A 57,671-nucleotide genomic window follows, 5' to 3' on the forward strand; every position below is an offset into this window, starting at 1 on the left:
CATGACTAATGGAGGTGTTAGAGCGCTTTAGGATTTTCTAAGGGTTTACCCTGTCTGAGGTATTATCGTTCGTGTATCAGACCTTTTTCATTCTCTTAAAAAATGGATTACTTATATTATAACAAAAAGGAGACTACAGTGTAACAAAGGATGTATTACGTAGCGAATTTTAATCAAGAATCAATTAAGCTTTTATTTAGGATTATGGGTTGTCTTGTATTATTACTTATATTGGTGGTATAAACACAATGAGTTTATGCCTTCGTTGTGCTTAATTTTAGAAAACGAAATAACATTAAATTGATTTTATTTGTATTAACATAATTAATTCAAAATCTAACGAATAAGGATATGATAGAAACATTAGAAGAATATGCTTTAATCGCTGAAATAATATCAGCGATTGCCATCATTATATCTTTGGTGTTTGTTGGTGTTCAAATTAAAGCCAATACAAAAGCGACACAAGCATCAACTTTTCATGAAATTGCAGCTTTGGATATCAACATACTTCTGAATTTTAGCAGTTCAAAAGAATTGGCAAGATTAATCACTGTATTTAGAGATAATCCTGAATCATTAAATGAAGAGGAACAAATTCATGGTTTTTACTTGTTTGGCGCCGAGGTTCGACATGTCGAAAATTTATTTTTGCAAAATGAAAATAAAATGTTGAGTGCAAAAAATTGGAAATCTAGAAAAGCTCTAGTTGATGGTGTGGTACTCTCTGCGGGATTTGGAGCATTGTTAAAACATCCATTCAGTAAATTTTTTGATGGTTCATTTATTGAGTATGGTAGAAATCAAAGAATAAAGTCTGGAATAAAAGAATGATGTTGAATGTTAAAACGTTAAAAAACTTAGCACAATAATGTATAACCGTAATTACAGCCGATTCGACTACGTCCGAATACACTCGAAAAATTTGGGTTATTAGTTAGCGACAATTCTAAGATTGAGGCAAATGCGGTTTTATCACCGAGGACAATTTTGAAAAAAACAGCATTGTAAAACGACTTGAATTAATTGAGTAAATTACAAGGACAAAAAGCAGAACATACAACTTTGGCTATAAGTAATTGTGGTGAAAAATTTAGTTAGAAACAGATTTGTAGAACCCACAACCAAAACCCCCTTAAAAATATTTTTATTATATTAGGATTGTATTGAAAACTATCTTACGCATTATTATTAGCTAGTTAAAGGCAAAAGAGGACACTGCTAGCAGTTTATGCAGCAAGTAATCCATTGTGCTTAAAATAATTTAGCATTATATTTTTTTAAAACAGGTCACTTGATTTTTTACGTGCATCCAAAATTTATTCAAAAAAAATAGCCATAGTAAAAAAGACTGTCAATCCATTTTCAAAGCACATCAAAATTTTAAATTAAAAAACTTTGAAAGATTATAAATTAACATTAACCAATTAAATTGAAAATTATGAGAATTAAATTAACCATTCTAACAATTGTAGCCTTTGGTATCATACTAAATAGTTGTAAAGAAATTGAGGAAAAAGTGGAGGTAAAAGTTGACCTTTTAAATGATGAATTTCCAGAAGCCAAACAGGAAATAAATATGACCATAGACAGCATAGTTCAGAGTGTAAGAGATGTAGACCTTGATAGACTGATTTCTTTTCATGCCTATAGCCCTAAGTTTACTGAATTTAAAAATGGAGAAGTTCGAAATGGAGCTAAAGAAAATGAAGATTTTGAAAGAGGTGTTTTCGGTTCTGTTACAGAAATCTCAAAATTTGATATGAACGACACTAAAATTGCTGTTTATGGCGATATAGCTAATGTTACTACTCACACTGATTTTCATCTAAAGTTTGGAGAGGATTCCGTTGTCGTAAATGACCAAATGACACTTCTATTTCTGAAAACTGATAATGGATGGAGAATAGTTCACGAACATCATTCCCCACTGAACAAAGCCGAGGAATAAAAACTAAGTTTAATAAATATTAAAAAAAATTAGTGTGTCTGATTATACCATTGAAATGACTCTGGCTGTTTCGGGTTATAGGGTCTCATTTAAGCATGACGTATTGAGGTTTTAGAGGGTTTTAGGGATTTATAATGGTTTACCCTATCTAAGATATTATCGTTCCTCTCTCAGACCTTTTTACTGACAGGGATGACAAGGTCTATTCCTCTTACATAAATATTAAAACACTGTTAATCAATTATTCTTCATATATTACACTTGAAATTCAAGAAATTATTCTTTGACTCCCCTACAAAAAATTATATTTCACTTGAATGGTATAGTTTTCCCCCTTAAACATTGAATCCCCTTATGGCATAACGAATTAATCATCAATAGAAACCATTATTCACTAACTAAAAACAAAACATTATGAAAAAATTAGTAGTCATTGCCCTTATCTTATTTGGAGTCTCAAATATGAGTTCACAGAATGGTGTGTTCGCCTATGGTTACAGACATGTCCCGGCTGATGAAATGGAAGTCTTTATGGCGAATGAAGCCATGTATTGGAGTAAGGTTCATGCAAACCTTATGAAGAAAGGTAAATTAACAGGCTGGACGGTAATGAGAAGGATTGGTGGTTTGGAATCTGAACCCAACGTTTATTTTTTCCTAGGAATTGGTCCTTTAGAAAATCTTGACAATTTGAATAAAGATTACCCTGAAGCTGAAAAGGAAGTCAGAAGCGCTATGGATAAAGAAAAGCTAGCGCTCATTGACGAACGACTCAAACAACCAAAGTTTAGGGTAGCAAATGTATTGCTTAGCAGGAGATCGTTTGTTGGTTCAGTAGATGCCGAATGGAATTATTTAGTTCATAATTATGCGAAAGCCACTGATGTCAATGCTTTTTTGGATGCACAGGATAAATATTGGAAGCCGTTTTTTGAAGAACATATCACAAAAAAGAACACCAAACAAGTGTTCTGGTATACAGCATCGGTCCTTAACCCACGAGGTTATGGTTATAATTGGAATTGTTACACAGTTGATGCCTACAAAAACATGAGTGATATCTATGATTCATGGAATACAGATATCGATTTCCCCGAGGAAGGCTGGAAAAAAACGAGTGATCTAATGAAAAATCAAGATTTCTATAAGCGTGTAATATGGAAAAAAGTGATGTCACTTGATTCAGAAGGCAATTTAGTAAAGAATTGGAATTGATAACAAGTAAAGATTGTTTAACCCCTCATTTGAGGGGTTTTTTGTAAATGAAAGTAAGCAAAGTATGCATGACCAACTTATTCCAAGAAAAACCAAAAAATTAGTATGCTTGATTGAACCACTGAAATGACTCTGGCTGTTTTGGGGGTTAAAAGTTCAATAGAATTGGTGATTTATTCATTGTTTCTTTTTTGTGCTGCTATAGATTAAAAAAAAGGGAGATATTATTCTCCCTTCTAATATTTGAATATAATAATCAGTTTAAATTAAATGTCGCACCTATTCCAACTGAAGAGGCATCAATAGAATCTTTTATCATACTCTGGTAATATCCAAATATATCAGCAGAACCAATTCTTAAACCAATTTTTGGATAATAATAAAATCCTCCCCCATCTGAACCCTCATTAGTTATAATTCCGTATCCCACATCGGCTCCAAAAAACCAATCTTCGCCTAATACAATTCTTGAAGAAAGTGCAACCGGTATAACACCGAGATCCTCTACTTCAAACCCATCAAAATCTTTACTAAAGAAATTGATATATCCTGTTGCAAGTCCTACATCAAGACCTTCACCTAAATTAAACAAATAAGACACATCCAATCCAAGAGTAAATGACGAAAGGTCATCCCAATCGCCCACTGGAATACCCACATGTAAACCTAAATTGAATCCTTCGCCGGAGTTAGAATTTTGGGAATTATCTTCCCCACCTTGTGCGCTAATATTTGAGAATCCAAATACAGCAATGATAACAAATAATAATTTTTTCATAATTGTATAATTTAATGTTTGATTAAATTTAAAATGGTCTTTTTTAATGAATGTCCCAATTCCTGTATGAAGGATAAATCAGGACAGATTTCATAAATAATCAATGTAAGTGTAATACTAAAAATTCACAATGAGGGATATCAGTTTAGATGGTGTTAACTGAATTAAAGAATAATCATGAATAATTTATAACTATGGGTAACAGGTTTTAGGTATAATTAAAGTTAAAAATTATCACCTCAACTTTTTTCAGACTCAAAAAATTAGTGTGTCTGAATATACCTGTTTATGGTCTTTGTTGATTTGGCGCTATTCGGTATTTATCAACTTGTCCATTTCATGCGATAATCGCCTTCTGACTTCCTTAAATGCTTCATTCAGGGCTAAATTTTCCCACTCATATGGATCGTTTTTGTGATCATACAATTCCTCTTGGCCATTGCCATATCGAATGTAACGCCAATTTTGAGTTCTGTATGAGAAGTTTTGTTTTTCGGTCGGAATATCAACTCCGAAATTACCCACCACACTCAAAGCTCCCTTAGGGCCTTTCCAATTTTCTTCTTTCCCATCAATAAAAGGCTTCAAGCTAAAGCCGCCTAAATCGCCACCTAAATCATCCAATTTATTGGATCCTTTCAGGTTGCAATAATCTTTTAAGGTTGGGTACAGATCTATTAGTGATACAGGATGTTCAACTTGGAAATTTTCTTTGCAATCAGGTGTTTTAATAACTAATGGAATTCTCATACTTTCTTCCCAAGGAGAGTTTTTAAACAAATACTCTTTTTCACCCATTTGCCAACCATGATCACTTGTTAAAACAACAATGGTATTCTCTTTAAACTTACTGTTATTTAAGGCATCCATCACTTTGCCTATTTGTTCATCAACAAATGCAACACAGGCTAAATAGGCTTGCAAAAAATGTTTTAAAGCCGTTTCATGATCACCACCATAGGACTCCAGAAGCATTCTATAATATTTGGGCCCTTTGTTATCTTTATTTTCTGTGTTAAAATTAGCCTTGTAAAACGTGTCATCTGAATCATCGGGTTTCCATTGATCCAATACTAAATCTTCTAAAGGAAACATGTCAAAGTATTTATCAGGTGCGTGTAATGGTGTATGAGGTCTTACAAAACCCACTGCCAAAACGAAGGGTTGTTCCGTTTCATTTTTTTCCAGTTCTAAAATTTTATTGGCCGCCCATTGTGCATGCAATTCATCTTGCATTAGATCTCTATCATTATCTGAAATATATCGCATTGGCTTTTTATCCCATCCGTACACCCAGCCTTTTTTTCCTTCTATACCTTCCGATTTTACACTGGAAAGCCTTCCATAGGAACCATCAATTGGGCCAATACTATTAAAGGGAGCGGGCACCGACGGGTTTGAATTGTTCTTCTCTCCATCAAAATAAAGCGGGCCATAATTATGCTTTAATGGCATACCCCACTCGTCCCAGTCTTCCATGACGCTGCCGTGCGTAATTTTACCAGAGCCCAAAGTCTTATATCCATTTTCCTTAAAATAGCGCATAAGGGTTTTGTTATGTTTAAGAACGGGCTGTTTTTTTAAATCGGTCCAGCCATAGTCTTTTGAAACATGTGGATATACACCGGTAATAAAACTATTTCTGGACGGTGAACACACTGGGATATTGGATTGCGCATTCAAAAAACGAACACCTGAGTTGGTGAGTTTATCAATATGGGGTGTTCTGGCTTGAGGGTGCCCTCCAAAAACACCTTGATAATCGTTAAGATCATCACAAATAATGAGCAGGACATTGGGTTTCATTGTATCGGTCTGGCAATATGGCATTTTAAAAGTGAAAAATAACACCAATACCAGTGACAACCTTAGCTTCATTCTTTCTAGTTGTTAATTTATAATTGGTTCTAAGAAAAACTGCTTAGTCATTAATTAAAAAGGGTAAAAAGTCTTTAGAACAAATTATTTGTCAGTTTTAATAATATGATTAAATAATAAATAAAAATACATTTATGCTTGAAATATTTTTACGTTTCCCCATAAAATGTTAGAAATAATATATAAAAGATTGAATTTAATTGATAAAATACTGGTATTATACTTCTCGTTTAACTTATTATTTAGACTTGACGTTTATGCTATTATTTTGAAATACCAAAAATTACTATTTATCATTATACTATTGAAACGACTCGTGCTGTTTTGGGATTTCCGAGGAATAATAGGGTGATTATCATATCATAAGCATTATTAAAAGTAAAATACAAACTTAACTTTTGTTTTTGCCGCCAAGGATAGCAAGGAATGTTCCGATCGTTATTAACAAAGTAATAATACCAATCAAACACAGGCTCATAACGATAATCCCGCCCTCGAAAGCATCCGGAGGAGGAGTAACACCTTTAATAGATTGCCTAATTGCTTCAACAACATGGGCAAAACCAAAAATTAAAGTAAATGTGCTAATCGGTAGGAAAATAATTAGAAGAATAAAATTGAACCAAAAAGGAAATTTTAAAAACGGATTCTTCATGACCAGTAAATGTAATTGAAACTAAATGTAAATGAAACTCCAAAAAAAGTAAATGATATTAGTCAGTCTTGAGGTATTATGAGACCTCCCTGGTGTCTTTGGCTGTTTTGGGGTGTAGTGCCTCATCTAAGTATGACATGCAGAGGTTTTAGAGCGATTTAGATGTTTCTGATGGTGTAGGGGTAGGAGGGAATTTTTGTTTGTCTGTCAATGTTTTAAAAAAGATTTTATTCTTTTATTTATACTGTTTCCTTATTCATCTTCATAATTCCGTTGCTAAATTAAATTTAAAATATTTGTCCCCTTAATTTTTTGGTCCGCATAAAATTAAACCATCCACATGTGAAGAAGATACATGTCCGCTAAAAAATACTATTTCTAGACAGGTTAAGTCTCCATTTTTAAATTCCTCATATTTATAAATCATAATATCATCAGTGATATCAAAAGTTGTAATCTGCAGATATTCAATTTCATCAATTATTTGAGAAGATCTATATTCCAAAGTTCCATTGGATTGTTCCTTACCAAGAATATTTTCATCCATAGAATGCGTGTTTATAGTTATTGATTCACCCACTTTTTCAGAAAGAGTCACATATTTATGTTCAAAGCAATAATTATTCGATTCATTGGCTCTTTCGGAACGCCACCAATATTCCACTGGTTTGTTTAAGTCATTAATAAACCGGAAGTAAAATTTTTTCGGGTTAATCTCAAAATTCCAGTATTTCCATGTAGTACCTTCAAACTTCTCCAAAAAAGTTTTATGACCATCGTCAAACTCTTCAATATCATCTTTACTACACGTCAATAACACAAGAGAAAGAAATATAACGAGCATTATTTTTTTCATGATTATTTTATTGTTTATTTCACAATTATTGTATTTAACGTGTAAATGTTTCTTTATAGAGGAGATAGTCTCTTTATCTCTTGCTTTATGTTTCATTTACAGTACTAAAATTAAACTTAACATATAAGATTAGTATCCCAGATAATATTCTATAGAGAAATTCGGATAAATTAAGATTTCTTTAAAAATTAATGAGTGATTATACCATTGAAATGACTCTAACTGTTTTGGGGTGTAGGAGTCTCTTTTAAGTAGGACATATCACGGTTTTAGAGTGTTTTTAGAGGTTGTTGATAGTGTAATGTTAGAAGGGAATTATTGAGGGAACTAAAAAATTTGGTGGAATGGGCGATTCGTAAATATGAAGCCTTTAATCAAAATGGAGTCGATATAACAGCTCTATCTTGAAAATAGCACCGTCTTTAAAGCGCTCATTTAACCGGGTTCTATGATCTCCAAAATAAATGGGCCCTAGTGCTAAGTTTACTTTATCATTCCCATCATACACGTCATAATTTCTACTGATGGCATAACCAATCTTAGTGTTTAAGTATATGGATTTACTTAACTGAAATCTCAAATAAGTCACAATTTCATTTGAGATCTTCGATACATAGGCTCCATCAACACTATAATTTTGATCATTTAAATTATAGGTAGTTCCCAATCCGTCGAACTTCAAACCAAGCCATAACTTCTGACCTATTTTATAGTTAATATCCCCAACAATAGGCAAGTTCAAGTCAGCTTCAAATTTCTTATTGCTGCTCACATAATACAAGCCAAATATAGGCACTACAATAACTCCGTATTTTTCCGTATTGGCATACACACCATACCTGTATTTTAAATCATCCCGTTTTTTATTGGTAAATAATGATAATAGGGCCAGCTGTAAATCCGCTTTGGAGAGCGTGATTTTGTCTGCAGCTAGTTTAGCAAAAACCATATATGTTGCCGACCATCTATCATTAATTATTGTGTTCACTCCAAAATTCATTCCCAACACATTTAAGTTAGAACCGGGCCTATTCGCATCTAAAGACAATTGGGTCCTGTTTGCAAAAAGTCCTGTAAGAAGAACTGTTTTTTCATTGATTATAATGGGAAAGTTAAATTCTAAACCTAATTCTTCAACAGTGGTCTGTGCATTGGATGTTTCAAAATCGTTTTGTAATGTGTTGGTATATGTCAAATTTAAAATGTCATAGTAATTTTGTGAAAATCCCTGGAGGAAAATACAACCGAATAAAATACTTAAAATAAATTTCATTTTTTGTTTTTAGAATGAGCTACAATGGACATTAATTCAATAGCGGATTTCTTCAAGGTATGCTTCTTAGCATTCCCAACAAATGTAATTAGAACTACAAAAACAGCAAATGACAATAATCATTCATGAAGTAGTATTACACCTCCCTGGTGACTCTGGCTGTTTCGGGGTATAGGGGGTGTTTTAAGCACTACCTATCAAGGCTTTATTAGAGATTATGAGATATCCTTTAACATTTTTACTTAAATTTATGGAATAAACACAATGTGTTTATTCCATAGTTGTATGTAATTAATAGAACACCCATTATCATATTGTGAATAATCCAGACAATTATTTAGACCCTCATTACATACAGCGTAGCAACTGGCTGAGAGCAGCTGTTCTAGGTGCAAATGATGGAATATTGTCCACTGCCAGCATCGCAATCGGTGTGGCCGCAGCGAGTGAGATTAGAGAGCCTATCATCTTGGCAACCGTTGCAGGCTTAGTGGCTGGGGCTTTATCAATGGCAGCTGGTGAATATGTTTCTGTAAGCTCCCAGACCGATGTGGAAAAGGCAGATATCGAGCGTGAAAGAAAAGAATTGGAAGAAATGCCTGATTATGAACTGGAAAGGTTGACTGAAATTTATGAAGATAGAGGATTAAAAAGAGAAACTGCAATGCTTGTGGCCAAAGAATTAACCGAACATGATGCATTGGGGACCCATGTCAGAGATGAACTAGGAATTACAGAGATCAGTCAAGCCAAACCCATACAAGCCGCCCTTGCGTCAGGAGGGGCATTTACAATTGGTGGTATTCTCCCATTGATTGTTGCAATTTTTTCTCCCTTGAATAAAATGGAGGTTTTGCTGTACGGATTTGCGATCGTTTTTTTAATTGTTCTCGGGGCTGTAGCTGCTAAAGCAGGGGGTTCAAGTATAGCTAAGGCAGTATTAAGAATTACTTTTTGGGGAACCGTAGCCATGGGATTAACCGCCTTGGTTGGCTATCTTTTCGGTATAAGTGTTGGGTAATTAATCACACTTGTATTTAACTGCACACAAAAACGTGTATAATCCATTGCTTGATTTCCTAAAGCCAATTAAATTTTCCTAACTTTAATGAAACTTAATTCCTAATATAGAATCCGGGAGGATTCAATCGCAACGGAATCATACACGAGACCGTTAGCCACCATAAAAAAGAAAAACTGATGAATACAAAGAAACTTATAATTAGCTCTGTTGTCATTTTTATAATGTATGTCATTATGGACATCCTGTTTTATACTTATGTCTTTCCTGAGAAGTATGTATCTAAGGCGGTCAGGCCAGAAGAAGAACAATTAATACCAATTGCACTTCTGGGTTTATTCATCGCATCTTGTATGTTTTCATATCTCTATGGTGAAATAGCAAAAGGGCAAAATAAATTCCGTGAAGGAATTAAATACGGCTTAGCCTTGGGGACATTTATGTACTTACCTTTATTCCTCATTTTTTACGCGACCAGGGATACTCGACCACTTGAAGCTTGGTTGACGAATGCTGCTTTTCATATTATCCAATTTGGAATTTTCGGAATTGTGGTTGCTCATATTCGTGATGGTGCTGCTGATTCATGACCACAAATACGATTAGAACTACAAAAACAGTAAATCATAATAATCATTCATGAGGTATTATTACACCCCACCTTGGTGTCTTTGTCTGTTTTGGGGTGTGGTGTCTCATTTAAGCATAACGTATTGAGGTTTTAGAGCGTTTTAGGGACTTATAATGGTTTACCCAGTCTAATAAATTATCGTTCCTGTATCAGACCTTTTTTCTTCAAAGGAATTACAGGATCAATTCCTCCCCTAAATTCTGTCTTTAAGAATGCAATTTTAAGCATGGCTGGTTTTCTTTCTTTTTACAAGAAAACGCCCGGTCTTCCCCCATTATAATTGAATACGCAGTATAGAATTATAAACCAATTTTTTTATTTTAGTCTCTGAACTACTAAAACTAAGGTTATGACAAAATCCACAGTGACCAAATTCTGCATCTTTCTGATACTATTTATGATTTCATTTTCCTCATATGCACAAAAGGCTATATTATACAATTTCGACTTCTGGATTCCTGATGGATTCAGACATGAAATTCAAGAGTATGACAAATATGGAAATAAAGCCTATATTGAAAATTCTTTTACCGGAAAAAAGGAGCTCCATAGATATCTTGAGCCAATATCTATAGATGAAGTGCATTCCATTTGTGATTCGGCCTCTGAAATGTTGAAGCGCCTATATGGGTATGAGGAAGTGCTTATCATGTATCCAAAAAATCCGAGTATCACGTCGGGTAAAGTAACGGGTTTCCCAAATAGAGGATTTAAAAGAACTGTAAAAAAGAACAAGGCTGATGCTTATATCTCCATGGAATTTAAAATGAGGGACAATACGTTTCTTGGGGCGAAAAACAGATCCCTATGGTGGGAAGAGGCTGGCAGAGAACGAACCATATTTACTGATGTCACATTCAGTTTCACCATTTATAATGCAAATGAAGGTGTTATTAACCAAAAGGACATTAGTTTGATTGATGAATTACAACCGCTTTTTAATGAGAATTACAATACAGAAATAGTTGATAAAGGCTTTAAGGTTCGGAAGCTTTATTTTACCAAAAGTGAAATCATGACTATCTACCAAATGGCGGAGAAAAAATTAGAGTTTGCGGAGTAAATACCGGATGATTTAAATTTAAAAAATTAGCGATAATCTGAATCTATTATGACAATCCCAAAACAAAGATTATTCCTTTTACTGTTTATTTTTACGGCATTCATGTCTGACTTCTTTGCCCAAAACGCCGTCTTGTACAGTTTTGAATTTGAAGTTCCGGAAAAATACAGAAAAAAAATTCAGCTGTACGATAATGGCGGTAATAAGAAATATAAAAAGGAGTTATACTCGGATAAAATGATATTGGATAAATCCGTCGAGACATTATCGAAAAAGGAAGTAAATACGATATGTCGTATGGCGGCAGAAATGCTGAAACACAAGTTCGGATATGCTCAGGTAAAAATAATGTATCCTCTCAACGGGAATGCCGGATTTAACAGACTCAAAGACTTTCCTAGTTTGAGCCTTAAAAAAGCGATGAAAAAGTTGTCGGCAGAATACTATATCGCCCTGGAGATCCATATTAAGGAAAAGGAACCATTTATTCAGGGAACTGATGTATTGGAGATATTAAATGTGCCTGACATCGAAAAGCGAATGCTTTTCGATTTTTCTGCTAAATACGGTGTTTATGATACCAAAAAAAAGGTTATAGACCAGGGGCAATTAAGTCTTGCTGATGTCAAAGATGCCTTGAACATTTATTTTGCCGACTACAACAAAGAGGTAGATAACCAGGGTCGGTATAAATTATGGAAGCCTTACTTTACTAAGGAAGATATCAAAAGTATCTACAAAATAACAGAGAAAAAGTTAGCTGAATTAGAATAGTATATCGATTTGAAAAAAGGATCGTTTAATCTCGTTTTACATTTTGTTCCCAAATACGATCTATTCAAAAATATTTTCTGATTTAACATCATTTGTAAACTGATTACTATTGCTTGCCATTATATCCTCTCCTCTATTTTTACTGAAGCTGTTATTCTTAACAATTAAATTATTACATCCCCAAGCTGCAAGTCCATAATTGCAATTGAAAAACTTATTGTTTTCAATAACAGCATGTTGAACTTTTGTTAGCGCTAACCCAAAATAACCTGATCCATCGAATATGCATTTTTCTATGTGAATATTAGATGCATCATAGAATTCGACACAATTCTGGGCGCACCATCTTCCTATTTCATGAACTATTAACAAGTCTTTTAGAACCACATTTTGTGTATATTGAAATGTTATTACCGGCATGTCAATTTTAGCAACAAGAGATGTATTGTTTCCAATGATTTGAATGTTCTGAAGGCCCTTTAAATTTATTGGTTCAATGAGTTCAACCCTGCCCGAACTCAGATATAACTTTTCATTACTTTTCAAATTACCAAACCCTTCTTTTGTGGTCATTGAATCACTGTATTTCCCATTCTCATATTGTATAATGGCTTTTGCAGGCACCTTAATACTATCTATCTGAATTTGCGAAAAGCAATTAAATGAAATCAATACAATAATGAAGATTGAATTTTTCATAAAAGTTTACTATTTGTAAATACTGATGTAAATAATAAAAATAAGAAAAAGAATTTATAACACCTTATTTTCAAAAAACTCAAAAATTTAGTGCGCATCATTATACCATTGAAATGACTCTGGCTATTTTGAGTTGTGGAGGTGTTACGGTTCAACAGAGCATGTAGCAGAGCGGTTTAGGATATTCTGATGGTTTACTATCTCAAGTATTATCCTCGGTGTATCAGACCTTTTTCTTGATAGGGATGGTGATGTCTATTTATCTTTTTGAAATTACAAATGGAATATTAGTTGTATTTAGTTAACTGATACGCATCATTTCACCTTTTAGGTGTTCTAATTACATTGTTCATCTGTAATTACAGAGGTGAATAAAATGAAAAGACATTTAAAAACGGTTGCGTGCTTTTTGACTTTATTGATATTGATCCAGGTTGCTCAATCTATAAACAAGTCTCTCCACCCTATGAAGAGGCAATGCAACATAATGCCAGGGTTCGAGTAAAGTATCCACATCACCAAGCGGTTAAATTCAATAGCCTCGAGATTATTGAGGATAACATCTATGGTGTTAAGAAAGTCAGTGGTAAAACTGTAAAAACCCTAATTAACACACAAAAGGCAACAAGTATACAGGTTAAAGACAAAACATGGTCATGGATTGTCAGTATTGGTGTTCCCACTGTTATTCTTGGCCTTGCTGCTATTGAAGTTTCGGAAACTGGTTTTATGGGAGAGTAATTTGGCAAATTCAGCAGCCTGCTCAAATCAGTATTACAAGTAGTTATCCCAATTTATCCATGATGACATTTTTCGGATAGTTAAACAATAGACCAGTGCTATTTTTGATTAACTATTTATGTGGAGCGTTTTAAATAATTAAGAGTTTAATTTTTAAAACAGAAGCCATGAAAAAACGCCTGAAAAAAATCGCTGCTCTATTTTGCTTCATCCACCTAATCAATAGCTTCCATTTCTGCTTTAGCCCATAAATTACTGACCGATAATTCTACAGCTTTTTCCAAATCCTCCTTTGCTTTTGATGATTCGGCGAGACCTTTGTATCCTAATCCTCTTAGGGTGTAAGCTCTGGATTTTTTAACCTGTCTGCTTTCTCTTTCGCCAAAAATGGCAAAGTAATCATCTGCAACTTCAACATCTTCGTTTAAAATCGCATTGCCTGCTTCAATCAATTCATTAAAAATGGCATGTGCTTCGGACTCATTGTTAAGCTCTAAATAACTCATCCCTTTATAATAGGTCATGATACCTGATCGCTTTGACGTTTCCTCGTTTATTGCCAGATTAAAAAACGATCTAGCCTGATTCCTCACATTTAAGGCATCGTAGGCTTTGCCAATAAAATAATTCACTTGAATATTTCTGTTTCCTAATCTCGCACTTCCTGCTTCCTCATCTGGAACTCGTGCCAATAAAAAATGTTCTAATGCCTTATCATACTGCTTTTTAGCCATGTATTGCAGGCCCATAGATAATTGTGCATCAATAATAACTTCACGTACTCTGGAACTTCCTTCGCGATAACTAAATACTTTGTCCCTTAAAAGGGCAACAGACTTCTCTGGTTTTCCTGCCAAAGTGAGTACTGTTATTTGATGTATAAAGGCATCATCACGTTTATTTACCACGGATTCATTACCCTCAAATATCTTTAATCTGGTTTTTATCGGACTGTTATTCAGTTCATATAAATTATCCAGTTCGGTATATAAAATTGCATCAGTTTTGTTAAGAGCCAGTGCTTTTTCATAATAGGGAATCGCTTTTTCAAAGTCTTTGTAATGTCTGTAATAACCCCATCCCAAATTGCGAAATGCCATGTATAAATCTGGTTCATTTTGTATCGCAGTCTCCCAGTATTCAATTGCTTTTTTTGGCTGCTTGTTATACAATATATTTCCGAGATAGTAGTTGGCCTTACCATCTCTTGGATTATACTCAAGTGCTGTGTTCAAAATTTTAACAGTCTCCAATCGATATGGAAAAACATAGTCAGTAGAGCGGCTTTGCGCTTTTTTAAAAAGGGCGGTAGCTTCATTTTTATTACCCAATTCGCTTTCAATGAACCCTAAATAATAGTTTATTAAAGGATCCGCTCCTTCATATCCCAAAAACACCTCTTTGGCTTCTTTAAGCATACCATCATTAATATAGCCTACACCAAGCTCCAGATAGTTTTGATTGAAGTCCCTCATTTTTTTTATGAAAGAAGCCTTTGCCTTTTCAGCCATATCATCGTTTCCTGATGCTTTGGCGACGAGATAGGCTTCATTAGCAATTCTAAAATTAAGAGGATCGGTTTCCAGACTAATTGAAAGTGTCTCACTTGCTCCTTCAAGATCTCCTAATTTTCTTTGAATGGAAGCCTTTAAGCCAATAGCCCTGGTATTTCGGGTATTTGTGGATAATGATTCGTTTATTTGATGAAGTCCTTTTTCAAAATCCCCATTGATACACGAAATCTGAGCTAACTCGAAATACGCAGCCGAGTGAAAGGTATAGTCCCAAGTAGCACGATATAATGTATCTATAGCTGCATTATATAGCTCCAGCGCTTTTAAAGTTAGGCCTTGAAGATACAGTGCTTCACAATCTTTAGGGCGAGTATAATCGGCCGTCAACCTTTTTATAGCCGTTGAAAAATATGTTCTGGCGGCCTTGTAATCCCCATTTTTTAAATATCGATTACCAATGGCTGTGTTGGTTTGAACATGATATGGGTCTCGTCTGAGCACCTCTTCGTAATAGTAATCTGGATTTTTGTAGAATTGCTCCATTCTACTGGCTGTAGTATGTAATTCGTCTACAGTTTCAATATCTTCAGGACGTGGAGGTCTTTTAACTTCTTCAGGCAAATTACCAGCTGCTTTCTTTTCAAGTGGCTGATATGAAATGATTATCGTATTAGTTTTTAAATCAACCATTTCCGTGTACAAATCGGCTTCATTAAAATCCTCTTTCATTTTAATGTGTTGAGCGAATGCATTATCAGGGGAAATCTGTATGTCCTTTTGATAGACCACTTCACTACCCTTTTTAAGAACAACCCTTGCGCTTTCTAATTTCTGAGTAGAATAATACCCCAGGAAAACAGTATTACCCTTTCGCTTTTCAAGATTGACAGCGGCATCAAGATTCGCGTTTTTAAAGCCTTCAATATCCTTTACGGGATACCAGTACTGTTTCCATCGTTTAACCTCATATGGTTTAATCCATGTATAATCCGGTTGGTTGTCGGAATACGCACCGACCATGATTTCGACGTAGGGACCACTGGTCTCGGTTAACCGCGCTTCCGTAGCTTGCCCTACCGGCCCGGACCCCCACTCCCAACATTTGGCGCCTTTAACAATATTATGATCTCCAATATGTACGGTACCTGTATTGGTTCCATGGTCGTAGCCTCCCATAAAATCTTCTTGTAAGTCCCAGGCAAAAAAGGATGCTGATTGCTTAACATTTTTCCAGTAACTTATGTCTACACCTTTGGTGAAATCTTGTCCTCTGTACTCTTCTGTTGAAAAAGGCCAATGTGTGAAATCATTTTTGGAATGAAACGTAGCAAACTCTATACTGGGAGGAAAGATAATCTGATAGTTTTCGTTCGTGTGTGCTGCCACATTTGCCCAGTATAAGAATGTGTTGGTATACGGAGTTGGATTGTATATAGACAGTTCTGCTTCAAAATAAGATTTGTGGGGATGTACTGTTATTCCAACAGTCCAACGCATACGATGACGGGGTTCGGTTTCTCCTATAAAAATCGTTTTACTGCCATCTTCATGTGCTGCTGTGCTGTAATCCATCGGCAACATGGTTGACGGGCGATGATGATGAAACACACACCATTCAATACCGCCTGAAGTCCAAGCACCAGTCATCCCTATATTTGAGGGTTTTACTTCATTGTTTTTGTAAATAAAATTGTAGGCATTGGATTTATCAGTGGCATAATATAATTTTCCACCCATTTCAGGAGTGATGCCCAATTCTATATATTCGTTCTCCAGCTTCAGGAATTGCCAAGGTTGCATTTCTTTGGTATTGGAAATAACGTCATTTAATGCATAGGGGTAGATCACTTTTCTGGCGCCTTGATAGTTTTCTCCGGTGAAGAAATATGGTGCTTTTTCCGGGGCTTCTACTTTATAAGTTGGCAACTCCCGCATCTCCTCAGTCAGTTTTACGCCGTTTACTGCCATAGATAATTCCGACGCCATGATAGGAGTAGCATTGTGTCCAGAAAAACTAGAATTATTCTTTTTTTCCATCTCCTGAGCTAAAAACTCCTGCCCGAATACAATCATGAACGTTAGACTAACACATGAGATTCTTAATACTTTTTTTAAATGATTCATGGTTTGTAATATTAATTTAAACTGTCAATGCTGTGCTATTGACTACAACGTGTAATATATTTTAATTGAACAGAGAATTCGACTTCTTTAGTTCTTTCCACTTTTCCGGATTCCATTGCACAGGAGGAAGAAAACTATTAGATTCTTCAAAATAGTGCCTTGATAGTTCATTCACCTTTTCGGGCATATCATCTGCGAGGTTATTGAGTTCAGCAGGATCATTTTTAATATCATAAAGTGCAATAATTGATTCCCTGCCCTCCATGTGATCTAAATATATACCAGGCTCCAATTTACCAGTAAAGCGTAACAAATAGTCATCCTTGATGATTACCCAGGCAGGGGGTGCAAATTCCCTTTCAGTTGAGTGTGTTTTTGTAGATTTTTCAATTAAATAACCCCATGCCGAGGAATGAATTCCAGACCAAACAAGATAATCATGAGGCTTTTCGTTAAATTGTCCTTTTAATACAGGTAACAAGCTTTTACCATCCAAACTATCCAGAGTGCCTAACCCTGTTGCCTCTAATAAAGTTGGCATGATATCCAGTGTAGAAACCATATTCCCCATAGTGCCGGATGTTCTAATTCCTTTTGGCCAGTGGATAAATAAAGGGACCCTGAATCCTCCTTGATAATAATTTCCTTTATGACCAGAAAAAGGAGCATTACCAGGTAGTGGTGATCCGATTTTATCACCGTTATAACTGCCCGCTGCCATAGCGCCATTATCAGATGTAAAAACAATAATGGTATTTTCATAGATTCCTTTATTCTTTAAAAAATCTACAATCCGGTTAATATTATAATCGACACCATACATGTGCGCATAAAAATTATTGAGACGAAAGGACTCGGAGTTAAATCGTTTCAAATATAAATCCGGTGCTTTAGGCTCCAGCGAATCATGGACAGCATGATAATGCAACTGTACATAGAATGGCTCGTTCTGATCAACCCTTTCCTTCATAAAGTTCATGGCTTTGTCGGTAAAAACATCGGTATTATATCCCTCCTGCTTGCCAGCATGCTTAAAATTTTCCCATACCAGAGTTGAGTTATAAAACTGGCTGGCCCAGTAGTTATATCCGTAATAATAGTCAAATCCATTATTTAATGGGTTTTGCTGACGGGTTACCGAACCTAAATATCCACTATTTTCAATTTCCTTATACACATCAGGATATTGTTCACGAATCTTTTGTCTATTAAGTTTTTCATTGATACCATGACGCTCCAAAATATCAGGTATGATTTTCTCGTTGTGTTTTCCCAAATGCCATTTGCCAATATGTGCTGTTCTATAACCTGATTGCTGAAATTTCTCAGCCAAATGTGAACCGGTAACTAAACCATGCGATTCACAGTCCTCAAGATTATACACACCCCATCTATTTTGCTGGGTAGCAGTTGCTATTCCTAAACGCGATGGCGAACACAAACTGCTCGACGTATAAGCCTTGGTAAATAAGACACCATGCTCCACCAAAGTAGTTAGAGTTGGAATTGCCAGTTTTGTAAATTCCAGTGCTTGCGCTTTTGAATACCCATACAAGCTATCTTCTAAATGTGCAAAAAGAGGATTGAATCCATTGATAGTCAACGTATCGTTATAAACGCCAAATTGACCATAACCAAGGTCGTCCATCATTATAAACAATACATTTGGCTTTTCATCTCTTTGAGTACATCCCAAAAGAAATAGTGTCAAAAATAGTATAATCGAAGGTAGTTTTATTTTCATTTGCTTTTTCCTTGCCATATTCTTCTAAAATTCATTTAGATTTTTTTAAACACATAATTCAGCATTGGCATAACTGATTACATGCGTTTTAATTATTTTCAATTTAAAAGTTTAATTTCATTTAAAAAAGCTAAAAATGAGGCTTTTATATACCCTTCTTTTGTCTCTTATAAAGTGAATTTTAGTTTATAATGTTAAACGTTAAGTTCCTGTAGCAGCTATAAAATATTGCTTCATCAAAATTTATATTCTTCTTCCATATTTTGCCTTAAAATTTTAAATAGAGATGTTCATCCTGAAATACCAAAACAGAACAACCTAAACCCTAAAATAGCGCCCGCAAAATTGATCGATATCATTGCCTTAACCTTAAGCCTATACTACCTTTATAAAAACCCGAATTGGGAGTGAATGTGCAATGTAAAAAGTGTACAATGGCAAAAGCAGAGAGGAAATGATATGGGTGATATTATATTATATGGTTAAAAAAATTAAAGCAATTTCGATGTTAATTGCCCGATTTGAGCCCTTTAAAAGAGCGGTTCGAAGGGTGGTACTTATTGTTCTTATCCTACTGGTGGCAAGAGCCAGCGCCATTCCTTCATTTTACCCAGATAACACAGGCGATGGCATCATTGTATTTCAGGTTTTAAGGAATGAAAACGTTATTGGGACCATTGAAATTCACAAAAGGTTTAGAGGCGATTCCATTATTTATACGGTCGATTGTGATGTGGAGGTGAAATTCATTTTTAAGTTCAATGCCGTGGGAAAAGAAAAGTATATTTTTAAGGATGGGACCTTAATTTATTCTTCGCTTTACAGAACACTCAATAAAAGCGTAAAAACCAATCACCGTATTCTTTATGACAACGGAACATACCGTCTGCAAACCCCGGAGAAGATTTCACCTTTAGAGTTGGATTACATTAAAAACAATCTCATGCTCCTTTATTTAAGCGAACCAATAGGGATCACCTCTGTTTTTTGTGATCATAAACAGCAACGGGTAAATGTAAAACCTTTGGGCGCTGGTGTATATAAGGTTGATATTTCGAATGGTAAGTACAATATTTTTCATTATGAAAAAGGAAAATGCATAAAGGTTGAGGCCGTGAGCCCTTTGTTTAGTGTCACTCTAATTCCCGTGCTGTCATGAGTGCATCACATATAATATGGATCCTGATAAGCGCAAGTTTTGTAACCTATTTCGTTGTTTCCCTGTTTTATAAAAAACTCGGCATACACAATCTGCAGTCGGCTTTACAAGTACATGCTGGTTTGCGCCTCTTGAATTTAAAACATGGAATAGGTATCGTTCTCTTTGGAATTATCTTCTATATCATTGTACCGGAGTATCGCTTTCTGGTTCGTGTTGTGGAGGTACCAGGACTCACGGTCCTCTCCTTGTTTTTGTTGACACTGTTTTTATCTGCCTACTTATCGCACGTATCCATAAAAAACCAAATCTCTAAAATCGGCAAGGTTGGCCTTTATCATGTATCGGATGCCTGGCCTTATTTTGCAATTCGCTTTGCATTTCTGTTTTGTTATGAATTCTTTTTTAGAGGCGTATTGCTATATAAGTTTCTGGAATTCAGCTCGCTTTCAACGGCCGTGTTCTACAGTACGGTGTTATATGTTTTAATTCACATTTTTGATTCCAGAAAGGAGATTTTAGGGGCCATACCTTTTGGAGTGGTATTATGTCTCTTTGCCTATTACACCCAGAGTATATGGTATGTTTTTCTTATTCATCTGTCATTATCGGCAGTTTATGAATTTTCCATGTTTTATTATCTCACATTAAAAAATAAAGCGACATGAAAGTATTAGTCACCGGTGCAACAGGATATATAGGCCATCAACTGGCACTAAAATTGGCCGATCAGAATTATGAAGTGCATGCTCTTTTGCGAAATTTAAATTCTACTAAAATTCCCAGGCACGACAATATCATTCCCTTCAAGGGAAATATCTGCGCCTATGATACCGTTCAAAAGGCCGTAAAGCACTGCGACTATGTATTTCACACCGCCGCTTTTACCGATTTGAAATATCACAAAATAGATAAATTCTACAATACGAATGTGGTTGGAACAAAAAATGTGTTAGAAGCTTCCTTACGGGAAAACGTAAAGAAAGTGGTTTACACCAGTACCTTATCCACATTTGGTCCGGCACTTTATAAAACACCTATTACCGAGGAGCAACCCAGACTCGAGTCTTACGCCAACGATTATGAGCTTACAAAATCCATGTCTGAGGAAGTCGTTGCAGAATATGTCGAGAAAGGGGTGTTCTGCACCATTTTAAGCCCAACCCGAGTTTATGGCCCAGGCTTAAAAACCTATTCAAACGGCGTGAACGCGATCATATCAAAAATATTACACGATAAAGTTCTCTTTGTGCCTTCAAAATTAGATGTTGAAGCAAACTATGTATTTATCGATGATGTCGTCAATGCTGAATTATTGGCCCTCAAGAATGGGAAGGCTGGCGAGAAATACATTATCGGGGGAGAAAACTCAGATTATAAAACCTTGTTCAGCTATATCAAAAACATCTCGAAAAGTAAGATATCCATATTTCAGATCAACTATGATCTGGTCAAGAACTGTATTGCTTTTATCAATAATGTCAATGCCGCCTTTGGCAAAAGCTTTCTCTTGACACCTCAAGTTTTAGATTCCTTATTTACCAACAGGAGTGCATCTTCACAAAAGGCCGTTTCAACTCTTAATTATAGAATTACGCCTTTAAAAACAGGACTCAAGCAAACTATTAACTATTTGTCTAAATAAAACGATCATGGCTAATCATTACGCATTAATTACAGGGGCAAGTCAGGGTTTCGGAAAATCAATGGCTTTGGAGTTCGCAAAGCGTAACATTAATCTGTTACTGGTGGCTTTACCAAATTCCAAATTGTGGGCGCTTTCCTGGTTTATAAAAAAGAATTTTCAGGTCCGTACTTTATGTCTGGAACTGGATTTAAGTTTGAAGGACAGCTGCTATATCATTGACGATTTTATTCGAGACAATGCGCTTCAAATAAAATATTTGGTTAATAATGCCGGCATTTTAAGTCGGGGCTTTTTTGAAGACATGGATGATGCCTTTATTGTAAGGCAGATTAAGGTTAATGTTTTGGCGCCAACATTATTGACGAAACTTTTACTCGATAATCTAAAAAAGACATCTCCTTCGGCCATTTTAAATGTCAGTAGCATGGCGGCATTCTTTTCACTTCAAAAAAAACAGGTGTACGGAGCCACAAAAGCCTATTTGCTTTCATTTTCCAAAAGTTTGAGAAAAGAATTAAAAAAAGATAATATCTCTGTGACCACGGTATGTCCGGGCGGATTAAATACGACGACGAGACTCTGCTATCAAAACAGGATTTTAGGACTGCTTCCCCGAAAATCGTCCCTTAATCCGGAAGAGGCCGCCGTTATCGCTATTGACGCCATGATGAAAAGAAAAAACGTCATCATTCCCGGTTTGATCAATAAATTCTTTATGCTTTTAGATAAGCTGTTACCGGAATTTGTAAAGGATATACTGACGAAGAGGGAGATTAAAAAAATATAAAAATTCAAAAAGGCCTATTATTAAATAGGCCTTTTTTAAAAATTAATTTTTTATAAACTTTTTATAACAATAGCCATCATCTGTTTCAAAACCTAAAACATATAACCCTTGTGGAAGCGTTTCCACATTTATCTGATTATTCTTTATAGTTCCATGCCTTTTACTGACACCGAACATGTCATAAATAGAATAGTTTGAACCAGAAGGGGATAGTGGACCTTTGATATTAATTATTTCATCTGCTCCATTTGGATACAAAATGAAGGTATTTGTAATTGTTTCAGATGGAATAAATCTTTGAGTTATTTTGCCTTTGTCATGCAGTACAGAAATTGTTATTTGTCTCTCGGTATAGTTCCATGAATCGTCAAAAACTCTAATTGTAATGTAATATTCCCTTCCATTGCCATTTCCAGAACGTTCCGCTCTCAATAAAACATTATGCTCATCAACTATGTCCCAATCAGGAGCTTTATCGCCATCACCGAGGCCGTTTACAGGTTCATTACTCGAGATGTAAAGCTCTGTGGTAGCGATGTTACAATTATCTGAAGTCATATATGGTATGAAAACAGGAACCATTTTATGGTTTGGCGGCCAGAGAGGTTCGTATGTTTCTTCTAAATCTGAAATAACTGGAGGTTCATTATCAAATACGGTGACATTAAAACTACATGTCGCGGTATCACCGGTTGCATTGGTCAATACAAAGCTGTTTGTTGTTGTACCTACTGGGAAGAATGAACCACTTGGGAGACCTGAAGTCTGTTCAAGAGTTATGTCGCCTCCACAATTTACGGGAGGACTAATTTCCTGGAAGTCTACATAAGCCCCGCACATACCAGATAAATTTTCTAAGTAAATATCAGAAGGGCATTGCAGTTCAGGAATGGGACAGGTTGTTGCGATAAAATCATATTCCCCTGATAATCTGTTAAAAGTTATATCATAAGTTCCTTTAAGTACAGGAATATTGGGACCATTCTGCCACCCCATACCAGTTGGAAAAGCATATCCTCCCCAATTAACTGTCCAATCATTATCTTGTCTAAATTTTAACTCACCTTCCTCCAATGGAAAATTGGATAAATTGTAATTTTCTCCATCAGAGGTGGCCATGTCAACGTCCTCATACCATCCGTTAACTGCACTACCTAAAATACCTACTGAATGTTCTTGAACACCCAGATCTATTAAAACAATGTTGTCAAAATAAATGGAGGCATTGTTAGTACCTAATTCAAAACTTAGCTTGTGTAAAGGAAAAACAAGGAAAGCATCAAAATCAATACTAATAGTTTGCCATTCTGTTGTAGCAGAATACAAATATCTATCAAATCCAATTAAATTGGTCCAATTACCACCCTCTTCACCCAAATATACTCCAAAAGAACGGTTAGAATCTGCCCTAACATCAAAGGAAAGTTGATAAGAATGTCCCTGCTCCAGAGGAAAACCCCATTGCACTAATTGAACATCCCAAGTATTAAATCCTGAATTCGTTATTTGAAAGTTGCAAACTCCATTAGAGATTATGGGGTAGGCTTCAGCATTACTTACCCAATTTGTCCAAAAAGTCCACATATTTAGTGGCGGTGGGGGAGTGTTATAAGGAATAATTTCAGTGGTTTGATTAAAATCTCCATCATACAAAATGCTTTGGGATTCCATCCCAAGGTCTGTTAAAACTACATTATCGAAATAAATTGTAATATCACTAGTTCCTAACTCGAAGCTCAATTTGTTTATATCAAAGACAGAATAAGCCACAAAAATTATTTTCACGGTTTGCCAAGCTGAATATGAATCATATAAATATTGGGAACTTATTAAATTAGTCCAGTTCCCACCATTTTCTCCGACAAAAACACCAAATGAGCGTTGGGCATCCGATTTAACATCAAAAGATAATTCATAGGTGTGTCCTTCAGTTAATGGTAAACCCCATTGCCCTAGTTGTACATCATAGGTGTCATTTCCTGCATTGGAAATTTGAAATTTGCATACGCCATTAACCATAGTTGGGTTGGCTGTTTGACCATTGTTAACCCAGTATGACCAAACATTCAGGGTTGGAGAAAATTGGTCGATAGGAATAATTTCAGTGGTTAAACTAAAATCACCATCATACAATAGGTCACTGCTGCCCGTACTAAAATCGCTCAAACTCCTCGGATAAATTTGTGCAACACCACCGAAGTGTCCCGCAACAGCAGTCAAGCTTGATAATGTTGCGTTAGGAATAACGGTTCCAATATAATCCGCGTTCCAATAGTCAATATACATTAAAACTGTATTCATATTAGCATCTGTAACATGGTAGATACTTCCTGGGTTAAAAACTTCAAAACCATTGCCCTCTGCAATAGTCACATCATGTAGTTCGATAATTTCTGACTCATAGTTTAGAAAATCAGAGTTAAAATCAGATATTGTAACCACTTGAGGATTTACTGAATTACCAGAAGATTCTAAAACACCACTATCTACAGAAGGAATTAAAGTTATCTTGGAATCATTCAGGTAACGGGCTTGTCCTTTGAACCCTGTAACTTTATCTCCTATGCTAAAATGTGTTGATATCACAGCATCAATGTCTACTATCATCAAACCAGATATTTGGCTGTCCTGAAGCCATAATCTATTATGAAAGTCGTTTCTTTGATTTACTAAAGACGCCCCTGTAATTTCATAATATAAACCCTCGCCATGGGCAGCAACGTGTGCTCTTAAAGCGGTGATGTCTGCAACGGCATTATAACCAAAAGTGTTGACGGTTAAGTTATAAGCTGATTCCGGATTTCCTAATGGAGCACCATCATTATCCACCAGGAAAGAGGATAAATAATATGTTTTATTCGGTAGCAGGGTAATAAATGAGGTTGCTACGGAAAGGTCATAAATTGAACCACTATCGTGTAGTGTTCCGCCATCGGTGATGTTCGTTATAGACCATGAAATATACCCATCACCTTCTGTTCCGGTTCCGGGCTCCCCAACAATAAAATTAGACACACTATATTCCAGATCACCGTTTAAATCTTCAGGGCCAGCGTCTGCCGTACTCCCGCTAGGGGGCATATTCATTAAATTTAGTTTAGGTTCTCCGGGCCCAAGATCAGTTAAAACAATATTATCAAAGTAGGTGGTTGTACTGTCAACACCTAAATCAAAACTTAGCTTATGAAGGGGAAACACAGTGTAGGCTTCAAATTCAATATGAATAGTTTGCCATTCTGTTGTGGCATAGTACAAATATCTGTCAAACCCTATCAGTGTTGTCCAATTTCCTCCATCTTCACCCAAATAAACACCGAAGGAACGGTTAGAATCAGCCCTGACATCAAACGAAAGTTGATAAGAATGTCCTTGTATAAGTGGAAAGCCCCATTGTGCCAATTGAACATTCCATGCAGCATCCCCTGGATTTATGATGTGAAAGTTACATACGCCGTCAACAACTATCGGGCTCGCATCCGATCCGTTACCATAGAAATTCACCCAGTATGCCCATACATTTAAGGGTGGTTCGGGAGTGTCAAATGGTATGATTTCAGTGGTTTGACTGAAATCTCCATCGTATAAAATATTTTGTGATTGACCTACACTTAAGGTGAAGCTCATAATCACTAAAATCAATAATTTAAAGTAATTATTTTTCATAATTATATTATTTAAAAATTATATTGCGCTATAAGTATTATGAGAAATACGATTTGATCAATTCTCAACTTACGTAATTATGGGCGCTAAGTAAATGATATATATCAGTGAAGGCTTTTGAATGAAATACACGGAGAAAGGAATCAAAAAATCCAAATGATCTGAAGCGACGCAAATTCCAATACGTTAGTGAGCACCCTTCTACCGAAGAAATAAATCCTTTTTTTTGGGGGGGGTCTGTATAGTGCAATCTAAACACAGCTTTTTAAGGTTTTAGAAGTCTTTACTATTTTCTTAGGATTATCCTGTCGAAATCATTATCGCCCGTATATCAGAGTTTTCTTTTGAAATGAATAGCAGGGTTTATTCCTCTCGCATCTAAAGATTATAACAAAAAGATATAATCAAAAAGCACTTAACATTTTTTAAATGTATTTTAATTTTTGCCCTCTTTACATGTGTTTCTAAGTAAGATTTTGAGAACACTCAAAGCACAACGCAACAGGAACTTCTTCGTCAATTTAGAGTCGGGTATAGCGGCTGAACAATGTGCTGTATTTAGTTCTTATGAGCATCGATAAATTCTCGTATGGCCTTGATCACTGCCGGTCTGTTATCATTAAGAGAAAAGTGTCCGGCATCCGGTATAACCACAAAACGGGCATCCTTCACCAACCGACTGAGCCGCTTCACCGTCTCCGGACGGGCCTCGTCAAACTCACCTGTGGTGAACAAGGTTGGCACCTTTACTTTTTCGAGGCTTTGTACATTATCGTAATTCCTCAAGGTGCCTCGAGCAGTGAATTCACTCGGCCCCCACATATAATTGTAAATAAAGGTGTTTCTATTGGAGGGGACGGTATCATAAGGATGTTTGACAAATGCTTTTCTGCGACCATGCTTACGCGCAAAGAAACTATTGGCAGCAGCATATGCCGCTGTGTCAAAGAGACTGTCCCGTTCAGCGATACGAATGGCAGTCTGTATGGAATCCGGCAGTTTTGCAATGAGTGCCTCGGCATCCTCTGTCCAAATCGGGGTACTAAAATAGGGGCTGTTGAATATAATCCCCTTAACCCCTTCAGGATATCGGGTATAATACTCCAGCGCCAGGGCTGCGCCCCAGGAACTGCCAACCAAATAAAATTCGTTTAATTTCAATTCTGTCCTTATGGCTTTTACCTGCTCTACGAACTTGTCTACTTTCAGTAATGACGTATCCTGATGATGCTCAGATCGCCCTGTGCCCAATTGATCGAACAGGACGACCGGATGCGTTTTCGCTATTTCGGATAAATTGTAATAACTTCTGCTCGTCCCTCCAGGGCCGCCATGCAGGCATAACAAAGGTGTTTTATCCCCTTCACCCATTATACCGTACCAGATTTTTCCGCCTTCTACCCTTACAAATCCTTCCCCCTGACGGAGGACAGGGTTTGATGGCTTTGGATTGAAGGTACAGGCCGAAAGAAACAGTAGCAACAGGATACAGTAGTTTGAAGTGTTCATCATTATTATGATTTTGAAAAGTTTAACATCCTCACCAGAGCTTACCAATTTTGTGTTTATGGCCAACAAGCGATAAGGGCTAACCAATTACAAATCACTGGTTTCATATTTCAACAGCGCTTCATACGGATCGCCCTGCAGGCCCAACACCCGTGCGAAAGCCGGTTCTGTCTTCAGCCCTGCCGCTTTCAGACGCATAATTTCTGTTCTAAAGGTATCGTCATGCGAGTTTAGAATTTTATGCTCAATCAGCATGTGCCGATAGGCCCTTTGGTTGACACTGGGGCAATCCTGACCAAAAATTTCTATCTTAAAACCACCTGACTGAAAGGTTGCAACTGTTGCCACGAGCTCATTCTGCCCGATTGTTTGTATTTTGAAATTGCTCTTATTTCCAAATAGTGCCTTTAATGTCTCAGCAAATGCAACATGATCGGAACACCGGCAAATAATATCCAGATCACTCTCCGGAAGGTCTATACCAATGGGAATAGTTCCTGTCAATATAGGATTATAATCGCGCAGGTGTTCAAAAATTGATAAGCCGGTCAATTCTTCATAAGCGCTCTGCTGACGCCTATTGCCATACTTGAGGTATTCGATATGTGTAAAATCTATATGCAAGGCTATGTCATGACGAACATCAGTAATGTGTATGTCTGTGTTACGGATCTAAGGTGTCGTAATTAAATTTTAGTCGGTGATCTCTCAGTTATCGTACTATGCGCGACGCCTTATTGCGCATGGTCTGTTGGTCTTTCCGATCATTCTGTTTCTTCAGGCAACGGTGTAATCATGATATGTGCCTTATGTGTTCCGGGATTCATAATCCAGGGATGGTTGGAGCTTAGAGGTATTTTCGGAAGCCCGGTCGATTCGGAGGTCGCGAATGGTAAATAGACCACATAGCGGTATTGGGCCCCTTCCACTTTAAACGTCTGTGGGTCATACATGTTATTTGAACCGGAATAGATATGTAGTGTAGTTCCCGGTTGCCCCATAGCCAACTTACCCGATTTGACCTCCTCTTCCCGAATTTCGAAGATTTCAGTTGCTGTCTTTCCCTGGGCTTTGAGTTCTCGTCCTCTGGCCATAAAGGGTTCCAGGTCCTTGTGGTAGCAGGCCGCATGAAAACCCGGTCTGTTAGGATCGTCTGCAAGAACAATAAATTCGTTATCTCCTTCTTTGATTGTTACAAATTCACCGACCTTATTATAGCCTATTACTTTGCACCCTGCTCTGCTTTCTTTTGGAGCAGCCATTAAGGAGGTCGCTATTAAAGCTTCATCAGTATCTATAGGAACGAATTGTTTTTCAAGCGCCGCTGAAGTGGTATCCGCCACTACTTCTGCTTCTGAGGAGGTCTCCGTGGTAGTTTTGGTCTTGTCTGAAGAATTACAGGAAATCATGATCCCTGTAAATACTAATGCTGAAATAATTTTATTCATTTTTTTCAAAATTTATTAATAATGTAACACTTGTTCAATTGCACACAACTTCTGGTATATTCAAAGTGGGCCACGTCCATTAATTTTACTACAATATCGTCAATTTTATATAAATATATATTGCTAATCCCCGTGCCTAAACATTTGAAATTATAATCTCGCGTTCTTTTCACCCGCCAATAACTCAAATGGCAACCAATTTTCTTTTGGCAACAAAAGACAGTTTGTATACTCGGAATAGCTACATGTCAGGTTATAGGCTTAGATGAAATTGACAATAACCGTCCCAATCTCGATTGCATTTAAGAATAGCCACTGTTATATTCAGTTTTTTGATTGATCTAGCTGTTTATTATATAAATTAATTTGTCTACTTACTAAAAAATGTTTGATTGCTTCAACGTCACTTTCCTCAAGAACATCAGCAAAAGAAGCCATTCCATTTTGAGAATAGATTCCCTTGAGGACAATATCATTTAACAGCCTATAAGTTGGTTCAGACAATTTAGCAAGGTTCGGGTATTGAGAATACCAGTTGTAATCGTATCCAGCTTGATGGCAACTTATACAATAGTTCTCAAAAATGCTTTCCCCTTTACCAGCTAAAGTTTGGTCAATTTTCATGTTTGGTGGCTTAGGCACCGCTAAATTTGATGCTGCTGGTGGTAGTGGCGTCTTTTTCCCACCGAGCTTAAATGCAAGAATTCGACCATAATTTTGGTATTTACGAAACGCGGCCCGCTTATCCTTTGTTCCAAAGGCAAGGTCGTTACCTCCAAATCCTGCCATTACTGCAATGTATTGTTCTCCATTAATTGCGTATGTCATTGGAGCTGCCATTATCCCTGTCCCAGTTTCAATTTCTTTAAGTATCAAACCAGTTTCAGCATTGTATACTTTCAAATGACCGGTATTGGTTCCTTGAAAAACGAGATTACCGTTAGTCGAAAGAATACCGCCATTACCACCAGGAATCATATGTTCTATCTGCCACACCATTTTTTGTTCAACTGGATCCCACGCTTTTAAAATGTTTTTTCTCACAGTATCAGATTGTCCTTTCAAATATTTTCTAGTCGCCTCTGAAAAAGGAGGACCAGCACCACTGTAATCCAAACCAGTTCCAAAAGTCAATTTTTTAAATTTAAATGAATCTACGGATTTGTATATGAAAGGAGATACTATTTCGGGTATATAGACCAAACCTGTTTGAGGGCTATAAGACATCGGTTGCCAACTATGACCACCCGCCAAAGAGGGTACCACTAGTTTAGGTTCATCTTTATACCATCCTTGCTCAGTTTTTACAGGTCTACCTGTTTTCAAATCTATATGACTGGCCCAGTTGGCTGCAGTGTACTTTTCGGCTGAAAGTAGTTCTCCAGTCTCACGGTCAATCACATAAAAAAACCCATTTTTAGGTGCTTGCATGAGTACTTTTCTCTCTTTACCACCAATCTCAAGATTTGCAAGAACAATATTCATCGTATTTGTATAGTCCCAGATTTCCCCGGGTACCGCCTGATAATGCCAGACCAGCCTTCCGTTGTCAGGATTAATGGCGAGGATAGAGCACAGAAAAAGATTGTCACCGCCATTCGGGCTTCGAAACCAGATGGGGTAAGGAGAAGAATTACCTGTGCCAACATAAAGAAGATTGAGCTCAGGGTCGTACGCAAGTTCTCCCCAAACTGTACCTCCTCCAGCTGTCTCCCAATCTGAATTGATGTCCCATGTTTTAGAGGCCCATTCCATTTCCGGGTGCTCGAAAGCCTTACTTGGATCTCCAGGAACTGTATAGAATCGCCAAACCTGTTCACCTTTTTCAAGGTCAAAGGCTGTGATATAACCGCGTACCCCAAATTCAGCTCCAGAATTACCAATAACAACCACATCATTGGCTATTTGTGGCGGACCAGTAATCGTATAAGAGCGACTGCGGTCAGTAAAAGTATCCTTACGCCAAATAACCTTACCATTTTCGGCATCTAAACAGACTAAGTACCCATCAATAGTTCCTACATACACCTTTCCTTTCCAAACGGCTACTCCCCTATTAACTACATCACAACAAGCTCTTCGATTATATGAGGCGTCTACAGTTGGATCATATCTCCAGATTTCTTCTCCTGATTTGGCGTTAAGTGCATAAACAACGCCCCAAGCTCCGGAAGTGAACATAATGCCGTCAACTACGAATGGAGTCGCTTCTAAACCACGTGGTACCCGACCTCTCTTTGAACGGGCATCATACTCCCAAGCGAAGCCTAATTCAGATACATTTTGTTCATTAATCTGATCAAGTGGAGAGTGATGTTGTTGCATAAAGTTACGTCCAAGTGAGACCCAATTGTCGGATTCAGAATCTGCATTAAGCAGTCTCATAGAATCTATCCAACCGGCTGGTTTTTCATTTTTTGAACACGTAAGAAAAGAAATGGAGAAATATAAAAGGAGAAGTAATGATGTTTTTTCAAGGTTCTTCATTTTCTATTGGTTTTTGATTTTATTAATATACAAAAAGGCCAACAAAAATTCAGTGTTGTCGAATTTAATATAACATGGAGTATATGCAAAGCAGACAATTGTTGAGTTCAAACGTATCAAACCTTGACATTTTTGAAGAAAGCCGCACACCCCTTGAATTTAATACCTCCTTTCTCGTTTTAAATATTCATTGTTGTGACTTCACTTTTTCACCTTTCAACAATTCCTTGAAGCAGTTTAACCAATTCCACAGAAGTGGAACATTGGTCATATTGAATTTCAAAAATTCAAAAATGTGCTCGGGGAAACTTCCGGAGTATGGCCTTCCTTCACCCCTAATCAGTTCGGGTTCACACAGTGTGTTAACTCGGTGTAAGCCCAGTGTTTATAAGGCCTAAGAAAGATGCGGAAGAAATTGTAAACTCATGCTTATGTTTTCTCCATTTCCTGCCTATGTTTTCTCCATTTCCTGCGCATGAATTTTTGAATCCCCGGGCATCCCATTTTATAACTGAAACCTAACTGCCCATTAGGCCATGTTCACATTGTCAGCCTACTGACAAGTCTATATGCTATTTGCACGAACACCATTCGAAAACACCTTCAAGGTTGATTAAAAAAGTCCCCTGCCAAGGAGATTTTTAATTGTCTATTTTGCCATGTCGATCAACTTTAATACCTGCTATTTTTAAAATCAAAATTGCGCCTGTCGGGTTAACCAATTGCTTTAAAATAGTCATTGAAATCAATCTCAAGAAGCCTTTTGATATTGGCATCACTTTCTTCAAGTGTATAAACACCAAAGGCCAACTGCGTCTTATAGTCAAAACTGGTCTTGTTTAATATTTTGGTGAACGCGCTTTCCAACCTATTGAAATCCGGTTGTTGTAATCCTTTATCGATGCGCGTTCCGTTATAGGCAATAAAGAAGACAAAATTACTTTCGGGGTGGGCCTTCCATATGGCCTTCCAATCGGGACTTTGCTCATTTATAAATCGCTCATAGGGATTCACTTTCAAGCTGTGATAGACCATATTTCCTAAACCCATTCCACCAAAACGCATGGCATTGATTTCAATAGGCACCAGGTGCCGTGCATATTTAAATTCGGAATGCAGGGCTATGTTCTTAACCTTTAATTTTTTGTTTAAACGGGTAAAGAAGGCTATTGCATCGTCGTATAACATCTCAAAAATACGCCTATTCGTATAGTATATCATGTGTAAATAGTCGGTATGCTTCGGAAGTGGATGATAATATATATTGACAACATGCGGATGGCCTTCAGAGTCATAAAACATATCTACAGCGTACTCTTCACCTTCAATAAAATCCTCGAGAATGAATTCGCTCTGCGACAACACGCTCTCCGAAAATACGGATGAGTTGACTCCTATTTCCGACTTCATTTCTTCAGCAACCAGGGCGAGGTCACTGTGTTCATCAATAATCTTGACGGCCGTACCAAAACAGCCCTTTATCGGTTTCAATACTTTCTTACCGGAGATCTGCAAGGTTCTGATATCCTCAAAATTGACCTCAGTAAAGGCCATGGAGGGATAGTCTTCCTGCAATAAGGCTCTGAACAGGTGCTTGTCTTTCATGGATAAGATGGCCCGCCTGGTTTCTTCATCGGTAATTCGTTTTAAAATGCTCTCGAGTGTCGCCTCTGAAGTCGTACAAATTTTATGGGGCTTCGTCAGATTGTCGTAGTCTTCTAAAAATGAACCCTCACTCATCCGTATAAGGCCCTCCGTTTCAGGAAGCGTTTCGAGCGTACCGGCCTCTGCACTGTCGGGGTAGACTAAATACAAGGTATGTTTCATATATGATTCTAAATATTAATGACCTGTTCTTTCCTATTTAAAGATATAAAAAACCCCTTAACCGCATTTGGATAAGGGGTAAGTCGTGTTACACTTCAAATGGTTTTATTCTTCTGCATTGGCCCCATCATCTTCTGACGCCTCTTCCTTTGTCATTAAATGTCTCAGAAGTCCTGTAAAATCACCATACACCTGCTGATAGACAATTTTTCCTTCATCGTTAAAATCGAAAGACTCGTATAGTTTGATCTTACCGGATCTGGCCTCGGTAGAATCGGTACCGGGTAAGGTCACTTCCCAGGTACTGTAATGTCTTACAGACCCATCAGGTGCCTTTGTTTCTGGATTGACACCGGGTAATAACACAGGCTCATTAAGCATTTTAAAATCAAAATAGTCCCATGTCCTTTTATCGGATGCCTTCATTTCTTCCAATGTAATGGTGTCTTTATCGGCGCCAAACATGGTTTCATACATAACAAAATCGTCTGCATAAACAGAATAGTCCATATCCTCATCTTGCCACTGCTGAAGATTCGCAAGTACAATTTTCGAGTTCTCCTCAAACTTTAATTGTGCAGAATTGTCAACCGTTTCCTGGCAGGACACAAAAAGTAATGCAATACAAAAGAAAGAACAAATGTTTTTCATAGTTAATTGGTTTTAATGTTGAGCTTACAAGGTACGAAAAATAACAATCCCTTGTCATTTAACCCCTCTAATTATGCAATCAAATACACAAAAAAACCATTAACCTAATACATCTAATTTAGGGAAGGATTTGTTTAGAATGGTTTCATCGTCCACATGCAACCAGTCTCCTAATATGGAGGCGTAAATGGATCTGAAGTCCACAGTATAGATTAAGTCTCCATTGTCATCTAACCTCAACATGTTAGGTGATTCATTGTAAAAACCTGGGGCCTTTAACTTGTCGCCTATAAGGAAAACAGAATTGGCCGTTCCATGATCGGTACCGGAGGCGGCATTTTCTTTTACACGCCTGCCAAATTCTGAAAATGTGAGTATCAAGGTATCCTTGAAGGTGTTATTTTGCTTCAAATCTTCAACAAAAATTGCAATGGATTCACTGTACATCTTCAATAACCGCCCTTGCCTGTTCACCTGATTATTGTGGGTATCAAATCCTCCCATGGAAATATAATAGACGGCCGTACTTAAATTAGAATTTATAAATTCAGCCGTTGTTTTAAGCTGATTGCCAAAGGGGTTATCAGGGTAGCTCAGCCGACTGCTGAAGGTTCTGGACGTCTCATAAATGTAACTGGCCGACGATCGGGCCTCTATCATCGTTTTATAAAGGTATCCCAAATTATGTTCACTTAAATGTTCATCGGTCTGGTAGTTCAGTATCTTTTTAAAATAAGGGGTATGCGCATTTCTGAAAAGAATTTTCGGGTTTTTAGTGGCAATCCCATTGATGTGTTCGCCTTTCATGATTAAGGATAAGCTATCATCCAACTCAATACCGGCATACGGCATTTTACCATAGGTATCGATATATCTTCCCAGCCAACCCGAATTCAAATATTCGTTCGGACCACTAGCGGTGTGCCAGATATCGGTAGATCTGAAATGAGACCGGTTCGGATTCGGATATCCAACATTGTTTATTATGGTAACATATCCCTGATCGTAAAGCTCCTTCAAGGGCGCCAGATTTATATTGAATCCCAATTCGTCGTTGAGTCTCAACAGCACATTCTGACGAATCGAAATGTCCGGTCTGTTTCTGTAGTAAACATCATTGGTATACGGTATCACGGTATTTAGACCGTCATTCCCCCCGGAAAGTTGAATGATCACCAATTTTTTTGGCCCTAATGTCTGCTGTGTAGTCTGCTCGAAGGCCTTAACAAAACTAGGGACATAGAACATGCCGCTGGCCAGCATGCTGTTTTTAATAAATTCCCTTCTCTTCATAATGGTAAGGTTTAATCATTAACATAACTGATATTCCGGTAAGGACATGAGCTGAATACAAAAATCTCTGTTGGATGCTACCTTTAAATTGGAAACTAAGGATTCAGTATCCTCATCGGTCTTCGAAACCAATAGCAATCGTTTCAATTCATTTGGTTTTAACCCACCGTATTGCCGGTTAAAACTATCCCAATCACTTGTCACCTTTAAAAACCTGTTAGTCTTTTTCTGCCTGTAATAATTGGCAAATGTATCTTCGAACTCTCCCTTTTCCTCTAAATTAATTACCGCATTATTTAATAGCAGCGATGGTAATTTCATCCTGAACATCAGGGTATTGGAGTCTATCCATGTTTTATCGCCTTTCCATCCTGCCACGTTAACCGGGTATAACAACACCTGACCCATCATCTTTTGAAGGTAATACAGCTGCTTCTTGTTCTGAAAGACCATGGGGACTATGGTATTGATACCTACTAGTAGTTCGATTGGGGATTTAATCTTTACGCCGATATTTTCATCATGGTAAAACCAATCGGAACTAAATATCTGGCGCATCAGATCTTCAATGTCATAAGATGCATAGAAGATATCGGTCAATTCCTCCACGCGGTCCCTATCGATGACCGGGTTTACGAAATAGCGATAGACTTTCTCACAAATAAACCGGGCGCATTGCTTTTGTTCCAGAATGGTATCTATAATATCGTCCCCGTTAAACTGTCCCGTCTTACCTAAAAATGTCTTTACGCCGTAATCATGCTTAAATTTTCGTAAAAAGAAATCGCCATTTCCTTTAAACGACCATCCCGTAAAGGCCCTGGCCGCTTCCTTTATGTCCTGTTCTGTATAATTTCCAATGCCCAGGGTGAACAATTCCATTAATTCACGTGCAAAATTTTCATTCGGACTTTCCTTCACGTTCTGTCTGTTATTTAAATACTTGCTCATGGATGGCTCCCTGGCCACCGCTTTCACAAAATCCCTAAAATTTCCTAGGGCGTGTTCCCTGAGGGTATTGTTATAATGCTGAAAGTGAATCGCATTATTGTCGCGACAAACAAAAACATTGGCCCAAAACAAGGTCATTTTTTCGTTTAAAACGGTATTGGTATGGCACAGCGTATCTATCCAGGCGTAATTGAGTTCTCTGATTTTCAGCCTGTGCTTTTTATTGAGCTCCTGCATCTTTTTTCGATCAGGAAGTTTCCTGTTATCCTGATACATTTGGATCTCTTTTTCCAATTCGGAAAGATCAATGCGAAGGGGGTCAGGATGTCTGGACGCCAAAAACAATCGATCAACTACACGGCGTTTAGATAAGTCCCTTAATTCGTTTAATTCACTAAAACCAATTCCGAATCCGGCCCTTAAGAACAAATGCTGGAGGTGTTTTTGCTTCATAGCTTAGTGGTGATCTTGTCTGAATAAGACTGTAAATTACAGAGAAAGTTTAATCTGTTAAATAAAAACCATCACCTCGTATTTAAAAGTGATGGTTTCATCAACTAACTCAAGATTTAATTCTAAATCAAGTCCTTTATGCGTTGTGCAGCCGTTTCTGCAGTAATATCTCTTTGGGGGGATCCAAACATCTCATAGCCAACCATAAACTTTTTAACCGTAGCACTGCGTAATAAGGGCGGATAAAAACTCATATGCCAGTGCCAGTGACTGTAATCCAGACCATCGGTTGGCGCCTGGTGAATTCCACTCGAATAGGGGAATGACGTATTGAACAACTTATCATAGGCCTTGGTTATTTTTGAAATGGCTTCGGCATATAGAAAGGCATCCTGCTCGTTCATATCTAATATATTCGATTGGTGTTTTTTTGGTACAATCATAGTTTCGAATGGCCAAACCGCCCAGAAAGGTATCAGTACAACAAAGGCATCGTTTTGAAAAATTATTCGTTCCTCAAGTGCCAATTCCTGCTCTAAATAGTCGCCAAGCAAACTGCTGTTATTCTTATTGTAGTAATTTAACTGCTGGGTATTCTTCTTATCTACTTCATTAGGCAAGGTTGACTGACTCCATATCTGTCCATGAGGATGTGGATTGCTGCAGCCCATAACCGCTCCCTTATTTTCAAATATCTGTACATAATGTATCAATTCATTGGCTCCGAGTTCGGCATATTGGTCTTGCCACGCTGTTACAACCTTTTGTATGTCTGCAGGGTCCATATCGGCAAGACTTTTGGAATGGTCCGGACTGAAACAGATGACTTTACAAATGCCCTTTTCGCTCTGAGCTACCAGCAACCCCTCCTGCACTGAAAACGAGGGGGAGTCGCTCTGTAAGGCCGCAAAATCATTCGTAAAGACGAAGACATCTTCATATTTTGGGTTCACTTCGCCATTGATCCGCGTATTACCGGCACACAAATAGCAGCTTGCATCATAGGTGGGTCGCTTTTCATTCGAAACGGCCTCATTCTGACCCTGCCATGGCCGCTTTGCACGGTGAGGTGAAACCAAAACCCACTCTCCGGTTAATATATTGAATCGTTTGTGTGAATAATCCTGTAAATCCGTATTTTTCATTTTTATGACATTTTGATGTGTTAGTTAACCAGATGGGTTCCCTCTGAAAGTGCTATAAAATAAATGGAGCAGGCTTTACCAAATGCCTTCAGATAGGCCTCGGAAACAGATTCAGCAAAGGCTTTTGTAGCGCTTTTTTCAATTAAATTTATAGTGCAACCACCAAAACCGCCTCCCATCATTCGAGCGCCCAATACCTGCTTGTTCATCCTTGCCTGGGCTACCAGAAAATCCAGCTCCTCACAACTCACTTTATATTGCTTTGACAGTCCGTCGTGTGATCCGTAAATCAATTTACCCAAAGCGTCCAGATCGCCATCCTCCAGGGCCTTGGCAGCCATAATGGCCCTGTTGTTCTCCTGAATCACATACAGTGCTTTCTGATAATTAGCGGGTGTTACTTTATCCTTAACGGTTTCCAGATCGATCAGGGTGGCATCGCGCAGGGCCTTCACCCCTAATAGTTCTGCAATGCTTTCACAGGCAGATCGCCTGTCATTATAGGCACTATCGGATAAACTATGCTTCACGTTTGTATTGATCAACATTAACTGGTGGTCTTTAAAATCGATTTCGTAAGCTTTGGATTTTACCGTCCTGCAGTCCAGTAGTAAGGCATGGTTCTTCTTACCAAACATGCTGGCATACTGATCCATAATACCACACTTTACACCCACGTAATTGTGCTCTGCCTTCTGTGAAATAAGGATCATATCCAACTTGGACAACCCTAAATCGAAAAGTTCGTTAAGTCCAAAGACCACACTGTTTTCCAGGGCTGCCGAGGAAGACATGCCGGCCCCGCTGGGGATATCACCCCTGAAAATAATATTAAAATTACCAAGCACCTTATTTCTGTTTTGGATCTCTGCCACAACCCCCAGGACATAATTTTCCCAGCTGCCCTCGGCTTGTGGTTTTAAATTATCGAGCTGGAATTCAATAGTACTATCCATGTCCAAAGCATGCGCTGTTGACACACCGGTATCACTTTTTTGTATGGCCGCCGCTATCCCCTTATCGACAGCTGCAGGAAATACAAAGCCATCATTGTAATCGGTATGCTCTCCAATGATATTTATTCTCCCGGGAGAAAAAATAAGCAAGGGCTCCGTCCCGAATGCCTCTCTGTAACGCGCCTTCACATCTTTAATTAATTCATCTTTCATATACCTTTAGTTTAGTTGTTATCAAAAATTCTTAACTGCCACTGGATACTAAATAAGGTGTTCGGTTGCAATTCCCGAAGACCTATTTTATTATTGAAACTATCCGAAACACCTGTTGTAGGTTCTATGGCAATGGCATTTTCTTTGGGCGGGGTGTATAGTTGTAAAAAATTATTGGATCCGGAGGCGTTGAATTGCAGTTTATAATTCGGCGTATTAAAAACCACCTCATCGGAATTCAATATCCAGCAATCATCCAATTGCAGATCTTTTATTTCCAATGGTGCTTCTGTATTGGTTTCCGAAACTCCGGTTGTAATGTTTCGATCGCCTAAAACAATTTTTTTGGTACTATCAAAACAAACAGAACTCTCGAATAGATGCGCACTCATAAAATAAGGATGCCATCCTAAGGTAAAGGGAAATGCCTCAGCACTCGTGTTCCTGACATTGACAATCAAATCCATTTGATCTAATTTAAAAATGTAGTTTAACTGAATCGAAAAGGTATGGGGAAAACCTTCAGATGGCAATGTGTGACGGTACTCCAAAGTGACACTGGCATAATCTGTAGTGGCTTCACTATGAACAACCTTGAAGGTTTTATTGTAAACCAAACCATGTAATGCATTGTTTTCCTCCATCTGGTTGACCTCTAAATGAAAGGTTTTGCCTCCATAATTATACACACCATCTTTTACGCGATTGGCAAATGGAAACAAAATGGAGGATGCATAGGTGTCCTTATAAGATAAGGGTGCCAGGTCTTTAATAACAGGATGTCCTTTAAGTTGTAGTTCCTGAAGACTCCCACCCTCACTAAGGTGAATTTTAGCCCGTAGCTTATTAGCGCTATGCTCTACAAGGAGGTAATTCGGATCTTTAAGATGATTAATTCGATACATATTGCAATCTCAGTCTAAAGTGAATTTCTAACCATTATTTTATTGGGGTTTTCAATGCGCACATGCTCCTTTTCCAAAATCATTTGTGCCAATCGCTTACCCATGAAATTAAAATCTGTGGAAATTGTGGTTATACCGCCCTGAACGATCTCTTTGAGAAGAGAATCATTATAGCTTATAACACCAACGTCCTTCCCTAATGACAACTTTTTACTGTTTAATGATTTGATGACATAGAGTAAGTTCTTATCATCAGGAACGATATAGACCTCACCTTCCTGAGGCGCGATGCTTTTGGCCGTATTAAGGACATCATGGGGCAATTGATGGGTATTGCAATAGCGTTGAAATCCATTCAACATGCCAGTAGGTTGTTTATCCTCAGGAAAGATGAGGACCAACTTTTCATATTTATCGATGAGATGCTTAACCTTAGTCAGGTTATCGAAAATGGCATCTTCAAAGTTCTGATAAATTGCTGCGTACTCCGATAGATCATCATGTATTTGATCCAGGATATACACCCTATCCGATGGCAGGTTCTTAATGACAGCATTCGTGCCGGACAAGTTAGCCGGCATGATCACGTAGTAATTATAGGCTCCTATATTATCGTGTATCAGTTTACTAAAAATATCCATGTTGAAATGATGAAAGAAAATATCAACATGAATGGTATCCCCTAAATGGTCTAAAAGTGAATTATATAAATCCTCTTTAAACGCATTCAACTCATCAAAAAGTAAAAATATTTTTTGTTCGACCTGAATGTCCTCACTGGAAATAAAATAACCTTTACCCACTACAGATTGAATAATTCCTCTGTTTTTCAATTCATTGAAAGCCATAAGAACGGTATCTCGAGACAAGGCATGTTCGTCCTTAATGTTGTTAATTGAAGGAATTTGATCGCCCTTTTTGAGCCTGCCGTCAGCGATAGCATCCTCAATTGAATTTACAATTTGCCTGTATTTAGGCTTACCGATATTACTTTTAATGGTGATCATTCGTATCGCAAATATACACATTAATTTTAAAAAACCCTACCACACCCTACTAGTTTGGTTTTAATTGCGATTATATCATTTTTAATTTATATATTTGGCTTCAGAGAACGCGAATTTCTAACCACTAAACACAACTAAAACTATGACATCTGGATTTCACTTTTGGGATTATATTGTCTTCATAGCGTATGCCGTTTTAATTTTGGGCGTAGGATTATGGGTTTCGAGAGACAAAAAAGGGCATCAAAAAAATGCTGAAGACTATTTTTTAGCAAGTAAATCTTTACCCTGGTGGGCCATTGGTGCATCGCTCATTGCGGCCAACATTTCTGCAGAACAATTTATTGGAATGTCCGGTTCCGGTTTTGCCTCGGGACTTGCCATTGCATCCTACGAATGGATGGCTGCGATAACTTTAATTATTGTGGGTAAGTATTTTTTACCCATTTTCATTGATAAAGGATTGTATACCATTCCTGAGTTTGTTGAAAAGCGGTATTCTACGAACCTAAAAACAATCTTAGCGGTCTTCTGGATTGCCCTCTATGTTTTTGTAAACTTAACAACGGTACTATATCTGGGTTCTTTAGCACTGGAAACCATTATTGGCATTCCCTTGGTATATGGCGTTATCGGGCTGGCGCTGTTTGCAGCGGCCTACTCCCTGTATGGAGGATTATCGGCAGTGGCCTGGACCGATGTTATTCAAGTCGTATTTTTAGTTCTCGGTGGGTTATTAACAACGTATTTGGCCTTGCATACCCTTTCGGACGGCCATGGAATTTTAGCCGGTTTAAACACGGTTTTTGAAACGGTACCGGAACGCTTTGAAATGATTCTCGATAAATCGAATCCAGAGTACAAGAATTTACCCGGATTAGGTGTATTAGTAGGTGGTATGTGGGTTGCCAATTTATATTATTGGGGGTTTAATCAATATATCATTCAGCGGACATTAGCGGCTAAATCATTGGGAGAAGCACAAAAAGGTATCCTGTTGGCTGCCTTTCTTAAATTAGTTATCCCTTTAATTGTTGTGATTCCGGGAATAGCAGCCTATGTTATGGTGAACGATCCTGAAATCATGTCACGGCTTGGTGGGGTAGCCCAAGAGAACCTGCCTTCTCTGGAACAAGCCGATAAAGCCTATCCATGGCTCCTGCAGTTTTTACCCACAGGACTTAAAGGTGTGGCCTTTGCGGCCCTCGCAGCGGCCATAGTATCCTCTCTGGCATCAATGTTAAACTCGACCTCGACCATTTTTACAATGGATATTTACAAGCAGTACATCAATAAAAAAGCAAGCGATAAGGCTACCGTAAATACCGGAAGACTTTCTGCATTTGTTGCTTTGGTCATAGCTTGTATCATGGCACCTCTGCTGGGTAATCTCGATCAGGCGTTTCAGTTCATACAGGAATATACCGGCGTTGTGAGCCCGGGTATATTAGCTGTATTCCTACTGGGATTATTTTGGAAGAAAACTACGAATCAAGGTGCTATTGTCGGAGCTTTGGTGTCCATTCCGATTGCCATGTATTTTAAAGTAGCTCCTAAAGGATGGTCCACCTCACCGTTCTTTGTCGATGTGCCTTTTATGGATCAAATGGGATATACACTGCTTCTTACCATGGGTGTGATAGCTATTTACAGTTACCTGCAGCACAAAGGTGCCGATGATGACAAAGGCATACCAATTACCAAGGCCTTGTTTAAAACATCGCCTTTATTTAACATCGGATCATTTGCTGTATTAATTATTCTTACGGTACTCTATGCCATGTTCTGGTAGTAATTGAACTTAAAATTTAACTTAAGCAAGGCTTTATCTTTTAATGATTTAGCCTTGCTTGCTTTTATCAGGAATTCGTGTCATGTTACAATAAAAATGTTATTCAATGGTTAGATAATTCTAAATACCCTACATTTACTGTAATGAAACTATTTAAACTATTATTTCTCATAGCGATAATCTGCTTGAGTTGTGAGAATGAGCGTGTTGATTCTACCTTACCTGAACGACTTGAATATAATCAATTAACAGATGTTTCATATGGTCCGGACGCCAATCAAACCTATGATCTCTATTTACCGGAAGGACGGACTTTAAATACCAGGGTTATGATTCTAGTTCACGGAGGTGGTTGGACTTCCGGTGACAAAAGCAGCATGGACTACCTGATTAACCTGTTTCGTACGGACTTCCCCGATATGGCATTAGTTAATATTAATTACCGCCTCGCCGATGAAAATAATCCGCCGTACCCGATGCAAATCGATGATATTACTTCGATTGTCAACCAGTTAAAATCCAATAAAAATGAATATATTATCTCAGAAAACTACGGTTTTTTGGGAATTAGTGCCGGCGGACATTTATCGCTTTTGTGGAGCTATGGTTTCGACGCACAGCAAAACGTAAACATGGTTTGCAGTATCGTTGGACCGACCAATTTTACGGATCCCGCGTATTTAAATAATTCAGACCCCTTACTACAAGCACTATTACTGGAATATAATGTCGACCAAAGTATAGCTTTTCTTGAGGAAGTTAGCCCTTTACATCGCGCTACCACCAGTTCACCTCCGACCATTCTGTTTTACGGGGGACAAGATCCACTGATACCGACCACTCAGGGAACTGGCCTAAGGGATAGATTAAATGAATTGAATGTTACAAATGAATTTACACTTTATCCTGAAGCCGGCCATGGCTGGGGAGACAATCCGGGTGAACTTTCTCTTTTAATAGATACCTGGAATCGTCTGAAGAGCTTTACCCAAAATTATCTTTACAATTAAATTTCTATTATTCGCGGATTAACCTACAAATCCCTTTTTTGAATGGCTGCCAACGCAAAACGGTTTGGTATTTGAGAATCCACATCTACAAAAAGCGGTGGTTTTGTTCTTTACAATCGTGCTTCCATCTTTTAAGGCAACGGTCAAATCTCCATGAACCAGTAAAGGTCCATTATTTAAAACCTCAACCTTGGTATCCGAGGTACTGGTTACCTTTTTCGGACTGTCATTTAAATAATAGCTCAATGCCCCCGATGGACATTGTTTCACCTGGTTAATAATGGTATCCGTATTGGAAGCATCAATTTTAACCCAGGGCCTCAACCTTGGTCTGAAAACCTCCGGAAGTCCTCTGAAACAAATTCCCGAATGCACACATTTTTTGGCTTCCCATACGACTGTAACTTCGCCATTGGTATATTCACGTTTAGCGGCCATAACACATATTTTTTTGAAAGATACAAAAAAGTCATTTCAAAAAACGCAAATTATCCCCTACACTACTTTACTTAGAATTCTTATTTTTGTTAGAAACAAAAACAATCCACTTTGCCTGATTATAAATTAGGTCTTGACTATGCCTTAGAACAGGACCGAAACGATTCGTTAAAACACTATCGCAGCTTGTTTCATATTCCCAAAGACATTCAGGGAAACGATCTTATTTATATGACAGGAAATTCCCTTGGTTTGCAGCCAAAACAGACCAAAGCATATATTGATCAGGAATTGACGGATTGGGCACAGTTAGGTGTTGAAGGGCATACCGAGGCGAAAAACCCATGGCTGCGATACCATGAGTTCCTAACGGAAAACATGTCGAAAATTGTTGGGGCCAAGCCTATTGAAGTTGTGGTTATGAATACGCTTACAGCCAATCTTCATTTCATGATGGTTTCCTTTTACCGACCGACTAGGACCCGTTATAAGATTCTTATTGAGAGTGATGCATTTCCATCGGATAAATATGCCGTTGAATCGCAATTGAGACACCACGGATATGATCCTAAGGACGTTTTGATTTTGTGGCAACCAAGAGACCATGAGGAATTGCTTCGGTACGAGGATCTGGAAGACATTTTAAAAGCACAGGGTAACGAAATAGCACTGATCCTAATAGGCGGTGTAAATTACTATACCGGACAATATTTTGACTTAAATCGAATTACCGAACTCGGACATGCTTTTGGTTGTCATGTTGGTTTCGATTGTGCTCATGGAGCCGGTAATGTCCAACTGAATTTACATGATTCAGGTGCCGATTTTGCGGTTTGGTGCACCTATAAATACTTAAATTCAGGCCCTGGAAATTTGGCTGGCTGCTTTGTCCATGAACGTCATGCCTACAGGAAAGATTTAATTCGATTTACCGGTTGGTGGAGCCATAATAAACAAACCCGGTTTAATATGCGACAGGAATTCGACCAGTTACCGGGTGCCGAGGGCTGGCAAATGAGTAATCCTCCGATTCTATCCATGGCTGCAATTAAGGCCTCACTCGATATTTTTAATGAGGCGGGTATGGATAAACTAACCGAGAAGTCCAAAAAACTCACAGGCTATTTTGAATTCCTATTAAAACAATTAGGCGAAACGACCCTAAGAATCATTACGCCTCAAAATCCCGATGAACGCGGTTGCCAACTCTCCATACAGGTCAGAAATGCGGATAAATCACTACATGAAAAATTAACACATTCCGGGGTGGTGAGTGACTGGCGTGAACCGGATGTTATTAGGTGTGCCCCAGTACCCCTTTACAATACGTTTGAAGAGGTCTTTCTGTTGATTGAAAAACTAAAACACATATTACATGCCTGATCAACAAAACATACTCATCATTGGTGCAGGTCTTTGTGGGAGCCTGTTGGCCCTGCGGTTGGGGCAACGCGGTTATAACGTCAACGTTTACGAAATGCGACCGGACCTGAGGCGCGTTAAGATTAGTGCGGGAAGATCGATAAACCTTGCCTTTTCAGATCGCGGTAATAAAGGGATGAAATTGGTAGGGTTGCAGGATAGGGTAAAAGATCTCTGCATCCCCATGTACGGACGTATGATACACGATGAGCAGGGAAATACCTTTCAGTCCAATTACAGTGGTCGCGATCATGAATACATCAATTCGGTATCTCGTGGTCAGTTGAATGCCTTGTTGTTAGATGAAGCAGAAAAGCATGAAAATGTCACCCTTTATTTTAATAAGAAATGTAAATCCGTAGACTTCGAAAGGACAACGGCATTATTTCAGGATTTAGAGACTAATTCAGATTTTGTGGAAGATGCCGATGTTATCATTGCTACGGATGGTGCGGGTTCGGCGATGAGACAAAGTTATTTTTCAAGCAAAAAGTTCCTGTTTAGTTTTTCGCAAAACTTTTTAAATCACGGGTATAAAGAACTGAGTATTTTACCCGCGGATAACGGTGGATATAAAACCTATAAAAATGCGCTTCATATTTGGCCACGTGGTAATTTTATGCTCATTGCCTTACCTAATTTAGATGGGAGTTTTACGGTTACCCTGTTCTTGAGTTTTGACGAAGGCGAATATAATTTCAACAATTTAACCGGTGAAGAGCAGGTTCTGGCGTTTTTTCAAAAGGAATTTCCTGATGCCTTGGCCTTAATGCCGAATATTCTAGACGATTTTTTCAGGAATCCAACCAGCCCATTGGGCACTGTTAAATGTGCACCATGGCATTATAAGGGGAATACCCTGCTGATGGGTGATGCCGCACATGCGATTGTCCCTTTTTACGGACAAGGAATGAATGCCTCTTTTGAGGATGTTGTGGTTTTTGATAGTATATTGGATACCTATGAAGGGCAATGGGAAAAGGTATTTGCGGCGTATGAAGCCACGCGTAAAAAAGATACTGATGCCATTGCCGATCTGGCCATTGATAATTTTTATGAAATGCGAGATCACGTAGCCAATCCTATGTTTCAAAAAAAGCGTAAATTGGAAATGGCTTTAGAAAAGGCATTTCCAACTTTGTATTCCTCTAAATACGCATTGGTAACCTTTAACGAACATATCAGTTACAATGAGGCTATGGTACGCGGACGGGCCCAGGACAAAGCTATTTTGAAACTACTATCCGATGGAAAATTAAATTTAGATGATGATTTAAAATCCTTATTGGATAAAGTGAATGAAAAAACAGAGGCCATTCTTAGAGATGACAGGATTACAGGATTCATTTAGGGCTTGTCCAATCGTAGAAAATCGCGCTCTTAAGAAACATATGTTAATAGATTTGAAATATTTGAATAACTGCTTGAATCATGATTACAGATAATAAGAATGTCAGTCCGCGAGGCGCCTACCCCCATACAAAGCGAGTGGGTGATTTTATATTTGTATCCGGCACCAGTTCACGGCGCCCGGACAATAGCATTGCCGGCGTTGAAACCATTGATGACATGGGAACTAAACATTTCGATATTGCGGTTCAAACGCGGGAAGTCTTAAAAAATATTGAAAACAATTTAGCAAAAGAAGGGGCAAGCTTAAAGGATATTGTTGATGTGACCTCATTCCTGGTTAATATGAATGATTTTGCCGGATACAATAAGGCATATGCTGAATTTTTTGATGTTGAAACAGGACCAACACGAACGACCGTTGCTGTTCACCAACTGCCGCATCCAGATTTGCTCATAGAAATTAAGGTCGTCGCCTTTGTCGGAAACAGCAGATAAACAGTACTGTTTAATGGAAAAAATAAAGAATTTCATAAATGGTCAGTATCACGACCCCATATCGAAGGAATGGCTGGACAATTACTGCCCTGCCACCGGAGCCATTTATGGATCTATCCCCAACTCATCAAAGGCCGATGTCGAAAATGCCTATATCGCAGCACAATCGGCATTTCCAAACTGGTCGACGACCTCATTAGAGGAACGCAGCAGATTGCTCATTAAAATTTCAGAGCTCATAGAAGTTAATTTAGAACGGCTTTCGGAAGCTGAGAGCAAGGACAATGGCAAACCCGTAAATTTGGCACGACGCATTGATATACCGAGAGCGGCCAGTAATTTCAGGTTTTTTGGCAATGCGATTACACAATTTTCGAGTGAAAGTCATGAAAGTATTGGTCATGATGCTATAAACTACACGTTACGACAGCCTTTGGGTGTTGTAGGATGCATATCGCCATGGAACCTTCCCCTTTACCTGTTTACCTGGAAAATCGTTCCGGCTTTGGCAGCCGGTAATTGTGTTATTGCCAAACCCAGTGAAATAACACCAATGACCGCTTATTTATTGGGGGACATTTGTAACGAAGCCGGTTTACCACCCGGAGTATTAAATGTGGTTCACGGTTTGGGCACAACCACCGGACAAGCCATTATTGAACATCCGGATATCAAGGCTATTTCCTTTACCGGAGGCACAAAAACAGGGGCCCACATTGCAAAAGTCGCTGCACCCATGTTTAAAAAATTGTCTTTAGAGTTAGGAGGTAAAAATCCGAATATTATTTTTGGCGATTGCGATTATGAAACTATGCTTGATACCACCCTGAGATCCTCATTTTCGAATCAGGGCCAAATATGCTTATGTGGCAGTCGAATCTTTGTGGAAGCTTCCATTTATGATCGATTTAAAGCCGATTTTGTAACTAAAGTGAAACATCTGAGAGTTGGCCACCCCTCGCAGGAGGATTCGGATATAGGAGCCTTAGTGTCTGAGGCACATTTAGAAAAAGTGATGGGATATATAAAAATGGCCGCAAAAGAGAATGGAAAAATACTTTGTGGTGGACATCGAGTGACCGTCAAGGATTATGAGAAGGGGTATTATCTCGAACCAACGGTAATTGAGATATCCAGTAATGATTGCACTATAAATCAGGAGGAAGTATTTGGTCCGGTGGTTACCATAATGCCGTTTAACTCGGAAGATGAGGTGGTCCGAATGGCCAATTCTGTAAAGTATGGTCTTTCAGCTACATTATGGACCAACGATTTAAAAAGGACCATGCGAATGAGTCATCAGCTCGAAGCCGGTATCGTTTGGGTGAACACCTGGATGATGCGTGATTTGCGCACCCCTTTTGGAGGCACGAAATCCAGTGGTGTTGGCAGAGAAGGCGGGTTTGAAGCACTGCGATTTTTTACAGAACCCAAAAATGTGTGTATAAAATATTGATGGATTTGTACATATATAATAAGTTTATAATTGAATAAATTTAAAAACGTATAATAACATCCCAAAGTAAGATCAAGAATACAAACTATGGATTTAAAACTAAAAAACAAGAATGCACTTGTATGTGGAAGCACACAAGGTATAGGTAAAGCTGCGGCAATAGCTCTGGCCGAGGAAGGCGTTAATGTGACCCTTGCGGCGAGAAACAGGGAAAGGTTGAAAGAAGTGTTAGCCGAGTTACCTGATGAAGGCAACCATAGTTATATTGTCGCCGATTTTTCCAATCCGAGAGACTTACAGGAACAGGTCATCAAGTTTATAGAAAATCATCATGGATTCCATATTTTAATTAACAACACGGGAGGACCAAGAAGTGGCGATATTTTAAACGCCAGTCTCGAGGAATTTGATAAGGCCTTCACCCAGCATTTAAAATGTAACCATGTTCTGGCTCAGTCTACAATTCCATTTATGAAAGAAGTCGGTTTTGGTAGAATTGTGAATGTGATATCAACATCTGTAAAAGAACCCATACCCGGTTTAGGTGTGAGTAATACGATTCGAGGTGCTGTAGGAAACTGGAGTAAAACACTGGCAACCGAACTTGGGGCATTTGGAATTACTGTTAACAATATCTTGCCCGGATTTACGAACACGGAACGACTCTCAGAAATTATTAAAATCAAAGCCGCAAATGAGGAAAAAAGTTTTGAAGACATGGCACAGATTATGAAAAATTACACCCCGGCAAAACGGTTTGCAGAGCCAGAAGAATTGGCCCATGTTATCGCATTTCTATCCAGTGAATTGGCCAGTTATGTTAATGGAATAAACGTCCCTGTTGATGGGGGACGCACTAAAAGTTTGTAAATTTATAATCGAAAAACACGATAAAACCAAAGGTTTTTCTTAACTATTAAACACATGAGTAAATTAGTTTCTCCCTTAAATTTCAAAGCCTGGATCGAAGAAAACAGACATCTATTAAAACCACCTGTAGGAAACAAAGTCGTATGGAAGGACGGTGATTTCATCGTAATGGTCGTTGGCGGACCCAATAGTCGAAAAGATTACCATTACAATGAGACTCCTGAATTCTTTTACCAGGTTGAAGGCGATATTGTACTGAAAATAATTGACGATGGCGTGCCAAAAGATGTACACATAAAAGAAGGCGATATTTATCTATTACCTCCAAAAGTGCCGCATTCCCCTCAGCGTGGTGCGAATACGATTGGTTTGGTTATTGAGTACAAACGTCCTGAAGGTATGGAGGATGCGCTGCTATGGTTCTGTGAGAACTGTACGACTAAATTATATGGGGAAGATTTTACATTAGAAAACATCGAAACCGATATGCCTAAGATTTTTGACAACTTCTACAGTGATGAACACAAAAGAAGTTGTCCCGAATGTGGTAAGGTGATGCAACCTCCTAAAAAAGTAAAGACGGACTAAAACGGGAAACACATTCTCGGCAAATGAAAACATTAAGGCTCTAGGCCCTATGAAAAAACGCAAACTTCGAATTAACGGTCATTCACATTTACTTCCCTACCCCGAGGAAATCCCGGATTATATGCGTGAAAAAGGCATCTTTTGGGTAGACAAGGACCGTAAATTTATGCTTCAGAAAGATTGGAACCGTCCCATTACGGATTCCAGTTTCTTTTTGCATGAGAAATTGGAATGGATGGAGCGCTATGATATTGATCATGCCGTAGTTCTAAATTTATCGCAACTTTATGGCAATGGCCTCAGGGTTGAAGAAATGAAAAAGGCCTTGCGATTTCAAAACGACTTTAATGCTCGAATCCAACATGAGCACCCGAGTAAATTTACCTGTGGTTTTGTGGTCCATCCGGGATTTTTAAGAAGCGCCTGCTGGGAAATTGAACGTTGTGTGGAAACTCACGGCATGCAGTTGTTATGCTTACCTACCCATTATATGGACACCATTGGAACCTGGCGTTGCATTTTTGACGAAGAAAACGAACCCTTATTCGAATTGGCCGATAACTATAATTTGGCTGTTGAAATTCATCCCTATGATGGGGAAAAGTTTATTAAACTGGAAAATACGGCATGGCGTTTTCATTTGATATGGATGTTAGCCCAATGTGCTGATGCCTATCATTTTTTAACCTTGAATGGTTACCAGGAAAAATTTCCGAATATGCGTACCTGCTTTGCACATGGCGGTCAGTTGGCCCAGATTAATATAGGTCGTCGTATTCAGGGATTTGATGGCAGGCCCGACTTATTTGAAGGTAAGCACCATCCCAGAAAAGCCGTAGGTCATAAGAATATTTTTTTCGATACCCTTGTTCATGACACCGGATCGTTAGATTTATTAATAAAGAATCAAGGATTTGAACAGGTCCTTATGGGATTGGATGATCCCTATCCTTTGGGTGAAATGGAGAGTGCAAAACAATCGTCTTATCCCGGCAAGATTTTAGATTTGGCCATAGACAGACACATTATTAACGAGGCGCAACGCGATGCCATCTGGGAAGATAACGTGATTCAATGGCTCTGTGGTGATGATGCGGTTGCCAAAACCAATATATACAGTAGAATATTAAACTAATTGTCGTTATTAGAGCGGAGTGATTTCCGTTTCTTGTAAACACAATTGATCCAGTGCATCATATTTCATAAAACATCTTACATAATGCATTTTATACCTGAAGAAATAGACGAATATGTGGTTAAACATTCTGAAGACGAACCGGAATTATTACAACGCCTGAATCGCGAAACCCATCAGAAAATTTTGCAGCCGCGTATGCTAAGCGGCCATTTTCAAGGCCGGGTACTCAGTATGATTTCTAAAATAATACAACCCAAATATATTTTAGAGATTGGCACCTACACGGGCTATTCGGCATTGTGTATGGCTGAAGGCATGCAACCGAATGGTGAATTACATACCATTGACATCAATGAAGAGCTTTTTGATTTTCAAAGAAAGTACTTCGACCTTTCTAATTATGGGCCTCGGATAGTTCAACATTTAGGTGATGCCCTGGACATCATCCCTAAGTTGGAAATGAAATTTGACCTGGTATTCATAGATGCTGATAAAGAAAATTACAGCAATTATTTTAACATCATTATCGACAAATTAAACTCCGGAGGGGTTATTTTAAGCGACAATGTATTGTGGAGTGGTAAAGTTTTGGAATCTCAATTCAAAAAAGACGATGTGGACACCCCTGCACTCATTGAATATAACCGTCTGTTAAAAACCGACGAGCGGATTGAGACCGTACTTTTACCCATCAGGGATGGACTAACTATAAGTCGAAAACTATAATTTACGTTTTACAGAACCGGTAAAGTCATCTAAATCATCTTTTACTTTGTCCAGTTCTTTTTTAACATCAGAAGTAATACTGGTATCAATACCATGTTTTTCTGCACTCTTGGTAATTTCATGCTTAATATCGTTGGTGGCATCTTTGAGTGTGCGCATACCCTTACCCAGGCCGCGAGCTATTTCAGGGAGTTTATCTGCGCCAAAAACCATAATTGCTATAAAAAGAATAAAGGCAATTTCGGCGCCACTGATGAATAAAATTATCGGTTGATGCATAACAATACAAATATAATGAGTTGTTTGTTACCATGAAAAAAGCCGATCATAAAAAATCGGCTTGTCTCAATAAAAACGATTACCCTCTGACTTTATCCTTAAACTTATCGAATTCACTCTTCTGCACCTGCTTTGGCCAGGCATTGTTCGTGGTATCGACATCGGCTGTCTCTAAATCCGGATCCACAACAATACGTGTAATGGCCTTATCCGTTTTATACACCTTGGTTACTTCATGTTCGTTATAACGCCAAATCTGAGCGGGATACATTTCTCTTTCTTTAGAACCGTCTTCATAGGTCAACTCCACGATTATAGGCATGACTAAACCACCCGGTTTTTCATAAGTCACCTGATAAAAATGTTTCGGTGCCTCTACTAATTTAGATCGTTCCTCATCGGGCAGGCTCTCCAGATAATTATTCAAGACATCAAAATCTTCAACCGATTTTGCGTCGTTGGGGATAGTACCATCTTCCGCTTCGGCATAATATACTAACCTGTCCTTATAATCCTCCAAATTCATATTATACAATTCGGCGATCTTCATAGCTCGTTCCGTCGGTTGGTCGGTCAAATAATATTGTTTCACCTCTTTCACGCCGATATCGGTATAGTCTGTCGTGTAGAACCAACCTCGCCAAAACCAATCTAAATCCATTGCTGAAGCATCTTCCATGGTTCTGAAAAAATCGGCAGGCGTTGGGTGTTTGAACATCCAGCGCTGGGAATATGTTCTAAATGCATAGTCGAACAATTCCGGTCCCATAATGGTGTGCCTTAACATGTATAAGCCTGCGGCCGGTTTGGTATAGGCATTCGGACCAAACTGATGCACGTAATCTCCCTGAGACATAATGGGCGAAATATGGGATTGATCGCCTCCCATGTATGGGACGATATCCTTGGGTAAATTACCAGTGAAGAAATTAGGATCATAATCCAACTCGGCCAGCGTTTCTACGAAGGAATTCAAGCCTTCATCCATCCAGGTCCATTGCCGTTCATCACTATTCACAATCATTGGAAAGAAGTTATGGCCTATTTCATGGGTTATCACACCTATCATACCTCTTTTTGTCCTCTCGTCATAAGAACCATCAGGATTCGGACGACCATAGTTAAAACAGATCATGGGGTATTCCATGCCTTGTCTTTCAGAATGAACAGACACCGCCTTACTGTAAGGGTAATCAAAGGTTAATTTTGAATACTCCTCTAAAGTATTAGCCACTACTCGGGTAGAGTGTTCTTCCCACAACGGATTTCCCTCTTTCGGATACAAGGAAATGGCCATAACGGCGCGCCCATTAATATTTACTGCCATGGCATCCCAAATATATTTGCGTGATGAGGCAAATGCAAAGTCCCTGACTTGATCGGCCTTAAAATGCCATGTTTTTGTTTTGGTACTTCGCCCTTTTTCGTTTATTTCTGCTTCTTCCTGGGTAACAATAAATACCGGGTCTGTAAATGATTTCCTTGCCTGATTGAAACGTTTTTGCTGTTCCCTGGTAAGCACATCTTTTGGGTTTTGTAAGTCGCCCGTAGCCTCCAATAAATGATCGGCCGGAACTGTAATTTTTACTTCGAAATCTCCAAACTCCAAAGCGAATTCACTACGTCCCCAGAATTGCATGTTTTGCCATCCTTCCACATTATCGTATACGCAAAGCCGTGGATAAAACTGAGCAATCGTATAATTGTTATTTCCGTCGGGAAATGTTTCCAAACCAGAGCGTCCGCCATCAACATTAATGTCATTGATATTATACCACCATTTTATTTGAAACTTGAATACCTCTCCCGGAGCTAACGGCTTTGACAAATTTATCCGCATCATCGTTTGATTGATATGATGAGATAGATCCGTACCATCGTCATTCTTTACATATTCTATCTTAAAACCACCGTCAAAACGATCTTTTAAATTGGTATTTGTAAACACCTGAGGCCCATTGAAAGGAGCATTGAATGTCTCTGTGGTTATATCGGGAGTCTTTGAGTTCTTGGCTCTCATATTCTGATCGAGCTGAAGCCATAGGTATTCCAAATGATCCTTTGAATTATTGTGGTAGGTTATTTTTTCCTCTCCATAAATACGGTTATTGGCTTCGTCCAGGCGAATGTCCATTACGTAATCCACCTTTTGCTGTGTGTAAGCATACCCGGGAGCGCCTGAGGCTGTTCGACTTTCATTTGGGGTAGCCAGCAGATCTTTCATTTGTCTAAACTTGTTCTGATCGGTATGACCCATTTGTCTGGCATTTTCAGATTCCTGTGCGTTCGCCCCTGTCGCAATGACAATAACGGATAAAAATAGAAATTTCAATAGTTTCATCACGGATGTAGAATTATATAATGAATGCTTAACATATGGTTTAAACCCCATATGTTATGCAATTTTTAGCGCCGAAAATACTAAAATTTGAACTCCTAGTTAAGGTTTTTAATTAAACTTTAACATTGCAGAAGGGCGTTGTTTAGTGAGTATCATGCTTTTATTCTTGGAGTATATCGAAGTCTTGACCACATTCTGTTGGTCATCAAAAAGATCGAATAATAGCTGATTACTTATTTCGAAAGATTTAATATCGGCAACATCCTCAACCTCTATAAAGCATCGCATGATATCACCATCATAATCTTTACCAATAAAACTAACGGGTTTCCCTAGCCCATTAATTTTTATTAAGAACTTCTCTTTAATGTATGTCCCGATATACTCATCAGTCCTGCTTAACTCATCATTACCGGCAAGAATGATATTATCATCGTATCGCAATTTCAACAAATTCTCCATATCATCGATAAAAACCCTGGTGATAATCTGAACGGATTGTTGTTCTTCTACATAATTAACCTCAGTGACACTTACATAAAACTTGTGCATTACATTTAATGCAAGGAGCGGGATTATAATTAAACCTATCAAGATCCGATTCATAAATAATGCGAATTTAGCTGATGCTAATGTAGATATTTGATTTTGATTTCTGTAATTGGTTTTCAAAAAGCATTCCAAAAATTTAATCCATGTCTTTTTCATGTCATTTGATCCTTGACAACAGGATTTAACTTTCTATCTCCATAAAAATAGAATTCCTTGTTGAAAGAATTTAATTTTAATACGCAACCTGCCCTAACAATCATAATTTTCTTGATTTAATCCATAGGGTAAGAGGAATTGGGCTTAGTTATTTATTCAAGAAGGTAACGCTTTTTTTATACAGCAGTTCCAAAAACTCTAATTCCCTGCCATAATTCAACAACGAAAAATCGAAATCCTTACTTTCAACGTATGCGATAAATTCCGTGACACGATGTTCCGGTATCCCAAAATTATCAACCAGAAATTCTGATCCGAAATAATATTTAACCTTTTCTATCGGCACCTCGGGTACACCGGCTTGTTTTTTATTTTTTACATTAGAGCGAAACAGAGGCAACAATAACTGGTCCACGACATTTATGATGTTTAGCCCATTCACCATTGGTAAATCTTGCTGGCTTAGGGCAATATTATCAATTTTATTGAGGTAATCCCTGTCAAATTGGAACTTATCACTGTTTTTTATACCAAAATAAAGTACATCCAGTTTTGGCCTGAATTTATTTCTGTCACTTATGTCCATCTCCAAATTTCCCGTTAGATGTCCTTTAGGAAAAATAATCACCTCATCCAATTTATTTATTTCCTCTATGAGAAAAAGTTTCATGGATTTTGACTGCACTATGTCGTTGTTCACCGTAAAACTTATATTTTGATATTGCAGAGCACTCACCTGTATGGTATCACCCAAACCAACGGCAATTTCAAATCGACCCTTCTCATCCGTGATCGTTCCCAATTTTGAGGACACATTATAAACTGTGATATCAGAAAGGTCATTCCCTTCAACAATGAGTTTACCGTTAACAATTATTCTATCGTATTCCTGGGCATATCCAACCAAACTCAACGATAAGAGGAGAAACACTATTTTTTTCATATCAATTCTTAATTTTTTTTAGGTTATCTACACATCCAATCCAAAATACAGAATGGATGATATGATATACTAAAGATAAGGATATTTTTATTGTTCTTCGGGTTATTCAAACATGAAGAAAACTTTGAATTTATTATTTTTACTCAAAATGAATCGGTAATGCGAAATTTAGTTATTGCGAGTACCTCAACACTACACGGAAGTGGTTTTTTGGAATATCTCTTGGATGAATTGGCTCTGTTTTTCAAGGATGCCCAGGAGATTTTGTTTATCCCCTACGCAAGACCTGGCGGGGTTTCTCATGACATGTACACCCTAAAGGCGAATGAGGCTTTTGAAAAAATTGGCAAAAAGGTGGTTGGCCTTCATACATTAGCACGCCCTGCAGAGGGCATTAAAAAGGCCCAGGCTATTTATACAGGCGGTGGAAACACCTTCGTTTTAACCGACCAATTATACAGATTCAATCTTTTAGAACCCTTGCGTGAAGGTTTATTGAATGGGACTCCTTACCTTGGAACAAGTGCGGGAAGCAATATTTGCGGATTGAACATTAAAACCACCAATGACATGCCTATTGTATATCCACCCCATTTTGATGCCCTTGGGGTAGTACCCTTTAATATTAATCCACATTATCTGGATCCAACTCCGGGAAGCAAGCACATGGGTGAAACTCGAGAAACCAGAATAAAAGAATTTCACCATTACAACACCGAGCCAGTAGTCGGCTTGAGGGAAGGGAGTTGGTTGAAGGTAAACGGAGCAACTGTCGTTCTAAAGGGCCATTTGAGCGCTCGCATTTTTGAACAGGGAAAAGTACCCTATGAGGTGGACTCCGGAACGAACCTGGAGTTCTTGAATCAATAAATCTGTCTTCTTCAAAAAAATAGCCTTGATATTTACCTTACAGCCATTTTAAAAAATGGTAGCCTAATATTTTAAAGTCTTCGTTAAAATAGAATTTATGCGATTTATGATTGCTTACATAGGTATTCAATTCTATGGCCTCGTAGCCCTTTTCAGATACATATGCATATATCCAATCAAAAAATTGCTTGCCATACCCTTTACCCCGAAAGGCGTCTTCGAT

51 protein-coding genes (1 of these 51 cut by a window edge) are annotated in these 57,671 nt (G+C 38.1%); 23 read left to right on the forward strand and 28 right to left on the reverse strand.

The genetic code is table 11. The features are described from left to right. Positions 1-351: 351 nt before the first annotated feature. The 3 genes from MR041_RS01015 to MR041_RS01025 all read left to right on the forward strand — a co-directional run bounded on the left by MR041_RS01015 (position 352) and on the right by MR041_RS01025 (position 3,166). Positions 352-834 (forward strand): hypothetical protein, encoded by a 483-nt coding sequence (locus tag MR041_RS01015; protein ID WP_242091719.1) that lies wholly within the window; start codon positions 352-354, stop codon positions 832-834. Between the two features lie 607 nt (positions 835-1,441). Continuing rightward, positions 1,442-1,951: a nuclear transport factor 2 family protein gene (locus tag MR041_RS01020; RefSeq protein ID WP_242091720.1), complete on the forward strand. Its 510-nt coding sequence runs from the start codon at positions 1,442-1,444 to the stop codon at positions 1,949-1,951. Positions 1,952-2,365: 414 nt separating this feature from the next. Beyond that, a complete protein-coding gene (locus tag MR041_RS01025; RefSeq protein WP_242091721.1) occupies positions 2,366-3,166 on the forward strand; it encodes a hypothetical protein in 801 nt (266 codons plus the stop codon). A 256-nt stretch (positions 3,167-3,422) separates the two neighbouring features. Here MR041_RS01025 and MR041_RS01030 read toward each other — a convergent pair whose 3' ends face one another. The 5 genes from MR041_RS01030 to MR041_RS01050 form a co-directional block, all read right to left on the reverse strand. After that, the gene (locus tag MR041_RS01030) at positions 3,423-3,944 is read right to left on the reverse strand and encodes a hypothetical protein (protein WP_242091722.1); all 522 of its coding nucleotides are present in this window, start codon (positions 3,942-3,944) and stop codon (positions 3,423-3,425) included. Positions 3,945-4,253: 309 nt separating this feature from the next. Further along, on the reverse strand, positions 4,254-5,822 hold the full coding sequence (locus MR041_RS01035; RefSeq protein WP_242091723.1) for a sulfatase: 1,569 nt from the start codon (positions 5,820-5,822) through the stop codon (positions 4,254-4,256). A gap of 391 nt (positions 5,823-6,213) precedes the next feature. Next, positions 6,214-6,477 carry a hypothetical protein gene (locus MR041_RS01040; protein WP_242091724.1) on the reverse strand — a complete coding sequence of 88 codons (264 nt, stop codon included), beginning with the start codon at positions 6,475-6,477 and terminating at the stop codon, positions 6,214-6,216. A 304-nt stretch (positions 6,478-6,781) separates the two neighbouring features. Then, positions 6,782-7,429: a hypothetical protein gene (locus tag MR041_RS01045; protein ID WP_242091725.1), complete on the reverse strand. Its 648-nt coding sequence runs from the start codon at positions 7,427-7,429 to the stop codon at positions 6,782-6,784. A 274-nt stretch (positions 7,430-7,703) separates the two neighbouring features. Further along, on the reverse strand, positions 7,704-8,606 hold the full coding sequence (locus tag MR041_RS01050; RefSeq protein WP_242091726.1) for a DUF6268 family outer membrane beta-barrel protein: 903 nt from the start codon (positions 8,604-8,606) through the stop codon (positions 7,704-7,706). A 313-nt stretch (positions 8,607-8,919) separates the two neighbouring features. On the opposite strand from MR041_RS01050, the gene MR041_RS01055 reads away from it, so the two are divergent. From MR041_RS01055 to MR041_RS01070, 4 genes are all read left to right on the forward strand, one after another. Continuing rightward, the gene (locus tag MR041_RS01055; protein WP_242092483.1) at positions 8,920-9,627 is read left to right on the forward strand and encodes a VIT1/CCC1 transporter family protein; all 708 of its coding nucleotides are present in this window, start codon (positions 8,920-8,922) and stop codon (positions 9,625-9,627) included. A gap of 179 nt (positions 9,628-9,806) precedes the next feature. Beyond that, complete coding sequence (locus MR041_RS01060) at positions 9,807-10,217, forward strand: DUF1761 domain-containing protein (protein ID WP_242091727.1); 411 nt, start codon at positions 9,807-9,809, stop codon at positions 10,215-10,217. 390 nt (positions 10,218-10,607) lie between these two features. Further along, positions 10,608-11,321 carry a hypothetical protein gene (locus MR041_RS01065; RefSeq protein ID WP_242091728.1) on the forward strand — a complete coding sequence of 238 codons (714 nt, stop codon included), beginning with the start codon at positions 10,608-10,610 and terminating at the stop codon, positions 11,319-11,321. A gap of 48 nt (positions 11,322-11,369) precedes the next feature. Then, on the forward strand, positions 11,370-12,095 hold the full coding sequence (locus MR041_RS01070) for a hypothetical protein (RefSeq protein WP_242091729.1): 726 nt from the start codon (positions 11,370-11,372) through the stop codon (positions 12,093-12,095). 60 nt (positions 12,096-12,155) lie between these two features. Here the strand turns inward: MR041_RS01070 and MR041_RS01075 are convergent, their stop codons facing one another. Continuing rightward, positions 12,156-12,794 carry a right-handed parallel beta-helix repeat-containing protein gene (locus tag MR041_RS01075; protein WP_242091730.1) on the reverse strand — a complete coding sequence of 213 codons (639 nt, stop codon included), beginning with the start codon at positions 12,792-12,794 and terminating at the stop codon, positions 12,156-12,158. 402 nt (positions 12,795-13,196) lie between these two features. Here MR041_RS01075 and MR041_RS01080 point away from each other — a divergent pair, with 402 nt between their 5' ends. Beyond that, positions 13,197-13,535, forward strand: a complete 339-nt coding sequence (locus MR041_RS01080) for a hypothetical protein (protein WP_242091731.1) — start codon at positions 13,197-13,199, stop codon at positions 13,533-13,535. 215 nt (positions 13,536-13,750) lie between these two features. Here the strand turns inward: MR041_RS01080 and MR041_RS01085 are convergent, their stop codons facing one another. Continuing rightward, positions 13,751-17,173, reverse strand: coding sequence for a DUF5107 domain-containing protein (locus tag MR041_RS01085; RefSeq protein WP_242091732.1), 3,423 nt, complete (start codon positions 17,171-17,173; stop codon positions 13,751-13,753). A gap of 61 nt (positions 17,174-17,234) precedes the next feature. Then, positions 17,235-18,917, reverse strand: a complete 1,683-nt coding sequence (locus tag MR041_RS01090; RefSeq protein WP_242091733.1) for a sulfatase-like hydrolase/transferase — start codon at positions 18,915-18,917, stop codon at positions 17,235-17,237. 505 nt (positions 18,918-19,422) lie between these two features. On the opposite strand from MR041_RS01090, the gene MR041_RS01095 reads away from it, so the two are divergent. The 4 genes from MR041_RS01095 to MR041_RS01110 are packed head-to-tail and all read left to right on the forward strand — an operon-like array spanning position 19,423 to position 22,511. Then, on the forward strand, positions 19,423-20,076 hold the full coding sequence (locus MR041_RS01095) for a DUF6134 family protein (RefSeq protein ID WP_242091734.1): 654 nt from the start codon (positions 19,423-19,425) through the stop codon (positions 20,074-20,076). Further along, complete coding sequence (locus tag MR041_RS01100; RefSeq protein WP_242091735.1) at positions 20,073-20,744, forward strand: CPBP family intramembrane glutamic endopeptidase; 672 nt, start codon at positions 20,073-20,075, stop codon at positions 20,742-20,744. Before MR041_RS01095 ends, MR041_RS01100 begins: the two co-directional genes overlap by 4 nt. After that, complete coding sequence (locus tag MR041_RS01105; RefSeq protein ID WP_242091736.1) at positions 20,741-21,721, forward strand: NAD-dependent epimerase/dehydratase family protein; 981 nt, start codon at positions 20,741-20,743, stop codon at positions 21,719-21,721. The genes MR041_RS01100 and MR041_RS01105 overlap by 4 nt, the downstream gene beginning before the upstream one ends. Before the next feature lie 7 nt (positions 21,722-21,728). Then, positions 21,729-22,511, forward strand: a complete 783-nt coding sequence (locus MR041_RS01110) for an SDR family NAD(P)-dependent oxidoreductase (RefSeq protein WP_242091737.1) — start codon at positions 21,729-21,731, stop codon at positions 22,509-22,511. A 42-nt stretch (positions 22,512-22,553) separates the two neighbouring features. Here MR041_RS01110 and MR041_RS01115 read toward each other — a convergent pair whose 3' ends face one another. The 14 genes from MR041_RS01115 to MR041_RS01175 all read right to left on the reverse strand — a co-directional run bounded on the left by MR041_RS01115 (position 22,554) and on the right by MR041_RS01175 (position 41,019). Continuing rightward, positions 22,554-26,174, reverse strand: coding sequence for a carbohydrate binding domain-containing protein (locus tag MR041_RS01115; RefSeq protein ID WP_242091738.1), 3,621 nt, complete (start codon positions 26,172-26,174; stop codon positions 22,554-22,556). Positions 26,175-26,732: 558 nt separating this feature from the next. After that, positions 26,733-27,686: a proline iminopeptidase-family hydrolase gene (locus tag MR041_RS01120; RefSeq protein WP_242091739.1), complete on the reverse strand. Its 954-nt coding sequence runs from the start codon at positions 27,684-27,686 to the stop codon at positions 26,733-26,735. Between the two features lie 84 nt (positions 27,687-27,770). Continuing rightward, positions 27,771-28,307: a DUF4269 domain-containing protein gene (locus MR041_RS01125; protein WP_242091740.1), complete on the reverse strand. Its 537-nt coding sequence runs from the start codon at positions 28,305-28,307 to the stop codon at positions 27,771-27,773. A gap of 140 nt (positions 28,308-28,447) precedes the next feature. Next, positions 28,448-29,131, reverse strand: coding sequence for a hypothetical protein (locus tag MR041_RS01130; protein WP_242091741.1), 684 nt, complete (start codon positions 29,129-29,131; stop codon positions 28,448-28,450). 150 nt (positions 29,132-29,281) lie between these two features. After that, positions 29,282-29,383 (reverse strand): DUF1684 domain-containing protein, encoded by a 102-nt coding sequence (locus tag MR041_RS15675; RefSeq protein ID WP_422613562.1) that lies wholly within the window; start codon positions 29,381-29,383, stop codon positions 29,282-29,284. A gap of 72 nt (positions 29,384-29,455) precedes the next feature. Beyond that, positions 29,456-31,618: a PQQ-dependent dehydrogenase, methanol/ethanol family gene (locus tag MR041_RS01135; RefSeq protein WP_242091742.1), complete on the reverse strand. Its 2,163-nt coding sequence runs from the start codon at positions 31,616-31,618 to the stop codon at positions 29,456-29,458. 714 nt (positions 31,619-32,332) lie between these two features. Continuing rightward, positions 32,333-33,445, reverse strand: coding sequence for an ATP-grasp domain-containing protein (locus MR041_RS01140; protein WP_242091743.1), 1,113 nt, complete (start codon positions 33,443-33,445; stop codon positions 32,333-32,335). Between the two features lie 105 nt (positions 33,446-33,550). Next, positions 33,551-34,096, reverse strand: coding sequence for a hypothetical protein (locus tag MR041_RS01145; RefSeq protein WP_242091744.1), 546 nt, complete (start codon positions 34,094-34,096; stop codon positions 33,551-33,553). Between the two features lie 99 nt (positions 34,097-34,195). Continuing rightward, complete coding sequence (locus MR041_RS01150) at positions 34,196-35,389, reverse strand: DUF1501 domain-containing protein (RefSeq protein WP_242091745.1); 1,194 nt, start codon at positions 35,387-35,389, stop codon at positions 34,196-34,198. A gap of 18 nt (positions 35,390-35,407) precedes the next feature. Next, complete coding sequence (locus MR041_RS01155) at positions 35,408-36,793, reverse strand: DUF1800 domain-containing protein (protein WP_242091746.1); 1,386 nt, start codon at positions 36,791-36,793, stop codon at positions 35,408-35,410. 122 nt (positions 36,794-36,915) lie between these two features. Continuing rightward, positions 36,916-37,938: a UDP-glucose--hexose-1-phosphate uridylyltransferase gene (locus MR041_RS01160; RefSeq protein WP_242091747.1), complete on the reverse strand. Its 1,023-nt coding sequence runs from the start codon at positions 37,936-37,938 to the stop codon at positions 36,916-36,918. A gap of 20 nt (positions 37,939-37,958) precedes the next feature. Beyond that, positions 37,959-39,107 (reverse strand): galactokinase, encoded by a 1,149-nt coding sequence (galK, locus tag MR041_RS01165; RefSeq protein WP_242091748.1) that lies wholly within the window; start codon positions 39,105-39,107, stop codon positions 37,959-37,961. A gap of 11 nt (positions 39,108-39,118) precedes the next feature. Further along, positions 39,119-40,012 carry an aldose 1-epimerase gene (locus MR041_RS01170; protein ID WP_242091749.1) on the reverse strand — a complete coding sequence of 298 codons (894 nt, stop codon included), beginning with the start codon at positions 40,010-40,012 and terminating at the stop codon, positions 39,119-39,121. Between the two features lie 14 nt (positions 40,013-40,026). Continuing rightward, entirely contained in the window at positions 40,027-41,019 is a 993-nt protein-coding gene (locus MR041_RS01175) for a GntR family transcriptional regulator (protein ID WP_277926298.1), read from the reverse strand. A 142-nt stretch (positions 41,020-41,161) separates the two neighbouring features. Here MR041_RS01175 and MR041_RS01180 point away from each other — a divergent pair, with 142 nt between their 5' ends. Then, on the forward strand, positions 41,162-42,811 hold the full coding sequence (locus tag MR041_RS01180; protein ID WP_242091750.1) for a sodium/sugar symporter: 1,650 nt from the start codon (positions 41,162-41,164) through the stop codon (positions 42,809-42,811). A 143-nt stretch (positions 42,812-42,954) separates the two neighbouring features. Next, positions 42,955-43,821 carry an alpha/beta hydrolase gene (locus MR041_RS01185; RefSeq protein ID WP_242091751.1) on the forward strand — a complete coding sequence of 289 codons (867 nt, stop codon included), beginning with the start codon at positions 42,955-42,957 and terminating at the stop codon, positions 43,819-43,821. Positions 43,822-43,839: 18 nt separating this feature from the next. On the opposite strand, the gene MR041_RS01190 is transcribed toward MR041_RS01185, so the two are convergent. Then, positions 43,840-44,259, reverse strand: a complete 420-nt coding sequence (locus tag MR041_RS01190; RefSeq protein WP_242091752.1) for a (4Fe-4S)-binding protein — start codon at positions 44,257-44,259, stop codon at positions 43,840-43,842. A gap of 111 nt (positions 44,260-44,370) precedes the next feature. Here MR041_RS01190 and kynU point away from each other — a divergent pair, with 111 nt between their 5' ends. The 8 genes from kynU to MR041_RS01230 all read left to right on the forward strand — a co-directional run bounded on the left by kynU (position 44,371) and on the right by MR041_RS01230 (position 52,307). Continuing rightward, entirely contained in the window at positions 44,371-45,642 is a 1,272-nt protein-coding gene (gene kynU, locus MR041_RS01195; protein WP_242091753.1) for a kynureninase, read from the forward strand. Beyond that, a complete protein-coding gene (locus MR041_RS01200) occupies positions 45,635-47,032 on the forward strand; it encodes an FAD-dependent oxidoreductase (protein ID WP_242091754.1) in 1,398 nt (465 codons plus the stop codon). Before kynU ends, MR041_RS01200 begins: the two co-directional genes overlap by 8 nt. A gap of 80 nt (positions 47,033-47,112) precedes the next feature. Beyond that, entirely contained in the window at positions 47,113-47,529 is a 417-nt protein-coding gene (locus MR041_RS01205) for a RidA family protein (protein ID WP_242091755.1), read from the forward strand. Positions 47,530-47,542: 13 nt separating this feature from the next. Continuing rightward, complete coding sequence (locus MR041_RS01210) at positions 47,543-48,985, forward strand: aldehyde dehydrogenase (protein ID WP_242091756.1); 1,443 nt, start codon at positions 47,543-47,545, stop codon at positions 48,983-48,985. A gap of 87 nt (positions 48,986-49,072) precedes the next feature. Continuing rightward, the gene (locus MR041_RS01215) at positions 49,073-49,855 is read left to right on the forward strand and encodes an SDR family oxidoreductase (RefSeq protein WP_242091757.1); all 783 of its coding nucleotides are present in this window, start codon (positions 49,073-49,075) and stop codon (positions 49,853-49,855) included. Between the two features lie 54 nt (positions 49,856-49,909). Then, positions 49,910-50,443 (forward strand): 3-hydroxyanthranilate 3,4-dioxygenase, encoded by a 534-nt coding sequence (locus tag MR041_RS01220; protein WP_242091758.1) that lies wholly within the window; start codon positions 49,910-49,912, stop codon positions 50,441-50,443. A 49-nt stretch (positions 50,444-50,492) separates the two neighbouring features. Next, positions 50,493-51,578 (forward strand): amidohydrolase family protein, encoded by a 1,086-nt coding sequence (locus tag MR041_RS01225; RefSeq protein WP_242091759.1) that lies wholly within the window; start codon positions 50,493-50,495, stop codon positions 51,576-51,578. Between the two features lie 84 nt (positions 51,579-51,662). Further along, positions 51,663-52,307, forward strand: coding sequence for an O-methyltransferase (locus MR041_RS01230; protein WP_242091760.1), 645 nt, complete (start codon positions 51,663-51,665; stop codon positions 52,305-52,307). Here MR041_RS01230 and MR041_RS01235 read toward each other — a convergent pair. The 4 genes from MR041_RS01235 to MR041_RS01250 all read right to left on the reverse strand — a co-directional run bounded on the left by MR041_RS01235 (position 52,302) and on the right by MR041_RS01250 (position 56,578). Then, positions 52,302-52,586 carry a Sec-independent protein translocase subunit TatA/TatB gene (locus tag MR041_RS01235; RefSeq protein ID WP_242091761.1) on the reverse strand — a complete coding sequence of 95 codons (285 nt, stop codon included), beginning with the start codon at positions 52,584-52,586 and terminating at the stop codon, positions 52,302-52,304. The two genes, MR041_RS01230 and MR041_RS01235, sit on opposite strands and share 6 nt — an antisense overlap. A 79-nt stretch (positions 52,587-52,665) precedes the next feature. After that, entirely contained in the window at positions 52,666-54,927 is a 2,262-nt protein-coding gene (locus tag MR041_RS01240) for a M1 family metallopeptidase (protein ID WP_242091762.1), read from the reverse strand. 108 nt (positions 54,928-55,035) lie between these two features. Continuing rightward, positions 55,036-55,533, reverse strand: coding sequence for a DUF6702 family protein (locus MR041_RS01245; protein WP_242091763.1), 498 nt, complete (start codon positions 55,531-55,533; stop codon positions 55,036-55,038). 250 nt (positions 55,534-55,783) lie between these two features. After that, entirely contained in the window at positions 55,784-56,578 is a 795-nt protein-coding gene (locus MR041_RS01250) for a carboxypeptidase-like regulatory domain-containing protein (RefSeq protein ID WP_242091764.1), read from the reverse strand. A 159-nt stretch (positions 56,579-56,737) separates the two neighbouring features. Between MR041_RS01250 and pepE the strand changes: the two genes are divergently transcribed. Next, positions 56,738-57,448: a dipeptidase PepE gene (gene pepE, locus MR041_RS01255; protein WP_242091765.1), complete on the forward strand. Its 711-nt coding sequence runs from the start codon at positions 56,738-56,740 to the stop codon at positions 57,446-57,448. 37 nt (positions 57,449-57,485) lie between these two features. Here pepE and MR041_RS01260 read toward each other — a convergent pair whose 3' ends face one another. Further along, positions 57,486-57,671: the 3' end of a GNAT family N-acetyltransferase gene (locus MR041_RS01260; protein ID WP_242091766.1), read on the reverse strand. The gene runs 237 nt beyond the window's last position; only the last 186 of its 423 coding nucleotides appear in the window; its start codon lies beyond the right edge, outside the window — the gene reads right to left on this strand; it ends in the stop codon at positions 57,486-57,488.

It is taken from the genome of Aestuariivivens sediminicola (genome assembly GCF_022662015.1).
Lineage (GTDB): Bacteria > Bacteroidota > Bacteroidia > Flavobacteriales > Flavobacteriaceae > Aestuariivivens > Aestuariivivens sediminicola.

Bases quoted from the DNA above. Each gene is read 5' to 3' on its own strand.
- MR041_RS01105 (WP_242091736.1), top strand. From the start codon at position 20,741: ATGAAAGTATTAGTCACCGGTGCAACAGGATATATAGGCCATCAACTG.
- MR041_RS01175 (WP_277926298.1), bottom strand. From the start codon at position 41,019: ATGATCACCATTAAAAGTAATATCGGTAAGCCTAAATACAGGCAAATT.
- MR041_RS01070 (WP_242091729.1), top strand. From the start codon at position 11,370: ATGACAATCCCAAAACAAAGATTATTCCTTTTACTGTTTATTTTTACG.
- MR041_RS01050 (WP_242091726.1), bottom strand. From the start codon at position 8,606: ATGAAATTTATTTTAAGTATTTTATTCGGTTGTATTTTCCTCCAGGGA.
- MR041_RS01145 (WP_242091744.1), bottom strand. From the start codon at position 34,096: ATGAAAAACATTTGTTCTTTCTTTTGTATTGCATTACTTTTTGTGTCC.
- MR041_RS01180 (WP_242091750.1), top strand. From the start codon at position 41,162: ATGACATCTGGATTTCACTTTTGGGATTATATTGTCTTCATAGCGTAT.
- MR041_RS01090 (WP_242091733.1), bottom strand. From the start codon at position 18,917: ATGAAAATAAAACTACCTTCGATTATACTATTTTTGACACTATTTCTT.
- MR041_RS01095 (WP_242091734.1), top strand. From the start codon at position 19,423: ATGTTAATTGCCCGATTTGAGCCCTTTAAAAGAGCGGTTCGAAGGGTG.
- MR041_RS01155 (WP_242091746.1), bottom strand. From the start codon at position 36,793: ATGAAGCAAAAACACCTCCAGCATTTGTTCTTAAGGGCCGGATTCGGA.
- MR041_RS01210 (WP_242091756.1), top strand. From the start codon at position 47,543: ATGGAAAAAATAAAGAATTTCATAAATGGTCAGTATCACGACCCCATA.
- galK (WP_242091748.1), bottom strand. From the start codon at position 39,107: ATGAAAGATGAATTAATTAAAGATGTGAAGGCGCGTTACAGAGAGGCA.
- MR041_RS01100 (WP_242091735.1), top strand. From the start codon at position 20,073: ATGAGTGCATCACATATAATATGGATCCTGATAAGCGCAAGTTTTGTA.
- MR041_RS01035 (WP_242091723.1), bottom strand. From the start codon at position 5,822: ATGAAGCTAAGGTTGTCACTGGTATTGGTGTTATTTTTCACTTTTAAA.
- MR041_RS01110 (WP_242091737.1), top strand. From the start codon at position 21,729: ATGGCTAATCATTACGCATTAATTACAGGGGCAAGTCAGGGTTTCGGA.
- MR041_RS01060 (WP_242091727.1), top strand. From the start codon at position 9,807: ATGAATACAAAGAAACTTATAATTAGCTCTGTTGTCATTTTTATAATG.
- MR041_RS01185 (WP_242091751.1), top strand. From the start codon at position 42,955: ATGAAACTATTTAAACTATTATTTCTCATAGCGATAATCTGCTTGAGT.
- MR041_RS01015 (WP_242091719.1), top strand. From the start codon at position 352: ATGATAGAAACATTAGAAGAATATGCTTTAATCGCTGAAATAATATCA.
- MR041_RS01030 (WP_242091722.1), bottom strand. From the start codon at position 3,944: ATGAAAAAATTATTATTTGTTATCATTGCTGTATTTGGATTCTCAAAT.
- MR041_RS01075 (WP_242091730.1), bottom strand. From the start codon at position 12,794: ATGAAAAATTCAATCTTCATTATTGTATTGATTTCATTTAATTGCTTT.
- MR041_RS01115 (WP_242091738.1), bottom strand. From the start codon at position 26,174: ATGAAAAATAATTACTTTAAATTATTGATTTTAGTGATTATGAGCTTC.
- MR041_RS01220 (WP_242091758.1), top strand. From the start codon at position 49,910: ATGAGTAAATTAGTTTCTCCCTTAAATTTCAAAGCCTGGATCGAAGAA.
- MR041_RS01245 (WP_242091763.1), bottom strand. From the start codon at position 55,533: ATGAATCGGATCTTGATAGGTTTAATTATAATCCCGCTCCTTGCATTA.
- MR041_RS01230 (WP_242091760.1), top strand. From the start codon at position 51,663: ATGCATTTTATACCTGAAGAAATAGACGAATATGTGGTTAAACATTCT.
- MR041_RS01250 (WP_242091764.1), bottom strand. From the start codon at position 56,578: ATGAAAAAAATAGTGTTTCTCCTCTTATCGTTGAGTTTGGTTGGATAT.
- MR041_RS01065 (WP_242091728.1), top strand. From the start codon at position 10,608: ATGACAAAATCCACAGTGACCAAATTCTGCATCTTTCTGATACTATTT.
- MR041_RS01235 (WP_242091761.1), bottom strand. From the start codon at position 52,586: ATGCATCAACCGATAATTTTATTCATCAGTGGCGCCGAAATTGCCTTT.
- MR041_RS01200 (WP_242091754.1), top strand. From the start codon at position 45,635: ATGCCTGATCAACAAAACATACTCATCATTGGTGCAGGTCTTTGTGGG.
- MR041_RS01130 (WP_242091741.1), bottom strand. From the start codon at position 29,131: ATGAATAAAATTATTTCAGCATTAGTATTTACAGGGATCATGATTTCC.
- MR041_RS01160 (WP_242091747.1), bottom strand. From the start codon at position 37,938: ATGAAAAATACGGATTTACAGGATTATTCACACAAACGATTCAATATA.
- MR041_RS01205 (WP_242091755.1), top strand. From the start codon at position 47,113: ATGATTACAGATAATAAGAATGTCAGTCCGCGAGGCGCCTACCCCCAT.
- MR041_RS01140 (WP_242091743.1), bottom strand. From the start codon at position 33,445: ATGAAACATACCTTGTATTTAGTCTACCCCGACAGTGCAGAGGCCGGT.
- pepE (WP_242091765.1), top strand. From the start codon at position 56,738: ATGCGAAATTTAGTTATTGCGAGTACCTCAACACTACACGGAAGTGGT.
- MR041_RS01025 (WP_242091721.1), top strand. From the start codon at position 2,366: ATGAAAAAATTAGTAGTCATTGCCCTTATCTTATTTGGAGTCTCAAAT.
- MR041_RS01085 (WP_242091732.1), bottom strand. From the start codon at position 17,173: ATGAATCATTTAAAAAAAGTATTAAGAATCTCATGTGTTAGTCTAACG.
- MR041_RS01135 (WP_242091742.1), bottom strand. From the start codon at position 31,618: ATGAAGAACCTTGAAAAAACATCATTACTTCTCCTTTTATATTTCTCC.
- MR041_RS01020 (WP_242091720.1), top strand. From the start codon at position 1,442: ATGAGAATTAAATTAACCATTCTAACAATTGTAGCCTTTGGTATCATA.
- MR041_RS01040 (WP_242091724.1), bottom strand. From the start codon at position 6,477: ATGAAGAATCCGTTTTTAAAATTTCCTTTTTGGTTCAATTTTATTCTT.
- MR041_RS01190 (WP_242091752.1), bottom strand. From the start codon at position 44,259: ATGGCCGCTAAACGTGAATATACCAATGGCGAAGTTACAGTCGTATGG.
- MR041_RS01240 (WP_242091762.1), bottom strand. From the start codon at position 54,927: ATGAAACTATTGAAATTTCTATTTTTATCCGTTATTGTCATTGCGACA.
- MR041_RS01045 (WP_242091725.1), bottom strand. From the start codon at position 7,429: ATGAAACATAAAGCAAGAGATAAAGAGACTATCTCCTCTATAAAGAAA.
- MR041_RS01215 (WP_242091757.1), top strand. From the start codon at position 49,073: ATGGATTTAAAACTAAAAAACAAGAATGCACTTGTATGTGGAAGCACA.
- MR041_RS01225 (WP_242091759.1), top strand. From the start codon at position 50,493: ATGAAAAAACGCAAACTTCGAATTAACGGTCATTCACATTTACTTCCC.
- MR041_RS01120 (WP_242091739.1), bottom strand. From the start codon at position 27,686: ATGATGAACACTTCAAACTACTGTATCCTGTTGCTACTGTTTCTTTCG.
- MR041_RS01170 (WP_242091749.1), bottom strand. From the start codon at position 40,012: ATGTATCGAATTAATCATCTTAAAGATCCGAATTACCTCCTTGTAGAG.
- MR041_RS01150 (WP_242091745.1), bottom strand. From the start codon at position 35,389: ATGAAGAGAAGGGAATTTATTAAAAACAGCATGCTGGCCAGCGGCATG.